General features: G+C 67.3%; 49 protein-coding genes and 5 pseudogenes (1 of these 54 running past the window's edge). 34 read left to right on the top strand and 20 right to left on the bottom strand.

The window, feature by feature from the left end:
* The 3 genes from IPM60_09980 to IPM60_09970 all read left to right on the top strand — a co-directional run.
* On the top strand, nucleotides 1-2,714 hold the 3' portion of the coding sequence (locus tag IPM60_09980) for a bifunctional [glutamine synthetase] adenylyltransferase/[glutamine synthetase]-adenylyl-L-tyrosine phosphorylase (protein MBK8908211.1). 238 nt of this gene lie to the left of the window's left edge; only the last 2,714 of its 2,952 coding nucleotides appear in the window; its start codon lies off the left edge, out of view; it ends in the stop codon at nucleotides 2,712-2,714.
* 115 nt (nucleotides 2,715-2,829) lie between these two features.
* Nucleotides 2,830-3,276, top strand: a complete 447-nt coding sequence (locus IPM60_09975) for a bacterioferritin (GenBank protein MBK8908210.1) — start codon at nucleotides 2,830-2,832, stop codon at nucleotides 3,274-3,276.
* A gap of 115 nt (nucleotides 3,277-3,391) precedes the next feature.
* A complete protein-coding gene (locus tag IPM60_09970; protein ID MBK8908209.1) occupies nucleotides 3,392-3,919 on the top strand; it encodes a flagellar basal body-associated FliL family protein in 528 nt (175 codons plus the stop codon).
* Nucleotides 3,920-4,052: 133 nt separating this feature from the next.
* On the opposite strand, the gene IPM60_09965 is transcribed toward IPM60_09970, so the two are convergent.
* A complete protein-coding gene (locus tag IPM60_09965; GenBank protein ID MBK8908208.1) occupies nucleotides 4,053-4,301 on the bottom strand; it encodes a hypothetical protein in 249 nt (82 codons plus the stop codon).
* Between the two features lie 595 nt (nucleotides 4,302-4,896).
* Between IPM60_09965 and IPM60_09960 the strand changes: the two genes are divergently transcribed.
* From IPM60_09960 to IPM60_09940, 5 genes are all read left to right on the top strand, one after another.
* Nucleotides 4,897-6,585 (top strand): tetratricopeptide repeat protein, encoded by a 1,689-nt coding sequence (locus IPM60_09960; GenBank protein ID MBK8908207.1) that lies wholly within the window; start codon nucleotides 4,897-4,899, stop codon nucleotides 6,583-6,585.
* Between the two features lie 143 nt (nucleotides 6,586-6,728).
* On the top strand, nucleotides 6,729-7,451 hold the full coding sequence (locus IPM60_09955; protein ID MBK8908206.1) for a ParA family protein: 723 nt from the start codon (nucleotides 6,729-6,731) through the stop codon (nucleotides 7,449-7,451).
* Nucleotides 7,452-7,456: 5 nt separating this feature from the next.
* Entirely contained in the window at nucleotides 7,457-7,942 is a 486-nt protein-coding gene (locus IPM60_09950) for a hypothetical protein (GenBank protein ID MBK8908205.1), read from the top strand.
* A 53-nt stretch (nucleotides 7,943-7,995) separates the two neighbouring features.
* Entirely contained in the window at nucleotides 7,996-9,846 is a 1,851-nt protein-coding gene (locus IPM60_09945; protein ID MBK8908204.1) for a PilZ domain-containing protein, read from the top strand.
* 52 nt (nucleotides 9,847-9,898) lie between these two features.
* Nucleotides 9,899-10,984: a sulfotransferase gene (locus tag IPM60_09940; GenBank protein ID MBK8908203.1), complete on the top strand. Its 1,086-nt coding sequence runs from the start codon at nucleotides 9,899-9,901 to the stop codon at nucleotides 10,982-10,984.
* Here the strand turns inward: IPM60_09940 and IPM60_09935 are convergent.
* From IPM60_09935 to IPM60_09920, 4 genes are all read right to left on the bottom strand, one after another.
* A complete protein-coding gene (locus IPM60_09935; protein ID MBK8908202.1) occupies nucleotides 10,939-11,943 on the bottom strand; it encodes an SDR family oxidoreductase in 1,005 nt (334 codons plus the stop codon). The genes IPM60_09940 and IPM60_09935 overlap by 46 nt on opposite strands.
* 66 nt (nucleotides 11,944-12,009) lie before the next feature.
* Entirely contained in the window at nucleotides 12,010-12,324 is a 315-nt protein-coding gene (locus IPM60_09930) for a hypothetical protein (protein ID MBK8908201.1), read from the bottom strand.
* 15 nt (nucleotides 12,325-12,339) lie between these two features.
* Entirely contained in the window at nucleotides 12,340-12,663 is a 324-nt protein-coding gene (locus IPM60_09925; GenBank protein ID MBK8908200.1) for a helix-turn-helix transcriptional regulator, read from the bottom strand.
* 144 nt (nucleotides 12,664-12,807) lie between these two features.
* Complete coding sequence (locus IPM60_09920) at nucleotides 12,808-13,257, bottom strand: hypothetical protein (protein ID MBK8908199.1); 450 nt, start codon at nucleotides 13,255-13,257, stop codon at nucleotides 12,808-12,810.
* Between the two features lie 299 nt (nucleotides 13,258-13,556).
* Here IPM60_09920 and IPM60_09915 point away from each other — a divergent pair, with 299 nt between their 5' ends.
* Nucleotides 13,557-14,714 (top strand): transposase, encoded by a 1,158-nt coding sequence (locus IPM60_09915; GenBank protein MBK8908198.1) that lies wholly within the window; start codon nucleotides 13,557-13,559, stop codon nucleotides 14,712-14,714.
* 148 nt (nucleotides 14,715-14,862) lie between these two features.
* On the opposite strand, the gene IPM60_09910 is transcribed toward IPM60_09915, so the two are convergent.
* The 11 genes from IPM60_09910 to IPM60_09860 form a co-directional block, all read right to left on the bottom strand.
* Nucleotides 14,863-16,710: an ABC transporter ATP-binding protein gene (locus IPM60_09910; protein MBK8908197.1), complete on the bottom strand. Its 1,848-nt coding sequence runs from the start codon at nucleotides 16,708-16,710 to the stop codon at nucleotides 14,863-14,865.
* A 15-nt stretch (nucleotides 16,711-16,725) separates the two neighbouring features.
* Nucleotides 16,726-17,811 (bottom strand): NTP transferase domain-containing protein, encoded by a 1,086-nt coding sequence (locus IPM60_09905; GenBank protein MBK8908196.1) that lies wholly within the window; start codon nucleotides 17,809-17,811, stop codon nucleotides 16,726-16,728.
* A complete protein-coding gene (locus IPM60_09900) occupies nucleotides 17,808-18,446 on the bottom strand; it encodes an acylneuraminate cytidylyltransferase family protein (protein ID MBK8908195.1) in 639 nt (212 codons plus the stop codon). The genes IPM60_09905 and IPM60_09900 overlap by 4 nt, the downstream gene beginning before the upstream one ends.
* 64 nt (nucleotides 18,447-18,510) lie before the next feature.
* Nucleotides 18,511-19,773 (bottom strand): N-acetyl sugar amidotransferase, encoded by a 1,263-nt coding sequence (locus IPM60_09895; protein MBK8908194.1) that lies wholly within the window; start codon nucleotides 19,771-19,773, stop codon nucleotides 18,511-18,513.
* Nucleotides 19,774-19,808: 35 nt separating this feature from the next.
* On the bottom strand, nucleotides 19,809-20,435 hold the full coding sequence (gene hisH / locus IPM60_09890) for an imidazole glycerol phosphate synthase subunit HisH (protein MBK8908193.1): 627 nt from the start codon (nucleotides 20,433-20,435) through the stop codon (nucleotides 19,809-19,811).
* Nucleotides 20,432-21,190 carry an imidazole glycerol phosphate synthase subunit HisF gene (gene hisF, locus IPM60_09885; protein ID MBK8908192.1) on the bottom strand — a complete coding sequence of 253 codons (759 nt, stop codon included), beginning with the start codon at nucleotides 21,188-21,190 and terminating at the stop codon, nucleotides 20,432-20,434. Before hisF ends, hisH begins: the two co-directional genes overlap by 4 nt.
* Before the next feature lie 23 nt (nucleotides 21,191-21,213).
* Nucleotides 21,214-22,134 (bottom strand): sulfotransferase, encoded by a 921-nt coding sequence (locus tag IPM60_09880; GenBank protein MBK8908191.1) that lies wholly within the window; start codon nucleotides 22,132-22,134, stop codon nucleotides 21,214-21,216.
* Nucleotides 22,131-23,621: a hypothetical protein gene (locus tag IPM60_09875; GenBank protein MBK8908190.1), complete on the bottom strand. Its 1,491-nt coding sequence runs from the start codon at nucleotides 23,619-23,621 to the stop codon at nucleotides 22,131-22,133. The genes IPM60_09880 and IPM60_09875 overlap by 4 nt, the downstream gene beginning before the upstream one ends.
* Nucleotides 23,622-23,626: 5 nt before the next feature.
* The gene (neuC, locus tag IPM60_09870; protein MBK8908189.1) at nucleotides 23,627-24,805 is read right to left on the bottom strand and encodes a UDP-N-acetylglucosamine 2-epimerase (hydrolyzing); all 1,179 of its coding nucleotides are present in this window, start codon (nucleotides 24,803-24,805) and stop codon (nucleotides 23,627-23,629) included.
* Entirely contained in the window at nucleotides 24,802-25,746 is a 945-nt protein-coding gene (locus tag IPM60_09865) for an N-acetylneuraminate synthase family protein (protein ID MBK8908188.1), read from the bottom strand. Before IPM60_09865 ends, neuC begins: the two co-directional genes overlap by 4 nt.
* Nucleotides 25,747-25,814: 68 nt before the next feature.
* Nucleotides 25,815-26,066: a hypothetical protein gene (locus tag IPM60_09860; protein MBK8908187.1), complete on the bottom strand. Its 252-nt coding sequence runs from the start codon at nucleotides 26,064-26,066 to the stop codon at nucleotides 25,815-25,817.
* A 1-nt stretch (nucleotide 26,067) separates the two neighbouring features.
* Between IPM60_09860 and IPM60_09855 the strand changes: the two genes are divergently transcribed.
* A complete protein-coding gene (locus IPM60_09855; GenBank protein ID MBK8908186.1) occupies nucleotides 26,068-26,421 on the top strand; it encodes a hypothetical protein in 354 nt (117 codons plus the stop codon).
* On the opposite strand, the gene IPM60_09850 is transcribed toward IPM60_09855, so the two are convergent.
* The gene (locus IPM60_09850; GenBank protein ID MBK8908185.1) at nucleotides 26,382-27,521 is read right to left on the bottom strand and encodes an aminotransferase class I/II-fold pyridoxal phosphate-dependent enzyme; all 1,140 of its coding nucleotides are present in this window, start codon (nucleotides 27,519-27,521) and stop codon (nucleotides 26,382-26,384) included. The two genes, IPM60_09855 and IPM60_09850, sit on opposite strands and share 40 nt — an antisense overlap.
* 229 nt (nucleotides 27,522-27,750) lie before the next feature.
* On the opposite strand from IPM60_09850, the gene IPM60_09845 reads away from it, so the two are divergent.
* The 8 genes and pseudogenes from IPM60_09845 (at nucleotide 27,751) to IPM60_09810 (ending at nucleotide 37,496) form a co-directional block, all read left to right on the top strand.
* Complete coding sequence (locus IPM60_09845; GenBank protein ID MBK8908184.1) at nucleotides 27,751-28,758, top strand: SDR family NAD(P)-dependent oxidoreductase; 1,008 nt, start codon at nucleotides 27,751-27,753, stop codon at nucleotides 28,756-28,758.
* 220 nt (nucleotides 28,759-28,978) lie between these two features.
* Complete coding sequence (locus IPM60_09840) at nucleotides 28,979-30,679, top strand: ABC transporter substrate-binding protein (protein ID MBK8908183.1); 1,701 nt, start codon at nucleotides 28,979-28,981, stop codon at nucleotides 30,677-30,679.
* A 34-nt stretch (nucleotides 30,680-30,713) separates the two neighbouring features.
* Nucleotides 30,714-31,646, top strand: a complete 933-nt coding sequence (locus IPM60_09835; protein MBK8908182.1) for an ABC transporter permease — start codon at nucleotides 30,714-30,716, stop codon at nucleotides 31,644-31,646.
* Nucleotides 31,603-32,565, top strand: coding sequence for an ABC transporter permease (locus IPM60_09830; GenBank protein MBK8908181.1), 963 nt, complete (start codon nucleotides 31,603-31,605; stop codon nucleotides 32,563-32,565). Before IPM60_09835 ends, IPM60_09830 begins: the two co-directional genes overlap by 44 nt.
* 21 nt (nucleotides 32,566-32,586) lie before the next feature.
* Nucleotides 32,587-34,674 carry an ABC transporter ATP-binding protein gene (locus IPM60_09825; protein MBK8908180.1) on the top strand — a complete coding sequence of 696 codons (2,088 nt, stop codon included), beginning with the start codon at nucleotides 32,587-32,589 and terminating at the stop codon, nucleotides 34,672-34,674.
* Between the two features lie 33 nt (nucleotides 34,675-34,707).
* Complete coding sequence (locus IPM60_09820) at nucleotides 34,708-35,340, top strand: DNA methyltransferase (GenBank protein MBK8908179.1); 633 nt, start codon at nucleotides 34,708-34,710, stop codon at nucleotides 35,338-35,340.
* A gap of 339 nt (nucleotides 35,341-35,679) precedes the next feature.
* Nucleotides 35,680-36,885, top strand: a pseudogene (locus tag IPM60_09815) (hypothetical protein).
* A 68-nt stretch (nucleotides 36,886-36,953) separates the two neighbouring features.
* Nucleotides 36,954-37,496, top strand: a complete 543-nt coding sequence (locus IPM60_09810) for a DUF4142 domain-containing protein (GenBank protein MBK8908178.1) — start codon at nucleotides 36,954-36,956, stop codon at nucleotides 37,494-37,496.
* 183 nt (nucleotides 37,497-37,679) lie between these two features.
* On the opposite strand, the gene IPM60_09805 is transcribed toward IPM60_09810, so the two are convergent.
* Nucleotides 37,680-38,375, bottom strand: a complete 696-nt coding sequence (locus IPM60_09805) for a TenA family protein (protein ID MBK8908177.1) — start codon at nucleotides 38,373-38,375, stop codon at nucleotides 37,680-37,682.
* A 346-nt stretch (nucleotides 38,376-38,721) separates the two neighbouring features.
* Between IPM60_09805 and IPM60_09800 the strand changes: the two are divergent.
* From IPM60_09800 to IPM60_09750, 11 genes and pseudogenes are all read left to right on the top strand, one after another.
* Nucleotides 38,722-38,934, top strand: a pseudogene (locus IPM60_09800) (transposase).
* Between the two features lie 156 nt (nucleotides 38,935-39,090).
* Nucleotides 39,091-40,920, top strand: coding sequence for a TIR domain-containing protein (locus IPM60_09795; protein ID MBK8908176.1), 1,830 nt, complete (start codon nucleotides 39,091-39,093; stop codon nucleotides 40,918-40,920).
* The gene (locus IPM60_09790) at nucleotides 40,917-41,885 is read left to right on the top strand and encodes a MoxR family ATPase (protein ID MBK8908175.1); all 969 of its coding nucleotides are present in this window, start codon (nucleotides 40,917-40,919) and stop codon (nucleotides 41,883-41,885) included. The genes IPM60_09795 and IPM60_09790 overlap by 4 nt, the downstream gene beginning before the upstream one ends.
* A 2,168-nt stretch (nucleotides 41,886-44,053) precedes the next feature.
* A complete protein-coding gene (locus tag IPM60_09785) occupies nucleotides 44,054-44,809 on the top strand; it encodes a formylglycine-generating enzyme family protein (protein ID MBK8908174.1) in 756 nt (251 codons plus the stop codon).
* 64 nt (nucleotides 44,810-44,873) lie between these two features.
* The gene (locus IPM60_09780) at nucleotides 44,874-45,302 is read left to right on the top strand and encodes an HRDC domain-containing protein (protein ID MBK8908173.1); all 429 of its coding nucleotides are present in this window, start codon (nucleotides 44,874-44,876) and stop codon (nucleotides 45,300-45,302) included.
* Nucleotides 45,299-46,318: a hypothetical protein gene (locus tag IPM60_09775; GenBank protein MBK8908172.1), complete on the top strand. Its 1,020-nt coding sequence runs from the start codon at nucleotides 45,299-45,301 to the stop codon at nucleotides 46,316-46,318. Before IPM60_09780 ends, IPM60_09775 begins: the two co-directional genes overlap by 4 nt.
* 3 nt (nucleotides 46,319-46,321) lie before the next feature.
* Entirely contained in the window at nucleotides 46,322-46,534 is a 213-nt protein-coding gene (locus tag IPM60_09770; GenBank protein MBK8908171.1) for an SUMF1/EgtB/PvdO family nonheme iron enzyme, read from the top strand.
* A gap of 91 nt (nucleotides 46,535-46,625) precedes the next feature.
* Complete coding sequence (locus IPM60_09765; protein MBK8908170.1) at nucleotides 46,626-47,489, top strand: formylglycine-generating enzyme family protein; 864 nt, start codon at nucleotides 46,626-46,628, stop codon at nucleotides 47,487-47,489.
* A gap of 120 nt (nucleotides 47,490-47,609) precedes the next feature.
* Complete coding sequence (locus IPM60_09760; protein ID MBK8908169.1) at nucleotides 47,610-47,816, top strand: hypothetical protein; 207 nt, start codon at nucleotides 47,610-47,612, stop codon at nucleotides 47,814-47,816.
* Nucleotides 47,817-48,112: 296 nt separating this feature from the next.
* A pseudogene (locus IPM60_09755) lies at nucleotides 48,113-49,611 on the top strand (IS21 family transposase).
* On the top strand, nucleotides 49,608-50,525 hold the full coding sequence (locus IPM60_09750) for an ATP-binding protein (protein ID MBK8908168.1): 918 nt from the start codon (nucleotides 49,608-49,610) through the stop codon (nucleotides 50,523-50,525). Before IPM60_09755 ends, IPM60_09750 begins: the two are co-directional and overlap by 4 nt.
* A gap of 140 nt (nucleotides 50,526-50,665) precedes the next feature.
* Here IPM60_09750 and IPM60_09745 read toward each other — a convergent pair.
* Nucleotides 50,666-52,144: pseudogene (locus tag IPM60_09745) on the bottom strand (IS66 family transposase).
* Nucleotides 52,145-52,238: 94 nt separating this feature from the next.
* On the opposite strand from IPM60_09745, the gene IPM60_09740 reads away from it, so the two are divergent.
* From IPM60_09740 to IPM60_09725, 4 genes and pseudogenes are all read left to right on the top strand, one after another.
* Nucleotides 52,239-52,622: a transposase gene (locus IPM60_09740; GenBank protein MBK8908167.1), complete on the top strand. Its 384-nt coding sequence runs from the start codon at nucleotides 52,239-52,241 to the stop codon at nucleotides 52,620-52,622.
* A gap of 3 nt (nucleotides 52,623-52,625) precedes the next feature.
* Nucleotides 52,626-52,889 (top strand): IS66 family insertion sequence element accessory protein TnpB, encoded by a 264-nt coding sequence (gene tnpB, locus IPM60_09735; protein ID MBK8908166.1) that lies wholly within the window; start codon nucleotides 52,626-52,628, stop codon nucleotides 52,887-52,889.
* A 202-nt stretch (nucleotides 52,890-53,091) separates the two neighbouring features.
* Nucleotides 53,092-53,286: a hypothetical protein gene (locus IPM60_09730; GenBank protein MBK8908165.1), complete on the top strand. Its 195-nt coding sequence runs from the start codon at nucleotides 53,092-53,094 to the stop codon at nucleotides 53,284-53,286.
* Nucleotides 53,264-55,176 (top strand): annotated as a pseudogene (locus IPM60_09725) (recombinase family protein). The gene IPM60_09730 and the pseudogene IPM60_09725 overlap by 23 nt, the downstream one beginning before the upstream one ends.
* Nucleotides 55,177-55,793: 617 nt before the next feature.
* Here IPM60_09725 and IPM60_09720 read toward each other — a convergent pair.
* Nucleotides 55,794-56,132 carry a hypothetical protein gene (locus IPM60_09720; protein MBK8908164.1) on the bottom strand — a complete coding sequence of 113 codons (339 nt, stop codon included), beginning with the start codon at nucleotides 56,130-56,132 and terminating at the stop codon, nucleotides 55,794-55,796.
* An 863-nt stretch (nucleotides 56,133-56,995) separates the two neighbouring features.
* Between IPM60_09720 and IPM60_09715 the strand changes: the two genes are divergently transcribed.
* Entirely contained in the window at nucleotides 56,996-57,568 is a 573-nt protein-coding gene (locus tag IPM60_09715) for a hypothetical protein (GenBank protein ID MBK8908163.1), read from the top strand.
* The last annotated feature ends 103 nt before the right edge of the window (nucleotides 57,569-57,671 follow it).

Below are 57,671 nucleotides of genomic sequence, written 5' to 3'. Positions count from 1 at the left end.
CCATCGACGGCGCCGATCCGTCGCGGGCGCTGCGCATCGCCAAGCGACGGATGGCGTTGACCGCCGCCCTCGCCGACATCGCCGACGCTTGGCCGGTGGAGACGGTGACGAGCGCGCTCAGCGACCTCGCCGAAGCGGCGCTGGGTTGCGCCGCGGCATACTTGCTGGCCCAGGCCGCCGACCGCGGCGTCCTCTCGTTGCCCGATCGCGACGATCCGGAACGGGGCACCGGCCTTATCGTCATCGGCATGGGCAAGCTCGGCGCGCGCGAGCTCAACTACTCGAGCGATATCGACATCATCGTGTTCTACGACCCGGAACGAATCGACACTCCTCAGCCCGACGAGTTGCAGCACCAGTTCGTGCGCCTGACGCGCGGCCTGGTCAAGCTCATCGACCACCATACGGCGGACGGCTATGTGTTTCGCACCGACTTGCGCCTGCGGCCGGACCCCGGCTCGACCCCCATGGCAATTTCGGTGCTTGCCGCCGAAGCCTACTACGAGACGCTGGGCCAGAACTGGGAGCGCGCGGCGATGATCAAGGCGCGCCCGGTCGCCGGCGACCGGGAAGCTGGAGAGGCGCTGCTGCAGCGGCTCGTTCCGTTCGTCTGGCGCCGCAACCTGGACTTCGCCGCCATCCAGGACATCCACTCCATCAAGCGCCAGATTATCGCCCACCGTGGCGGCGGGCGCGTCGCGCTGCCGGGTCACAACATCAAGCTCGGCCGAGGCGGCATCCGCGAAATCGAGTTCTTCGCCCAGACGCAGCAGCTGATCTGGGGCGGGCGCCTGCCGGAGATGCGCGGGCGCGGCACCATCGAGGCGCTCACCGCCCTTGCCGCTGCGGGGAAGATCGCCGCCGGCACCACGGATCAGATGATCGCCGCGTACCGGTTTCTGCGTCGCCTCGAGCACCGGTTGCAGATGATCAATGACGAACAGACCCATGCCTTGCCCGTGACGCCCGAAGGCCGCGCCGCCCTTGCGGCCTTCTCGGGGTACCCGGACCGCGAGACGTTCGAGGCGGATGTGCTCCGGCAACTGCGCACCGTCGAAAGCCATTACGCCGAGTTGTTCGAGGAGGCCCCGGCCTTGTCGTTCTCTGGCGGAGGCGGTGGCAACCTGGTCTTCACCGGCGCCGACCCCGATCCGGAGACACTCTCCACCATAGAAGCGCTCGGATTCGAGAACCCACGCGGCGTGGACGCGGCGATCCGCGGCTGGCACCACGGCCGATGCCGCGCCATGCGCAGCACGCGGGCGCGGGAGCTGTTGACGGAGCTGATGCCGGTGCTCCTCAAGAGCCTCGCCGAAACCGCTAATCCCAATGCCGCGTTTCTTGCTTTCGACAAGTTCCTGAGAGCGCTACCGGCCGGCATCCAGCTTTTCTCCATGTTCCATACCCGCCCGCAACTGCTGCAACTGGTTGCGGAGTTGCTCGGCGGAGCGCCGCGGCTGGCGGAAGCCCTCGGCCGCCGGCCGTCGCTGTTGGAGGGGGTCCTGGTCCGGGACTTCTTTGCGCCGCCGCCGCCGCGCCACGAGCTGGCCGCGGATCTGGAAGCTGTGCTGGCGCGGACGAGCGGCTTGGAGGAGGCGCTTAACGAAAGCCGGCGCTGGGCCAACGATCGGCGCTTTCAGATCGGCGTCCTCAGTTTACGCGGCAACCTCGAAGCCGAGGGCACCGCGACCGCGCTTAGCGACGTGGCCGAGGTCGCGCTGCAAGGCCTTCACCCGCGGGTGCGCGCGGACTTCGCGGCGCGGCACGGGCGGTTGGCGGATTGCGGCATGGCGGTCATCGCCATGGGCAAACTTGGCGGACGCGAGATGACCGCGACGTCGGATCTTGATCTGATCTTCGTCTACGATCAACCGCCCGACGGCGCCCAGACCGACGGCGCCAGACCGCTGTCGGCCAGCCAGTACTTCGCGCGCCTGAGCCAGCGTCTGATCAATGCCATCACCGCGCCGACGGCCGAAGGGGTGCTCTACGAGGTCGACATGCGCCTGCGGCCGTCGGGCAAGGCCGGGCCGATCGCGGTCAGCTTCGAGTCTTTCCAGAGCTACCAGCGCGCCGACGCCTGGACCTGGGAGCGCATGGCGTTGACCCGCGCGCGTGTCGTGGACGGGCCGCCGGAGCTGGCTGGCAAGGTCGAGAATGTCATCCGCGACGTTCTTACCCTGCCCTGCGATCCCTGCTCTCTCGTCGTCGACGTCGCCGACATGCGGGCGCGAATGGAGGCCGAGCACCGCGCCCAGTCGATCTGGGAAGTAAAGCACGTGCGCGGCGGCCTGGTGGATATAGAATTCCTCGCCCAATACCTGCAGTTGCGCCACGCTGCGGCACACCCCGACATTCTGTCGCCGAACACGGCACAGGCCTTGCGGTCCTGCGGCAAGGCGGACGTGTTGACGAAGAGCGCGGCCGATGACCTGCTCGGCGCCCTCGCCGTATGGCAAGCAGTGCAGAACCGGATCCGGCTGAGTTGGGATGGTGCGGTCACTGCACGCGGCGCCGACGACGTGCCGCGCGCCCTCCGCCAGACCCTCGACGGCCTGCTCGGGCTCTCGTTCGACGGCCTGGTCGAGCGGATGACAACCGCCGCCGCCATGGTCCGCGAGCGCTTCGCCGAACTCATCGAGCGCCCCGCCGCCGAGATGCGCTCGCGCATGGCGCGGTCCGAACGGCCGCAGGACCTGGAAGACGCACCCTGAATGGCGTTCTCTTGGACGCTGAGGGCCGTCAAGGCGCGTTGCTTCACCTATCCGTTTCTGTTAGGCAGTCGCCCAAGCTCGCAGGGAGCCAGTTCGACACGAGTCGGGAATCACCATGGCAGAGACCAACATCGACACTACGGCGGTGATCGCCGTCCTCAATCAGGTCCTGGAGGCGGAACTCGCCGGCGTCGTGCGCTACACGCACTATTCGTTGATGGTATTCGGCTACGGCCGCATCCCGATCGTCAAGTGGCTGCGCTCGCAGGCCGAGGAATCGCTCCTGCATGCCCAGGAAGCCGGGGAACTGATCACCTTTCTCAACGGGCATCCGTCGCTCGGCATCGGCAGGTTGCTGGAAAGCGAGAAGCACGACATCGGCAACATCCTTGAGGAGTCCCTGGCACACGAACAGGAAGCGCTTGCGCTTTACAAGCAGCTTCTCACCCTGGTCGAGGGCCGCGACGTGATGCTGGAAGAATACGCCCGCCAGATGATCGCCGAGGAGACGCGCCACGCCGGCGAAGTGCAGAAGATGCTGCGTTATCCGGGAGACGCCTGACCGGTTGGGGGAAAGGTCGTGGCCATGGAGCGGGGGAAGGCCTGTGCTGTAGAGGGGCCTCTGCCGGAGAGGGGCCTAGTCACGAAGGCTTCTCCACAACGACCATCCTGAGGTAATGTCTGCCCCAATAGACGCCGATCCTGCCCCGTGGCTGGCGCATGATGCAGAGAGTGCGGCAAAGCCGGGAGCGTCGGGCGAAAGTCGGTGGCGCCGCCTTCTGGGGAGCCGGGCGCGGTCCGTCCTCATCGGTGCTGTTGTCGCCCTGGCCGGCGTCGTCGGCGGCGTTTTCTACTGGACCCATGGCGCCGACATCGCCAGCAAGGCGGTGGTTGTCGATCTCGACGTACTCGTCCTGCACCCGCTGCCCGAGATTTTAACCGATCTTTCCGATAAAGGTCGCCCTGCTTACGTAAAGCTCGCCATCCTCGTCCAGATCGCCGAGCGGCACCTGCCGGAACTGGTGGCAAACGAAGATCAGATTGTGGATGCCGTGCAGACGCGGCTCCGCCAGTACCAGCGCAGCGAGCTAATGGGGCAGGCCGGATCCGAGCGCCTGCGCGCCGACGTACTCTCAGCCGTCAATCGAGCCATCCAGCCAGCCGTCGCTAACGACGTGCTGTTCCGTGAATTGCTCGTGAATTAGCCGGGGGACGCGACGAACTCCAGTCGCGCAACAGCACTCGGGTGTCGTGCCTGCAAGACCGTGGTGTAGCCGAGGCGGGCGGTCGAGGTTGCCGACCGCCCGGAAACGGCATCCGCAGGAGGCGGTGCAGGCGCTACTTGCGGAGCGAGCGGTTGAACATGCGGTTGGACGATTCCGCTGCGGCGGCCGCGCGCTCGGCGGCCTCGGCGGCGCGCATCGACGAATCGCGGGACGCTTGGACTTCCTGTTGCATGGAGTTCACGTCCGCGCGGAGCGCGTTGACCTCGGTGCGCAACTGGTCGACATCGCTCTGCGACGCGCAGGCGGTGAGGCCGAGGGTGGAAACGGCGATGACGGACAGAACCTTCAGGCGCGATGCCATGAGTTGGTACTCCTTATGTGCCACGTGATCAGAACAAGATGGACGGAAGAGCGGGTTCCCTGAGCAGGATCGCGGCGCCGATGACCCCTCGGAGCGAAGCCCCCGTGTCGAGGGATTAGCGCAGACCGAGGACCCTAATGCCTAACCCCCCAACGCGCAAGGACCGCGTGATTGGGTGTAGTTGCGTCCCGTGAGCAGCGCCACGCGGCTGGGAGAACGGAGCAAGGCGTTGCTGAAGGCGTGACAAGCCGAGCGAGTGCTTCGCTAGCGCGGCCCCCATTTCGAGCAGAGCCAATCCCTTGCGGCCCAGGTGGACCGGTGTTGGTCCATAATGAACGACGCGCGCGGCTGCGCGGATTTCGCGACTCCGGATGCAAACTCCTGCTCTTTTCGAAAATTGTACTAAAACAAATAAAAAAACAACGCTGCAAGCGCTTAGAAATATTACATTTCTGATATGCAAGTACATGTGGTATCACCACCAATGGTGAATGGCCGGTACCCGGCTGCGGTCTCTGTCGCAGAGCCTCAGAGACATTACGGGAGCTGGTACGGACGAAACGAACACTGCGTAAGGCTGGTCGAGGATTTTGTCATGCGCTGTGACAGCATCACGGACACGACATCGCAAGGAAGCCGGGTCGGCGTCCTGGTGTCCGTACTGGCGGTCCTCGTGCTCGCCGTGCTTGCCAGCGGTTGCGCCGGAAGCCCGTTCGCTCATGCACCGACCGCCGCCGATGCGGGCGACCGCTACCAGCGGTTGATGCGCATCGCGGCGGCGGCCGAGGCGGACGGGGATCTTCTCGCCGCCGCCGACCTCTACGAACGCGCCCAAGCCACGGCGCCGAACCGCTCGGAGCCGGTAACGGCGTTGGCGGCCATAACGACAACGCTCGGCGATGCCGACGGCGCCGCCCGCCACTGGCGCACGGCGGTGGCGCTCGAGCCGGATGCGCCGGCCGCCCGCCGCGGCCTGGGCGCGGCGCTGCTGGCGCTGGGCGAACCGGCGGATGCCGCCCAACAGTTTCGTGCGGCTATCGCCGCCGATCCCGGTGACGCGTCGGCCTACAACGGCCTCGGCGTCAGCCTGGACTTGCTCGGACGCCACGAAGAGGCGCGCCACGCCTACGACGACGGGCTGGATCGGGCGCCCGGCGCCCTCGGCCTCACCAACAATCGCGCCTTGTCTCTTGCCCTCACCCGCGACTTCGACACGGCGATCGCCACGATGCGCACCATCGCCGATCGACCCGATGCAGGCCCGCGCATCCGCCAGAACCTGGCGCTGGTTTATGCCCTGGCGGGCCGCCAGAATGAAGCCGCCGCCACTGCGGCCCGCGACCTGCCGCCCCGCGAGGCGCAGGCCAACCTTGCGTTCTACCAGGCGCTGCAAGGGCTGAGCGGGCGAGGACTCGCCGCCGCTGTTTTCCACGCCAATCTTGAAGCCGCGCCCGCGTCGGCGGCGATGGACCCGCAGACCGCGGGTGCGGAGGAACTGGAAGCTTGGCCGACCGCGGATCCGGCACACGGTGCCGCCGCCGCGCCCGCGGTGATCGTGGACTGCATGGCAGCAGACCCGATCGACCCGGAGCCGCCCGTTGCCGCAGACGAGGCGCCGGCGGCCGTTGCACCAAAAGTGGTTCCGCATCGCGGGCCGGTCGCATTCGCGGAGCCATCGCGCGCAGCACGCTCGGCGGTCCGCGCCCTTCGTTTCGCATGGACGACGGCGGAGCGCGGCTTGCAGGTCGCCCCCGAGTGGTTTCCGCCTCGGCTCGACCTCCTGATGCCGATGGCAGCAGCGCCTGCCGCTGCAGACCCCGCCGCCGCCTCGGAGGCGGCCACCGCAAGCATGGAACCATTTTTGTTTCCAGACGCATGGCGGTGGCAACCGGTCTTGGTGGACGTGGTCGCACCCGCGACGGAGCCCCCTGTCGCCGCGGTCGTTGCAGAGGATTCAGCCGGCCCCGACGTTTCAGTCACGGTCCTGATCGACGCCCAGCCGACCGCCGAGCCTGTAGAGTCGCTCTGGAGCCTGGTTCAGGTAGGCCATCGATCCGACGGCGCGTCAACCGCCGCAGCCCGCGCCGGGATCGGAACCGCCCCCGCCGGCCAGGTTCCAGCTGTCCTTCCGGCGACAGCGCGGCCGCATCCGTCGATTTTCGCGGACTCCGGTTCCGGTCCGGCCGCGCCGCCCGCCGGTCCGGCTCCCCCGGCGGACGCCACTGTCGGCCTCGTCGCCGTCCGGGCGCGGGAGGGCCCGCCGTTTCTGCCGGCACAGCCATAGCGCACCGGTCGAAGACGCCGGAACGGTCTCACGTCACTCACAGCTCTGGAGTTCAAGACATGTTGCACCACAGCGAAACGCCCCGCCCCAACGTCCCGGACCCGGCCGATTACGAACCGATGACGCCGGCCAGCCAGCGCCAGATCCGGGTGCTGGTATTCACCTCCCAGAAAGGCGGCTCGGGCAAGACCACGCTCTGCGGCCACCTCGCCGTGCAGGCGGAATTGGCGGGCCAAGGGCCGGTGGCGGTGATCGACACCGACCCGCAAGGCAGCCTCGCCCAGTGGTGGAACGCCCGCGCCGCCGAGACGCCGTTGTTCCTCCGGGTTTCCGGACAGTACCTGCACGAGGACATCCGCCAGCTCGACCGCGCCGGCGTCCGCTACGTATTCATCGACACGCCGCCGACGGTGACCGAGATGATCAGCCGAATCGTCGCCTATGCGGACTTGGTGGTGGTGCCGACGCGGCCGTCGCCCCACGACCTGCGCGCCGTCGGCCCGACCCTCGACATCGTCGAGTCCCTGCGGAAGCCTCTGGTATTCGCCATCAACGCCGCCAACCGGCGCGCGCGTATCACCGGCGAGACCGCCGTCGCGCTCTCCCAGCACGGCACCGTAGCGCCCGTCACCCTCCATGACCGGGTCGACTTCGCCACCAGCATGATCCACGGCGGCACGGTCATGGAAACAGACCCGGAGAGCCGGTCCGCAGGCGAAATACGGGAGATGTGGTCATACCTGGGCTCGCGCCTGGACGAGGCCCTGCCGCGGGTGACGCGCACGTCCGGGATCTTTCATCCAGTGGCCAAGAGCCGCGGCTTCGGCCACCGCAAGCCGCAGCAGACGCCAGCGGCCGCGGAGTGACGATGATGAGCACCCACGCCCAGGCTAACGTCATGTACGCCCTCGACACCCTGTTCGCCCGCAAAGGCGAAGCCGCGCCGACCACCGCCCGCGTCCTGTTCGGCACCGCGCCCCCTGCGTCGTACGCGAAAGAGCGGTTCCAGCGCTCGAAGGACACGCCCCCCGGCCGCGAGAGCGGCGCGCTGGCGTTCCTCATCCAGCGCGCCAACAAGCCAGCGCCGCCGCCACCGCCGATGGATCTCGACTGGAGCGACACGGGACCGATGCCTGAAGACGCACCACAGCCGACGACGCCGTCGCGCGAGACGGCGCGTGTCGATGCGCCCCACGGCAAAAGCAAGCGGCACAAGATGACGGTGCGGCTCAGCGAGGTCGACTATCTGCGGTGCAGGGACCTTTCCGAGAGCCTCGGCATGACGCTGCAGAAAATCCTGGAAACAGGGATCACCGCGCACTTGGATAAGCTGTCGTCCGCCGCCGAAACGCGCTGACGGCCCTTGCCAGGCAGGGCGTAAGGCAATGTTACGTTAACGGGATTAGCAGCATGCACGTCGTTTCGTTCGTTTTCCAAGGCCGCAGCAGAGCGCGTTCCGAACTGGCGGAGCAGGTCGCTGCGGCCGCGGTGCGGGCCGGCGACACTTCCGCCTTGGTGGTTGTGGACAACGCCGCATCCCAGCCGCTCGCCGCGGCGGACACCGCGGCGGTCGACGTGGTGCACACCGTCTCGTCCGGCCTCGCGGCATCGCTCGAAGCGCTGGCGGCGGACGGCTGCGCGTGCGCCATCGTCGCCGCCCAATATGCGCATGACGACACCGGCTTTGCGGCAGTCCTGGCGTCCGCCGACGTGGTCGTCGTCTGCGTCGGGCCGCGGAAGGCGGAGCTGGATCGCCTCGACGCCGTCGTTGGCGCCGTGAAGCAGTGCCGGAAGCCATTTTTTTTCGTTGTCGACGGCGTCGGCGCCAAAGGGCCAAAGGACGCGGTGGTGTTCTACCTCGCCCAGCAAGGCACCGTGTGCCCGGTGTTCGTGCCGCAGCAGGCTGGCGCCACGGATGGTGAAGACACGATCCCGATGCTGTGGGGATACATCGCCGGACGCTTCGCCAAGCTGACCCCGGCCGCCCCTTCGTCGCCGGCCGAACCGGCGCCGGCCCAGCGGCGCGGCCATCCGCGCTGGCAGGCACGCTGGGACATCTCGGTGATGCGCGACGGCGGTGGCCGCGACAAGGAGCGCCTGGCCGGGCGCCTGGTCGACATTTCGGGAAGCGGCGCCGGCATCACCGTCGACGCCGCCCTGGGCGCGGGCGAAACCGTCTGCGTCGATATCCCGTTCGTCGGCCACTACGCGGCAACCGTGATCCACGGCGAGGCGGGCCGCTATGGCCTCCACCTCGCGCTCGACGACCATGAGCAGGCGTTCCTCGCAGCGCGCCTGGAAACCGTGATGACCAACGCCCGGCAAACGGCGGAGCCGGAGCTGGACCCGGAGCCGGAGCCGGAGCCGGAGCCGAGCATTCCAACAGCACCACCGGCGTCCCGGGCACCGAGTTCGGTCCCACAGGCAGCGGCGCGCCGGGCACGGGTAGTGGTCGTCGGCAACCTCAAGGGCGGCTCCGGCAAGTCGACAATCGCCATGCACGTCATCGTGGGACTGCTGCATGAGGGGTTATCGGTGGCGAGCGTCGATCTGGATGCCGGGCAGGCGAGCCTCAGCCGCTACATTGACAATCGCCGCGCCCACGACATGGCGCACGGTTCGCGACTCCTGATGCCGGAGTGCCACCTGGCGCCGCAGGCCGACGACGACAGCCTCGATGCCGCCCTCGACCGCCTCGCCGGGTTCGTCGACGTGATCGTCATCGACACCCCCGGCCGCGCCTCTCCGCTCACCACGCGCGCTCTCGCCCTCGCCGACGTGCTGATCACGCCCATCAACGACAGCTTCCTCGACCTCGACGTGCTGGCCGAGATCGATCCCCGCACCCTGACGTTCATCGACCACGCCCGCTTCGGCGAAACCGTCGCCCGCACGCGCGGCAAAAGACGCGCTGCCGGGGACGCGGGGTTCGACTGGCTGGTCATGCGCAACCGCCTTACCAATCTCGACGCCCGTAACAAACGGGACATGGCCGATACCCTCGCCCATCTCGCCACCGCGCTCGACTTCCGCATCGCCCCGGGCTTGAGCGAACGGGTGATCTATCGCGAACTGTTCCTCCTCGGCCTGACCCTGCTCGACCTCCGCGACCAGGACAGCGGCATCGCCTTGACCTTGTCCCACGTCGCGGCCCGTCAGGAGCTTCGGGCCCTGATGTCGTCGATCGTGTCGGCGCCGGCGATGACCCGCGCGGAATGCGCGGACGATGCCGATCGGTTGACAATTTCCGCCTGCGCATAGATTGTCTGCCCGGCGCGCCAATGCGCGCACTTGGCGGGGCGAAAGACGAACAGTGGAGCTTGAGGATCTCGGCCTCGACGGCCTGCGCCAGGACACGCTCGAGCACCTCGTCTATATGGTCGGCCCGACCCGAAGCGGCACGAGCATCATCAATAACGCCATTGGCCTGCACCCCCGCCACCTTGTCGCAGCACCGGTCAGCTATTTCATGGACCGGGTGTGGTCCTACGCGACGCGGGATGACGCGCAGACGCTCCGCCGACGCTTCGAGGGGCTACCCGGCTACACCGCCGACGCCGCTCTCGACCGCGAGCAGCGCGACCGCCTGAACCGCTACATGGCGGAATGCTTCGCCCGCCCCGATCTGAAGCGCCTGTTTCAACTACTGCCGCTGCGGGCGCTCGCCGCCGGCGGCTGCGGCAAGGTACCAGAACAGGTCCGCTGCTGGCAGACCAAATCAGGGAACTGGCGCGGCCTGGAGAAGCTGCGCCGCGCCTTTCCCCACGCCCGTTTCGTGTTCCTGGTGCGCGATCCCCGCGGCTCGATCCTGTCCGGTGCCCGCCATGCATCCAAGCGGGCGCCGGAAGGCGACGGCCACAGCCTGTTGACGGCGGAGATCATCGACTTCGCCCTCTACTGGCGGACCACCGTGGCCGTCGGCCTGCGCTTCGCCCGCCGCCATCCGGACATCTCCATGATCGTCCGCTTCGAGGATTTTCTCGTCGATCCGGTCACCACCCTCAACAGGGTTTTCGCCTGGACGGTCGGTGAGCCCATGGCGCCGGCAGCGCTGGAAGCGGCGCTGGCGGGTCTCGGCGGCGGCGCCTCCAACACCCCCGGCGAATCCTACACGGGCATCAGCACTGCCCCGCTCCATCGCTGGCGCCGCGACCTGACCCCCGAACAGGTGGCGCTGATCTCCGCTCTCACATGGCGCACCGCCCGCACCGCCGGTTACGATCTCGAGCAGCCGACGACAGGACCACGCACGGTCCACATGATCCGCGCCATGCCGACGGTCCGCCGCAAACTCCGCGCCCTGGCGAAGATGCTGCTGATCTCCGCCATGGACCGCACCACGATCCGCCGGGCTCAGGCCGGAACTTCACTGGGCGAGTCGAGCAGGTCGGCGAAGTAGGCGATGGTCTTGACGAGGCCGTCGGCAAGCGGCACCCGAGGCTCCCAGCCGAGGGCCGATCCGGCAAGCGAGATGTCCGGCTTCCGCTGCCTGGGATCGTCGGCCGGCAGCGGCTCGTGCACGATCATCGAGCGGGAGCCGGTCAGCGCGATGATCTGCTCGGCCAACTCTCGGATGGTGAATTCCGCCGGGTTTCCCAGGTTGACCGGGCCGGTCATGTCGTCCGCGCTCGCCATCAGCCGCGCGAAGCCGTCGATCAGGTCGTCTACATAGCAGAACGCGCGGGTCTGGCTGCCGTCGCCATAAATCGTGATCGGCCAGTCACGTAGCGCCTGGACGATGAAGTTGGAGACGACGCGGCCGTCGTTCGGGTGCATGCGCGGCCCGTAAGTATTGAAGATGCGGGCTACCTTGATCGGCAGCCGGTGCTGTCGGTAATAGTCGAAGAACAGGGTCTCGGCGCAGCGCTTGCCCTCGTCGTAGCAGGAGCGCAACCCGATCGGGTTGACGTGCCCCCAGTAGCTCTCGGTCTGCGGATGCACCTCGGGATCGCCATAGATCTCGCTGGTCGAGGCTTGCAGGATGCGGCAGCGGAGCCGCTTGGCAAGGCCCAGCATGTTGATGGCGCCGTGCACCGACGTCTTGGTCGTCTGCACCGGATCGTGCTGGTAGTGGATCGGCGACGCCGGGCAGGCGAGGTTGTAGATCTCGTCTACCTCCACATAGAGCGCAAACGTCACGTCGTGCCGCTTCAACTCGAACTGGGGATGGCCGACCAGATGCCGGATGTTGCGTTTGGAGCCGGTGAAGAAATTGTCGACGCACAACACGTCGTGCCCTTCGGCGATCAGCCGGTCGCACAGGTGCGAGCCGAGGAACCCGGCGCCGCCGGTAATCAGAACGGTCTTCGGCGTCACCTGGGACGGAAGCTCCGTCGGTGTCGCAGCCTTGTAATGCATGGCGGGGTCCCCTCGCGCGCCGCAGTCGTGCTCAACCTACCAAAGTCGCCGCGCCGGTTGAAAGCATCATGTCGGCGCAGCAAGGCCGAACACTCGCAGCCCTCCGGCCACCGCGATCAGCGCGAAGCCGAGCGCCAGCAACGCCGCACCGCCGAACGTGCACCACTGATGGACGCGGAAGCCGCCGAGGACGCTGTCGAGGATCAGCCATTTCAACTCGCGGAGGTCGGGCTCGCTCGCGCCGGGCACCCTCCTGATCTGCGTAAGCAGGTCCCACAGGTCCTTGTTCTTCAGGTCCCGCCACGCCGGGATAGCGAGAACGATCGATCCGGCCACGCCCAGCAAGCCGCCGAGCACCTCCATCCCGCCGAGCCAGTCCATCGCGGCGGCGTGGATTCAACGTTGCCGCCGAGCCAGCCTGGGTCGCTCTTCCGGAGCCTCGGCGGCTGCGGCGGCGGGAACAAACGCGATGCGCAAGCCGAGGGCACGCGCCAGATCCCGCAGCGTCCGGTACGTGGGGCCGTCCTTGCCCTCACCCCGCTCGACCGCGCTGAGGGCCGGCTGGCTCAAACCCGCAGCCTCCGCCAAGCGCTTTTGCGGCATGTTGGCGGCAAGCCGGACGGCGCGGACGAGTTCGCCCGCCTCCACCGCCGCACTCGACATCGGCGCCAGGGCGGCAAGTTCCGGGTCATTCGCTTCCAGCGAGCTGATCAGGTCCATGAGGCTCGCTCCATGGGGCGTCGCCGTCTCGCCCTCGGAACCCGTCATTGCCGGCAAGACATATCGCGGTGCGCGGGCAGGCCGTTTCCGGCTTTCACTCGCCATGATCGTCAATCCTTCTCGATGCGACAGGCAGTTTCACTCTCAAAGCTCCAATGACCGCCAGCGCGCTACGATCTTGGCTTTGCACGGTGCGTCCTCAAGGTCCGATGCGGCGCCGACGACGGCGAGACCGATGATACGAACGTAGCCGGGCGCCACAACACAGCAGAAGACCACACATGGCGCCCCGTCCGTCCGGTAGATGGTGAACGCGGAGGGCCAGGACGGGATTTCCATCCATGCCGTGTGTCGTTCCCTCAAGTGTTTCCGCATTCCGTCCACACCCCGGCCGTCGTCAGCTAACGCCAGTTCCTGCAAAACCTCGCGGAGGTCGACGAGAAAGCGGAGGCCTGTTTCGATGACATCCGTTGCTCGCTTCTCTCCCTCCGCATCCCTCAGCGCGTACGCGATTGACCGCACGTCGTCCAGATAGCGCCCCAAGTCCTCAGCCGCACCGGAAGGCGGTCGGTAGAACTCAATCTCAACTCGCACCCGCTCTCCTCCGATTATATAAAATTTCGTATCTCACAATCAAGCTTGACCATTGAGCCCGCGGCCCATAGTTGCTATTTTGTTCTTTTCGTGAAGGGCAGGTCAAGGCGCTTCGGTACCGGCCAAACCCGACGCACGGAGTCGGATACTGAGTACTTTTGAGCCTCTTGCAGAAACAAAAAGGGCATGAAGTAGTATTTGAGTTCTGATCCGCACGTTTCTGTATTTGTAGTGGATCATTCCGCTGTAGTTTTGATTTTTGCTGTGGCGTTTTATGTATCTTTGGTTATTATCTCTGTATGTCTGAGAGCAGGGATCGGCTTGTGCGATGCTGGAGCCACATCCAAGGCACCCTGTTCCCTTGGCTGCGGGAGGAGGTGGACGAACTCACGGCCAAGCATGAGCAAGTCGTCCTCGTCCTCGACATGCTCGACCTGGAAACCCACATCCCGCCGCCGCCGGGGGGCCGCGGGCGGCCGCCGGAGGACCGCCGGGCCATCGCCCGGGCCTTCGTCGCCAAGGCCATTCTCCATCTGCCCACCACCGCCGCCCTCATCGAACGTCTCGACGTCGATGGCCGTCTGCGACGCATCTGTGGCTGGGAACGGCGCCGCCAAGTCCCGAGTGAAGCGACGTTCTCGCGGGCTTTCGCCGAGTTCGCGACCAGCGGGCTGTTCGAACGGGTTCACGAGGCCCTGGTCAAATTCGGCCACGACGGCCGCCTGGTGGAACATGTCGCCCGCGACGCCACCGGGATCGATGCCCGCGAAAAACCCCCGCCACCGCCCAAAGACTCAGCGCCGAAGCGAAAGCGCGGGCGGCCCAAGGCCGGGGAAGCCGTCACCAAACGCCGCTCCGACCGCCTTAAACGCCAACCAAACCTCGATCTCAGGACCATGCTCGCCGACCTGCCGACCCGCTGCGACGTCGGATCCAAACGCAACAGCAAGGGCTTCCGCCACCAGTGGATCGGCTACAAACTCCATCTCGACATCGCCGATGGAGACGTCCCCGTCGCCGCCGTGCTGACCTCCGCCTCGGTCCACGACAGCCAAGTCGCCATCCCCCTCATCACCATCACCTCCGGGCGCATCCAATACCTCTACGACATCATGGACAGCGCTTACGAAGCCACCGCCATCGCCGACTACAGCCGACGCCTCGGCCACCAGCCCATGATCGAAGCCAGCAACCGCCACCACCCCGGCCGCCGGGCCAAAAACGCCGCAGAGCAGAAGCGTCTCCGCCGGATCCGGTTCGCACTCCCTGAACATCGCCGCTTCCATGCACGAGTCGCCGCCGAACGCGGCGCCGGAGCCCTCAAAGACAACCTCGGCGCCTGCACCGTCCGCGTCCGCGGCCACGCCAAAGTCCTCTGTCACCTAGGCTTCGGAATCCTGGCACTAACGGCAAACAACCTCCTAAGACTCGTTCGACCACAACCCCAAGCCACCTAAACCATTCATACAAAAACCAAAACCACATAAAATCAGCTTTCTGCAAGAGGCTCAATTGGATGCAAATCAAAGACTTAATCCGGCACCGCGCGACTCGTTCCGCATGTTTCCGCTGCTAACCGGGGACGGATGGGAGGAAAGAGAGGGATCAGGAGCCGGTCGGCGTCGGCAGCGGGTCTGCGTCCAAGACCACATCGTCGTCGGCGGCCTGCTTGCGGAAGGCGCGAGCGTACCAGCCGCCGGCGGCGATCAGCGCCCGGTGCGAACCCGCCTCCGCTACCTGTCCGCCGCTGAGCACGACAATGCGGTCCGCTGCCGTCACCGATGCCAGATGGTGCCCGATAACGATGATGGTCCGCCCGCCGCGCTCGCGCAGCGCCAACAGGGTCTCGCGAAACAAGCGCTCGGCGTCGGCGTCGAGATGGCTGGTCGGCTCGTCGAGGATCAGGATGGACGCCTGGCGCAACAGCGCCCGCGCCAGGTCGAGGCGCTGGCGCTGGCCCCCGGACAGGGCGGCGCCGCCCTCGCCGAGCGGCGTGTCGTAGCCCTGTGGCAGCGCCGAGATGAACTGATCGGCGCCTGCATCCTCGGCCGCGCTGCGCACAGCGGCCATGTCGGCATGGCCGGCGCCATATCGGATGTGCTCCGCCGGCGTTGCGTTGAGGATCAACGGCGCCTGCGGAACGAACGCAATGCCGGCTCGGAGGCTCTCCAAGGTGTAGTCGCCAAGCGGGACGCCGTCGAGCAGGACCCGGCCCCTGCTCGGTTCCCGCAGCCGCGGCAGGAGGTCCACCAGGGTCGACTTGCCGCCGCCGGAGGGGCCGACGAGCGCCGTCAGTGTCCCAGCCGGGATTTCCAGCGACACCCCGGCGAGCGCCGGCTCAAGCCGGCCGGGATAGGTGAAGGAAACGTCCTCGAAGCGAAGGCTGCCGTTCAGGCCGGCGAATGTGACTCCGCCTCCCGGCCGCTCGGCGCCGGCGTGCAGGTCGTCGAGACGCCCGGTAATGGTCCGCACCGCCCCCTCCGTGTTGAGGAACACCTGGCGGGTGTTGAGGAGCTGGCGGACGATCGGCAGCAGCCGCACCAGGATGACGATGAACAATCCGAGCGTGCCGAGGTCGAGCCCGGCAACCCGCACTCCGAAGTAGAGCAGCAGGATCGCCGCGGCGGCGGCAATGGGTTCGACCGACGTGCTGAGCAGCGCCACCAGCCGCGCCGCGTCGAAGTGTCGGCGGCGCTGCACGTCGGCGAGGTTCGCCACCGTCTTGATCTCGGCCGCCTCGGCTCCGGACAGCCGGATCAGCCGCAACAGTCCGAGCTTTTCGGTGAAGAAGGCCGCCAGCTTCTGGCGCGCAGCGACTGTCTGGTAGCCGAGCGCCCGGCTCCGCTTCAACAGCCCGCCCAGCACCCACGCCGTCAGCCCGAGCAGCAGCGCGGCGGCCGCCGCCATTTCCGCCGACACCACGACCAGCAAGACCACATAGACGACAAGCAGAAACGTGAAACCGATAAAGTCGATCGCGAGGAAGAAATACTCGACGGAGCGCTCCGCCTGGGTGGTAAAGTCGTTCACCGTCAGCCCGAGCTGCTGGCGCTCATGGTAGCCCAGATCCACATGCAGATAGTTCCGGAACAGCATGGTCTGCAGTCGCGCCACCGCCCGGAACCGCACCTTCGCCAGAAAGATCAGGCGCGCTTGAACGAAGACTTGGCGCACCAGAATGGCGAGGAAACTCGTGGCGAGCAGCACCGCCAAGGTCACCGGCAGCCCGATGGCGCCATAGGCGTCGACTAGGCGCCGCCACAACTCCGACTTGTCCGCTAGCGCGGCGACGTTCTCATTGGCTTGCAGGTACTCGAACACCGGCAACACCATGGCAAGGCCGATGCCCTCGAACACGGTGCTTCCGACATGGAACCCCAGCACGCCCGCAGCGACCGCCGGCGTGAAGCCGAGCAGGCGGGCGTGGCGGCGCAGGTCGCTCGGAATGATCATCGCGGTCCGGTGCGCTCAAGCCTCGGCAGCGCCGAAGCGGCCGTTGCGATGGGCGGTATCGGCGGCCTCCAGGTCGTGCGGGCGGCCGATGTCGGTCCAGTATTCGTGGATCGGGAACAGGCCGGCACGGAGGCCTACCCTCCGGCCGAGGGCGAGCAGGTCCGGCATGTCGAGCGGCTCCGACGGCGGCACAAGCGCCCGGAACGCCGGGGACAGCACGTAGATGCCGGCAGCGACGAAGTGGGTGACGCGGGGTTTCTCGTCGATGTCGAGCAGCACCCCGTCCGCGCTCTGGCGCACCACGCCGAATGGTATCTCCACGTCGTAGCGGGCGACGGCAACCGTCGCCTCGAACTCGTGGCGGTCGTGAAACGCCGCCAGCGCCCGGTAATCCACGCGGGTCAGCACATCGCCGTTGACCACCAGCAGCGGCCCCGGGCCCGGCCTCGACCCGGGTTTCGGGGGCGGCAGCAGGCCGACCGCGCCGGCGGTGCCGAGCGGCTCCGGTTCGTGGATCACCCGCACGTCGGCGCGGCTCTGGCGCTTGGCGAGGAAGCTCTCGATCTGGTCGGCGAGGTAGTGCACGGCGACATGGATGTCGGTGATCCCGGCGTCTTCCAGCGCCGTCATCACGTGGTCGAGGATCGGCCTGTCGCCGATCGGCAGCAGCGGCTTCGGTGTCGCGCGCGTGCGCTCGCCGAGGCGCCGGCCGGCGCCGCCCGCCATGACCAGCGCTGCGCCGAGCGTCGAGCCGCCGGGGCGCTTGAACAGGATGCGGACGAGACGGCGGTGCCCATCGATGATCGGCAGGAACTGCAGGGGGCGCGCCGCAAGCACCGCCAGATTGCCAGCCGCGTCGCCGTCGCGGCCGGGGACCGCGCCGGCGTTCATGCAGGTCGCGATCGCATCGTCGAGGGCGACGCCCCGAAGGATCCCGCGGCGGATGTCGCCGTCGGTGACGGTGCCCAGCAATCGGCCGTCGCCATCGACCACGACCAGGCCGGCGTGCGGCGGCGTGTCGTTGATGCGCGCCATCGCTTCGCGCACCGTCGTCTCGGGCAGGCAGGCGAAGGGTTCGGGCGCGTGTACCACGAAGGTCATTGCGGGAGAGCGCCCGCCGCGGCGAGCAGCACCTCCGCCACCCGCAAATCGCTCTCCGTATCGATGTCGATGGCGCGTTCCGCGTCCAGCATGATCGGTGCGATCGGCGGCGCATAGAGGCTCCGCCGGCTGCGCAACGCCGCGGTCCGGGTGAGGTAAAGGGCGCCGTTCGGCACGACGACGCGACGATCGTCAGCGCCTACCGGCCGCAGCATGTCGCACTCATCGATGCAGAAGGTGTGGGAGGCAGAGACATGGAGCGGCGACACCGCGATCACAGAATTGGCCTCCGGTCGGGCAGCTAGGACATCGAGCCCGCAACGGAGCACTGCGCCGCCGCGGAGCGGCGACGTCGGCTGCAGCACCATGACGGCCTTCGGGTCGGCGCCGTCTTCTGCGGCAAACCAGTCGAGCGCGTGGATCACGGCATCGGCCGTCGTGGCGTCGTCGCCGGCGAGATGCGCCGGCCGGCGGAACGGCGCCAGCCAGCCAAGGCCGCGGCCGACCTCCGCGATCCCGTCATCGTCCGTGGTGAGCAGGCACGGCGACGCCGCCAGCCCGGCCTCGCGAATGGCGTCGGCGGTGTACGCAAGCAGCGGCCGTCCGGCCAGCACCCGCAGGTTCTTCCCCGGCACCCGCTTGGACCCCCCCCGCGCCGGAATGACGATCAAAAGGTCTGTCAGGGCCGCTCGGGGCCCACTATCCGACTTGGTGGCGCAGTCGCCAGCCATCCGCGGTCCGCTTCCAGAGGTGCGGAGACCGGAAGCTATCGGCAATCTCGAAAAACGCATCTTCGGTCAAGTTCAGGTACCGCAGGAATTCCGGGAAGTACTTGCGAGGAAACTCCTGATCATAGCGCCGCACCAGCGCTATGCCTTCTTCGCGATCGATGTGCCGATTGCGGATTTCCTGGCTGGCGTCATAGGTGGCGCGGCCAATGCCGAACTTCACGAGCGTCGTCCAGTAGTGATACGGGTCGGTCTTGTCATCAATCGAATTGTACTTGGAGTAGGTACCCTCGGTGCGATCCTCGTTGGCCTCGAAGGCGGCGTGCTCGGCCGCGTAGTAGTAGTTCTCCTGGGGCGTCCAGCGAAGGTAGTAGCCGAGGTAATGCACCTCCACGCCGAGCCGCGTCATTTCGTCGACGTCCGCTGGCATGTAGGGATCGAGCTGGCCCGGAGCGATGCCATGCGCTGGCAGGTCTTCGAGCGGCACGCCGCCGAAGTACAAGTGCGGGTTGGCCCCGCCTGGCCGCGCGAAGTACGAGGCGTCGCGTATTGCTTGGGCGTTTTCAGCAACCGGGTTGCCGTACTCGGCTTCGTTTTCGCCGTAGAACACCAGCGGCAGGCCCATGCGCACCGCCATCTTCGGTGCGAAGTTCTTCTGGCCGAGAATGAACGGTTGGAACGGGTGCAGCAGATTGCGGAACGCGAGCTCCGTAAGCTTGCGGTGAACACGGCCGTCCGGCGTGAACAGGTAGTTGTCGAAGCCGCCGACGTGGATCCAGTTTTGGAAGTTGCGCCAGCCAACGTCAGTGTAGAGATGCGGCGCCCATGTTACGGTCAGCGGATGCATGCCGTAGCGGGCCTTCAGGATATGAGACGCGAACACCGAATCCTTACCGCCCGAGCCCGGCACCAGGCAGTCGTAGGAACCGTTGCGCGATCGAAACGTATCGCACAGCGCCCGCAAATTCGCTTCGCGCTCGACCCAGTCAACGTCGCGCTCTTTCGCCTCGGCATAGCGGCAGGCGTCGCAGACGCCGGCGTCGTCGAAGCGGATGGTGGCCTTCTTCGAGTCCCGTGTGTGCTCGAACTCGATCGCCGACGATGGCCGCTGGTTGGAGATGACGCAGGACGCGCAGAACCGCACCTCGCCGGGCAAGCCGTACCGGATCTCCAGGAGCCCGTCCTTGGGATCGTTGACATAGCGCCTGCCATCCAGCTCGCTGATTTCCGTCATTGCTCAATATGCCTTGGTTATCGCACTTGGCCCGTTTATCGCGAGTCTAGAAAGCCTTGAAGAAGACCAAGACCCACGTGACCACTTTTTTCGGGGTGGAACTGGACGCCAAGAACGTTGCCTCGACGCACTGCAACCGGGACTCGCAAGCCGTTGACGCGCAGGTAGGCCGCGGCATCTTCCTCGCGGTCAACCATGGGCGCATAGGAATGGACGAAATAAACGTAGTCTTCGGGCTTCAGCCTCGCCAACACCGGATCGTCCTTCCGCGCTTCAACGGTCCGCCAGCCGACATTGGGAATGCGCATGGCGTCGGGATCCCCGGCGCGCGCCTCGGGCAGCCGCCGAACCGTCCCCGAAATCACGTCGAGCCCTTCGTGGACGCCGAACTCCTCCCCTCTGCTTAACAGAAGCTGACAGCCAACACAGATGCCGAGCAGCGGCGTCCCGGCGGCGATGGCTGTGTTCAGCGGCTCGATCAGACCGCGGTCGCGGAGCCCGCTCATAGCATCTTCGAAGGCGCCGACGCCGGGAAAGACGATGTGCGAAGCTCGCGCAAGCGCCCCAGGATCGGCGGAGATCTCCACCTCCGCGCCCACTTGCCGAAGCGCTTGGCCGAGGCTGAACAGATTGCCGCGTCCGTAATCGAGCACCAGGATCATCGCCGCACCGCGAGACCCGCAGCGGCTACCGCGCTCTTGAGATCCGGCAGCGGACAGAGGCCGTAGTGGAAAAGGCTGGCACAGGCCACCGCGTCGAGGCCGTCGTCCTTGGCCGCGGCAATAACGTCCGGGGCGCCGCCGGCGCCGCCGCAGCCAACGACCGGTATTCGCACGCGTCCGCGGACGGCACGAAACAGGTCGTGGTCGAAACCTTTTCGCGTCCCTTCCTGGTCCACGGATGTAACCAGGATTTCGCCGGCGCCAAGCGCCTCCGCCTCGCTCACCCACTCGAGAACGTCGACGCCGGTGCGCTCGCGGCCGTTGTTGGTCAAGGCTTCCCAGCGTCGAGGTTCCCGGCGCTTGGCCTCGACCGAAACGACGATGCACTGGCTGCCGAGTGCGTCGGCGGCTTCGCGGATCAGGGGCGGCCGGCACACTGCCGCGGTGTTAATGGCCACCTTGTCGGCGCCGCTGCGGAGCGCCGCCACGATGTCGTCGACGCTGCGAATGCCGCCGCCGACAGTGAGCGGAATGAACACGTCACGCGCGGCCTCCATTACGACTCCCAGGACGTTGTTGCGGCCGTATAGCGACGCCACCGTGTCCATGTAGATGATTTCGTCTACGCCCTGCTCATAATAGCGCCGCGCCATGTCGTTGGGAGCGCCGACCACACGCAGGCCTTCCAGGTGAACCCCCTTGATAACGTTTGGCCCCTTGACGTCGAGGCGAGCGACGATGCGGATCGGCGGCAAGAAGTGGTTACTCCCGACGCCCCTTAGTTTCCGTAGCCGAAGGTGTCGTTGAACGCGGCGAGGTGCTTGCGGATCACATCGACCTCCCGCGGGCTGAGGGTCATGATCTCCCGCCGAGCCGGTGTGGATTCGATGCCTTTCGTAGCAGCGAAACTGGACAGTCCCGGCCACCAATTGCCCAGCATGGTGGGCTCTGTTAGGCACGGCTCGAACGGGATGTCGAGCCAGTCGGCAATGCGGCGCATGACAACGTCGGGTTCGGCGACCAGGCTCTCATAGCGGACCCACAGGAACCGGTCCCCGGCGAGCGTGCCCACGCGGTCGTGAAGCTTTTGGAACTGCCGGATTATCAGCGCCAGGTTCGGCCACGAAAGCTGCTTTTCGCCGCGCAGTCTGCGGGTCTGGCGGAGGCTATCGATGGCGAACACGGGATTGCGCACGATGACCAGGCTCCTAGCATCTGGGAGCGCTCTTTGCGCCGCCACCGCGGATTTCGCAAAATCGGGTGACTTTAGGCAGGCATACCGTTTCTCGTCCTGACCCAATCCGGCGAGACAGGCGAGGATGAGCCGGCGCCAAAGGCCCGCCACCCCAGGCTCCGGCAGGTTGCTGAGGGCCGTTCGAAACCGCTGTTCGCTCCATGGAATGTCGAGGTTCTGCTTCGACACCGAACCCCGCGCGACGGACTGACGATAGGGTCGGTGAAGAGGGGGGATGACCTGCTTATGGCGTAATCCGTCGACGAATTCCCCGATGTCGTCCGGGACTGCGTCAAGCATGATCTCGGTGTCGCCTTCGGCGGCGCCGCAGTCGTAAACGTACTCGAAGAGGTAACCTTCATCGACCAGCCACGATACCTGCGAGTGGCCGTCGAAAAGGTTGTAGAGCAAGCTGGTTCCCGATCGCGGTGCGCCGGAGATGATCAGCGGGACCGGCTGGGTCATACCGCTTCTACCGCCGCGCCGGCTGTCGCGTCCGATGTGGGCAGGCTTCGTATAAGGGCGTCGGCCACGGTGTCGGCGAGTCCAGTCGGCAGCACGTCCGGTTCCGTGACGCGGTAGCCGCCGAGGTCGAACGACGTCTCGACGACAGCCTGCAGGAAACGCGCTCCGTCGCGTTTCGCTTGGACGCGATCGACGCCATCGAGGGCATGGCGAAGTTGGCCGGCCAAATCGAGTTCGTCCTCGACCACCGCCACGTGCGGCAACAGGTTGTAGAGATTGTGGCGCCCGAAGCTGATCACCGGCCGGCCCATTACCGCCGCCTCGAAACCGCCGGTGCCGGTGATCGTGGCAACGGCATCAGCGGCACGGGCGACCTCGAGACCGTATTCGCGGGGGTCCAGCATCACCACGTTTTTGAACTCTCGGATCTGCGCGTAGAAGTCGGTGGGGCGGCGACCGATGGCGGCTAGCGTCTCCTTGACCGCAAGCAGTACGCCGGCGGGCAGATCACGGGACAAGGCGGCGATCGCCGAGAGTTGATAGAAGTACTCGGGCGACAGCGTCTGCAAAGCCGTCTCCGGCTCAGTGTGCAGCGGATAGTACACAAATCGTCGGCCGGAGAGCGCGGCCAGCGGCGTCGACGCGGCATCGGCAAGCCGCCGGGCGTCCCGGAAGCGGCGCCAGACATAGGATAAATCCTCCGTCACGTAATAGCCGCGTGCCTTGTCATAGCCGCGAAGCCGCCAGTAGGCCTGCTGCGCGGCGCGCTTCGCCATCGTCTGCAAGGTGCCCGACAAAGTGTACTGGCGGGTAAACACCTGGCGCATTTGCAAATGCGACTCGTAGGGCGCGAGCAGACTGAGGTCATCCGGCGCACCGATGCGGTCGTACGCCGCCGCCAGCGCCGGATGTTCGCGGAACTCGCTGGTCGCCCAATAGTGATAGTTCCGAAACCGGGAGCCGGCGAGGATGCGGCGGGGGACACCGAGAGCGCCGGCCACTGTGTCGGCAATCTTGCCGCAATTGATCAGCAGATCGGCGTCCGTCTCCTCAATATGCCGTCGCCAGAAGGCGATGGCCGCGTTGTGGGCGTTGACCATCTGCGCATAGTTTGTGCGCTGAGACATCACCGAGCGCGGATGCTTGAAGCCGCCCAACGCGTAGCCTCGGCCCAGGTGCCGGTCGCTGATGGCGAGCAGGTTTATGGTGACGCCGAGCCAGGCTTCGTTATCGCGGGCTTCCGCGAAGACACCTTGCCCGTCGTCCACCGGTTCGGCGCAAGTCCTGTAGAGGAGGTCGGCCACGGTAATGCTGGCGAAGATCGACCCGAACCGCGTCCGGTAGAAGTGCGCCTCCTGGCGGCTGGCGCAGAACAGATGGACCCGTGCACCGAACCGCTCCTGCAGCGTCCCGGCGAGGGCGGTGAGCAGCCCGCGGTACTGGGAGTGCGCGCCGAGCAGGACATTGCCGAGAGGCGGGGTGCGCATCTCGCTCATCCCGCCGTCGCGCTCTGGACGCCCTGAGCACCGATGTCGGTCAGCCCGGTCTTCGCGACCAGTCTCTTCCACGGCGGCAGGTTGGTCAGCACGTCTGCGATGCGCGGCGCGGCCTTGCCGTCGCCGTAGGGGCTGAAGCGGCGGAAGCGCGGCGGCCGCGGACCGAGGCGGTCGAGGGCTTGCAGCACTGCGTCGGCATGGTTGGCGACGTCGATGACGTTGGGGCCGCGCTCGCGCCCCTTCTGGCGATCGCCGACGTTGATCACCGGCAGGCCGAACAGGCCGGCCTCGATGAGGCCGCTCGACGAGTTGCCGACCATCATCGCTGCATGGCGGAGGGCGCTTGCATAGAGCCTGGGGCCGAGGGTGTTGACGAGCATCGCCCATGCCTTCGCGGTGGCGAACCTGTTGATCTCGATGCGCATCGCTTCGCCGCCGGGGTCGCTGTTCGGCCACGTGAGCAAGGTCGGCGCTGGCCGCGCCTCGAGCGCGGCGAGCACCGCCGTCAGCGGCGCCTGCGGGTCGTCGGCGTTGGTTTCGGGATGAACCGTGACCAGCCGCAGCGCCAGCGGATCGCCGGGCAGGTCCAGCACCCTTGTTTCACGGAGGAAGGTATCGGCGTCGAGTTCCGGCACCGCCAACAACGTGTCGAGCGCCGGCGCGCCGGTGACGTGAATGCGCCATGCCTCCTCGCCCATCGCAGCCACCCGCGCTGCGGCGCCACTGCTGGAAACGCAATGGAGGTGAGAGAGCTTGGTCATCGCATGGCGGATGCGGTCGTCGATGGCGCCCTCGGTTATCTCGCCGCCGTGGACGTGGACCAGCGGCACGTTTGCCGGCAGCGCCGCCAGCGCCGCCGGGATCATGTCCAGCCGGTCGCCGACCAGCAACACCGCATCCGGCCGCACCTCGGCAATTGTCCGGCCCGCGTCGCGAGTGATCGCGGCCATCGCCGCCGCCGCTTTTGCTCCGGCGTCGCCCGATAGATCCATGCCCCCGCGATGGAGACCGGCGCTGTGCGGCAGGCCTTCCACCGGCTGCCCGCCCGCCGCCATGTGCATGCCGGTAGCGAACACATGCAGATCACAGTCCACCCGCTCGGCTAGCGCCCGCCAGACCGCGTTGAGGATGGTGACGTCGGCGCGCGACGACGAGACGCTGAGGATGCGGATCATGCCGGCGCCAGATCCTCGGCACGGAGAGCGTCGCCCGCCGCGACGGCGCGTTCGAGCCGTCGGCCGAAAGGGCAAACGTCCGGCGGCAGCCCGTCGGCCGGGCGCTGCAGCGCCACGTCGGAGTCGGCGAGCATCGTCCCGGCCGGCATGTCGCGACGGGCATGCCAGCTCCGCCGCACCAGCGCCGCGGTCTCCGCCTCCCCCGCCGCAGGCCGCTTGACGCCGTCACCCAGGGCAACCGCCGTCTCGCGGCATTTTCGCAACAGAGCCGCCAGTTCGTCCGGTTCCAGCGACGCCTGGTGATCGGGACCCGGCAGCGACCGGTCCAAGGTGAAGTGCTTCTCGATGGCCACGGCGCCCAACGCCACCGCCGCCACTGCGACGTGGTCTCCGAGGCTGTGATCCGAATAGCCGACCGGGAGCCCGAGATGCCCGCCCATCGTGATCATCGCCCTGAGGTTGATGCTGTCGTACGGCGCGGGATAGAGCGACGTGCAGTGCAGCAGGGTGATGTCCTCGGCGCCGGCGTCCCGCAAAGTCGCCGCGGCGCGCGACACCTCGTCGAGCGTCGCCATTCCTGTCGACAGCAAAACGGGCAGGCCAAGGCCGCCGAAATACTTCAGCGCCGGAGTATTGGTCAGCTCCCCGGACGGGATCTTGATGCGGTCCATTCCCATGTCGATCAGGGCCGGGGTCATCGCCCTGTCGAAGGGGGTGCAGAGAAAGCGGATGCCAGCCGACCGACAGGCCTTCGCCAAGACGCCCAAATCATCGAGCGACAGCTCCAGGCCGCGCAGGAGGGAGAGCTGATCGTCCATGCCGCTGTTGCGTTGCTGATAGGGCGCCGTGGAGGCTCCGGGAGCGCTGATCTCATGGGCGCGGAAGGCCTGGAACTTGACATAGTCGGCGCCAGCTTGTCGCGCCGCGGCCACCATGTCCATGGCGCGGCTGACATCGCCGTTGTGGTTGACGCCGGCCTCGGCGATGATCAGCGGCGTCGATACGGGCACTACTGTCGCGCCGGGTATCTGGTCAGCGACGCCACGAGCGTTTCGTTCGGCACCTCTGCGCCGTGCAGCACGACGGCGCCGGCGCCGATCATGCAGTGGGTGCCGACGCTGCACCCGCCCGAAAGGATGGCGCCGGACGCCACGTGCGTGCCGCTGCCGACCGTACAGTCATGTTCGATGATGGCGCCGGTGTTGACGATCACCGCGTCGCCGATGATGGCGCCCGGCTGGATGACTGCGGCGGCGAGCACGATGGTGCCTTCGCCGACGATAGAAAACGCTGACGCGCGCCTCGGGGTGGACGACCTCCGGCGCGGTCCAGTCGCGGTCACGATAGGCGTCGAACAGACGGAAGCGACGCCGCAGTTGCGCCACCGAGACGCCACCGAGTCCGAGGACGAACGCGCCGGGCCGCATCAACCAGGCGTCCTCGTCGCTGACGAGGTGCTGGCTGGGCAGCCAGGTATTCTCGCGCGCGTCGACGTAAGCGTCGGTCCATGTGTCGCAGGCGGCAAGCGCCTCGACGACCACCTTGGCGTGTCCGCCCGCGCCGACCAGGAGCAGCGTCATTCCGGCGTCGCCATCTTGTCGCCGCGCCAAGCCTGAAGGGCGGACAGCACCCGCGCCTGGTCCCCGTCGCTGAGCGTGCTGGACGACGGCAGCGACACGACGCGGCCGGAAATACCGGCGGCCACTCCGGTCAGCGATCGGGGGAAGCCGGCGTACGGGGGCTGGTCGGACAGCGACTCCCAGAACACCCGCGCCTCGATGGCGGCGCGCCTCAGATGCTCGACCAGCCGTCCGGCCTGGTCCCGCGACGCGCACAGCACCGAATAGAGCCAGTTGTTGCTCCGCCCCCAGGCGCAGCGCGGCATCGGCCGCAGATCCGTGCGTCCGTGCAGGGCGCGGTCATAGGCCTCGGCGATGCGCCGCTTGACCTCGAGCATGGCGTCGAGGCGGTCGAGTTGCGCCAAGCCGAGGGCAGCGTTGATGTTTGGCATGCGGCAGTTGAAACCCACCTCCCGGTAGCGATAGCGGGCGCCGTCGCGGGCCTGGGTCGACAGGGACCGCGCCCGTTCGGCCCACTCCGCGTTGTCGGTGACGATCATGCCGCCGCCACCGGTGGTCAAGAGCTTGTTGCCGTTGAAGCTGAAAACCGCCGCATCGCCGAGGCCGCCGACGGGACGATCGCGATATCGAGCGCCGATGGCGCCGGCGGCGTCCTCGACCAGCGGAACGGCGAAGCGGCGGCAAACGTCGACCAGGCGATCCATATCGGCGGAATGGCCGAGGGCGTGGACGGCGACAACCGCTGCGATCCGCTCTTCCCGGTCCAGCGTCCGCTCGACCAGGTCGGCGTCGAGGGTCCAGCTCTCAGCGGAGATATCGACGAATATGGGGCGGGCGCCGGCGTGCACCACCGCATTGGCCGTTGCGGCGAACGTCCAGTCGGGGACGATGACATAATCGCCCGGCGTAACGCCGGCCGCCACCAGAGCCAGATGCAGTGCTGCTGTGCCGCTGGATGTGGCGACGCCCTGCGCTTGTCCGCTGAGGGCAGCGATCCGGGCCTCGAACATCGCGACCGACGGGCCTGCGGACGACACCCAGCCGTCCGCGACAGCGGCGGCGACGGCCTCCGCCTCTCGACCGTTCAGGTCGGGAACCGACAGGGGGATAGTGTGTTCTATGATAGCCTGTTTCAGGGGTAACGCCGCCGCACCGGTCTCCGTTGGCTCGCGGCTCGCGCACGCTACCGCCGAGCCGGGTGACTCGGCAGAACCGCGCGGGTGCGATAAAAGGCGCGGCCGCGAAGCCGCGGCCGCCGGATCGGCGAACCCTGCTAACTCGTCGGCTGGATGTCAAGGCTCGCCCGTTTGCGTTTTCCACGTCCGGCGGTTAGACCGCCCCTGACGGCTCGGTGGGGAGAGTGGATTGGACGTCGGGGGCAGCAACGTTCTGGTGACCGGCGCCGACGGCTTCATCGGCTCGCACCTGGTGGAGCGCCTGGTCGCGGCCGGAGCGCGGGTGACGGCCCTCAGCCTCTACAACGCATTCGACAGCTGCGGCTGGCTCGATTCGCTTGCGGGCGATGTGCGCGCCGCGGTCCGCATTGCTCGGGGAGACGTACGCGATCCACAGTGCATGGACGACGTGATGGCGGGCCAGGAGATCGTCTTTCATCTCGCGGCGTTGATCGGTATTCCCTACTCCTACGCGGCGGCGCGCTCCTACGTCGACGTCAACGTAACCGGCACCCTCAACGTCCTCGAAGCGGCGCGCCGCCACGGCGTCGGGCGCGTGGTCCACACGTCCACCAGCGAAGTCTACGGCACCGCCCTCCGCACCCCCATCGACGAGACCCATCCGCTGCAGGGCCAGTCGCCCTACGCCGCCTCCAAGATCGGCGCCGACGCCATGGTCGAAGCGTATGCCCGCTCGCACGCGCTGCAGGCGGTGACGCTCCGGCCCTTCAACACCTTCGGCCCCCGCCAGAGCGAACGCGCCGTCATCCCGACGGTCATCCGCCAGGCGTTGGATCCGCGTTGCGCGGCGATCCGCATCGGCGACGCGACGCCGCGGCGCGACTTCAGCTACGTGGCCGACACCGTGGAGGCGTTCCTGGCTGTCGCGACCTCCGATCGCATCCACCCCGGCAGCGTCTACAACAGCGGCGCCGGCGTCGCCGCGAGCGTCGCCGACGTGGTGGACCTTGTCCGGCGCATCACTGGAACCGACAAACCGCTGGAGACCCAGGAGGCGCGCTTCCGTCCTGCGGATTCCGAGGTACGGCTGTTGCTGGCCGACGCCGAGCGCCTGTCGACCGCGACCGGCTGGAGGCCGCGCCGGAGCCTGGAGTCGGGACTGGAGACGACGGTGGCGTGGTGGCGCGAGCGTATCGCTCAAGGCGCGCTGCGCCCAGATTCCGGCTACGTCACCTGATGCCGAAAAAAGTGGCGCCCGGCAACTTCCGTTGCCAGGCGCTCAAGTCATGGAGGGGAGGATATGAACGGGTTTACGCCCGCACCGCTGAAGTGGATCACGCTTCTCCATCTGTCGCGGGGTTTTTTCGTATGCAGGGCCGGTGAAACACCAGATACTGAATGGCGGCGCGGATGAGAGCCGGGGACAAGGTAGCGAACAGGGAGAAGGACGACGCGCGATGGCGAAAGCAGGTCCCCGCGGGGCGCACCCCTACGTTCCCGAGCTTGTCGAGCAGTTTCGCAAGGGCGAGATCGGGCGGCGCGAGTTCCTGGCGACCGCCACCCGCCTGGGCCTGGCCGCGTCGGCTGCCTACGCGTTGGCGGGCACGGTCGGCGCCGGCCGTCTGGTGAGGCCTGCGCGCGCCGCCGAGACGCCGAAGTCGGGCGGCACGCTTCGCGTGTCCATGAACGTGCAGGAGATCACCGACCCGGCCACCTACGACTGGTCGGAGAAGGGCAACATCGCCCGCCATATCACCGAGCCGATGGTCCGCATCAACAAGGACAACGTCGCCGAGCCCTGGCTCGCCGAAAGCTGGGACGCCTCCGACGACCTCAAGACCTGGACCTTCAAGTTGCGCAAGGGCGTCAAGTGGTCGAACGGCGACGACTTCATCGCCGATGACGTGGTGTTCAACTTCAAGCGCTGGCTCGATCCCGCCACCGGTTCCTCCAACCAGGGCCGGTTCAGCGCGATGACCAGCGACATCGACACCGGCAAGACCGACGAGGCCGGCAATCCGGTGCTGTCGACCATGATGTCGGAAGGCGCCGTCGAGAAAATCGACGACCACACCGTTCGCTTCCACCTCAACCGTGCGGACCTGTCGCTGCCGGAGTCGATGGCCGACTATCCGGCCCTGATCGTCCATCGGGACTTCATGGAGACGGGCGGCGACCTCTCGAAGAACCCGGTCGGCACCGGACCTTTCACCCTCAAGGCGTTCGCGGTCGGCGAGAAGGCGGTGCTGGTCCGGCGCAGCGGCGCGCCGTACTGGGGCGGCGACGTCTACCTCGACGGCATAACGTACATCGACCACGGCGACGACCCGGCCGCCAAGATCGCGGCGCTGGCGTCCGACCAGGTCGACACCACCCATCGGATCAGCATCGAGCAGATCGACGTGGTTAAGGCCATCCCGCACCTCGAGTTGCATCAGACGGTGACCGCACAGGCAGGCGTGGCACGCATGAAGGTGACCGAGGCGCCGTTCGACAACAAGGCGGTGCGGAAGGCGATCCAGGCCTGCGTCGACCAGCAGCGCATGCTCGATCTCGTGCACCGCGGCCTCGGCGCCATCGGCGAAGACCACCATGTCGCGCCGATCCATCCGGAATATGCGGAACTCCCGCCGCTGAAGCAGGACTACGACCTCGCCCGAAAGTATCTCGCCGAGGCGGGGCATGCGGACGGGCTCAGGGTGACGCTCGACTGCGTCGCCAATCCCACCTGGGAGCAGAGCACCTGCACGGCGCTGGCGGAGATGTGCCGGCCGGCAGGCATCGACATCGCCGTCAACATCATGCCGGGCGGCACCTACTGGGACCGCTGGCTGACGACGCCGTTCGGCTTCACCGCTTGGGCGCATCGGGCGCTCGGCGTGCAGACCCTCAACCTCGCCTATCGCAGCGGCACGGCGTGGAACGAGACCTCGTACTCGAACCCGGAATACGACCGCCTGCTCGACGAGGCCAACGCCATCCTCGACCCCGCTGCCCGGCGCAAGGTCATGAAGGACCTGGAGCGGATCCTGCAGGACGACGCCGTCATCGCCCAGCCGTTCTGGGTCTCGGTGTTCGTGCCCGCAAACAAGCGCGTTCGCGACCTCTACGCCCACGTCGCCCTCGAGCATCACTACAACAAGGTGTGGCTGGCTTAAGCGCTCGCTAGCTTCCGCCGGGTCGGCGGCTCCAATGACCCGCTTCATTCTCCGCCGTGTCGCCATCATGGTGTTGACCATGCTGGTGGTGTCGCTGCTGCTGTTCCTGCTTCTGGAACTGACGCCCGGCAGCGTCGCCACCAAGGTGCTCGGCCCTTATTCCTCGGAGGAACAGCGTACCCTCTGGCTCGAGGCGCACGGCTACTTCGAGCCTTTCTGGATCCGCTACCTCACCTGGCTCGGCGACTTCGCCACCGGCGACTTCGGGCAGTCGGTGCGGTTCAAGGTTCCGGTCGCCGACGTCCTGTGGCCGCGGCTCTGGAACACGGCGATTCTGGGCTTCTGGGTATTCGTAGTGATGATCCCGCTTTCGCTTGTCCTTGGTGTGCTTGCCGGCATGCGTGAAGGCTCGGCGCTGGACCGCTCGATCTCGATCACCAGCATCGTCACCACCTCGATCCCCGAGTTCGCCAGCGCCGTGTTCCTCTCCGCCATCTTCGTGTTCTGGCTTGGCATCCTGCCCGGGACCAGCAGCATGACCAACGGGTTCGACTGGACGCAGCTCGTGCTGCCGGTGATGGTGCTGGTCCTCTACGACTTCGGCTATATCGCCCGCATGACACGCGCGTCGATGGCCGAGGTCATGACCACGCCCTATATCCGCACTGCCGTCCTCAAGGGTCTGCCGCACCGGCGGGTGATCCTCCGCCACGCGCTCCGCAACGCCCTGATCGCGCCGTTCACCGTCATTACCCTGCAGATCAATTGGCTCTTGTCGGGAGTGATCGTCGTCGAGTTCTATTTCGCCTACAAGGGCTTCGGGGCGCTGTTGCTGGAAGCGTCGCTCAACCAGGACATCTTCCTGATCGAGGCGTGCGCCATGGTCGCGGTGTTCGTCGCCGCTTCGACGCAGACCATCGCGGATGTCGGCTACACCTATCTCAATCCGCGCATCCGGTTCAGTTGAGGCCTGCGGGGATGCTGACGCCGTGACAGAACTCGCAGCAGCAACGGCGCCGCCGTCCTCGCCCGCCGGCGCGCTCCGCCGGGCGCTCCGCTCGTTCGCGCTGTTGCGGGAAAGCCCGGTCGCGATGATCGGCGCGGGGCTGATCCTGTTCTGGGCGGTGGTCGCGGTGCTCGCGCCGCTGATCGCGCCGTTCCATCCCAATGCTACCCTGCAGCCATTCGCCAAGCCCTTTACCGACTACGCCGCCGGCGACGGCGTGTTCTGGCTCGGCACCGACCATATCGGCCGCGATATCCTGTCGCGCCTGATCTGGGGCTCGCGCACCGTGCTGTTCTATGCGCCGGTGGCGACCGCGGCGGCGTACACCGTCGGCATCCTCATGGGCCTCGCGGCCGGCTACTACCGGGGCTTCGTGGACGAGGCGCTGTCGTTCCTCGCCAATATCATCCTGTCGTTCCCGGTGCTGGTCCTCTATATCCTGGTGATAACCACCATCGGCGCTTCCGGGCTCAACATCATTATCGCCATAACCTTCGCCAGCGCGCCCGGCATCATGCGCATCGTCCGCGGCCTGGTGCTGGATCTGCGCAATCGTGACTACGTCGCCGCCGCCCAGACCCGCGGCGAGTCCGGCTGGTTCATCATGCTGGTGGAGATCCTCCCCAACGCCCGCGGGCCGCTGATCGTCGATGCTTGTCTCAGGCTCGGCTACGTCATCATCACCATCGGCGTGCTCGGATTCCTGGGGCTTGGCCTGCCGCCGCCGGATCCGGACTGGGGCGGCATGATCAACGAGGCCCGGTCGCTGGCGCTGGCGTTCCCGCACATGACGGTGTTTCCGTGCATCGCCATCTCGTCGCTGATCCTGGGCTTCAACCTGCTCGCCGACGGGCTGCGTGACATTTCTCTCCGGGACTGAAGAAAGATAAAACAACCCGCCATGAAAGACCCTCCCGAACCGCCGCTGCTCGAGATCGAGAACCTCTCGATCTCGTACTTCACGCGCGCCGGGGTGATCCCGGCGGTCGCCGACTTTTCCCTGACCTTGCACAAGGGCGAGAGCGTCGGGCTGGTCGGCGAGTCCGGCTGCGGCAAGTCGACGGTGGCGATGGCGATCATGCGCTACCTCGGCGGCAACGGCGCCGTGGTCGGCGGCGTCATCCGCTACAAGGGCCGGGACCTGGCGACCATGAGCCGGCGTGAACTGCGGGCGCTCCGCGGCGCCGAGATCGCCATGATCTACCAGGAGCCGATGGCCGCCCTCAACCCGAGCCTCACCGTCGGCGCGCAGCTGATCGAGGTGCCGATGATCCACGACGGCGTCGGCAAGACGGAGGCGACGGCGCGCGCCGTGCAGATGGTAACGGACGTGCGCCTGCCGGATCCGGAGCGGGTGCTCGAGGCGTACCCGCACCAACTCTCCGGCGGCCAGCAGCAGCGGGTGGTCATTGCCATGGCGCTGCTCGGCAAACCGTCCTTGCTATTGCTTGACGAACCGACAACGGCGCTCGACGTCACCGTCGAGGCCGGCATCGTCAAGCTGATCCGCGACCTCGGCAGGAAATACGGCACCGCTCAGCTCTACATCTCCCACAACATCGGGCTGATCGTCGAGACGTGCGAGCGTATCTGCATCATGTACTCCGGCGAGGCGATCGAGCAGGCGCCGGTGCGCGAGCTGTTCGCGCGACCCCGCCATCCCTACACCCAAGGCCTGCTCGACTGCATCCCGCTGCCGTCGTTCGACAAGATCGCCCGGCCATTGATGCCGATCCGCGGCCAGTTGCCGCTGCCCCACCGGCGGCCGCCGGGCTGCAACTTCGGCCCGCGCTGCGATCACTTTCAGGCCGGCCGGTGCGACGCCGGCCCCGTCCCGATGCTGCCGGCGGATCATGATGGGCACGGGGTGCGGTGCCTGCGCTGGGACGAGATCGCCGCCGAGCCTGAACAACAGCCGCGGCCGGCGCGGCAGCGGGTCGAGTTGGGCCACGAAGTCCTGCGCGCGACCGGCCTCACCAAGTACTATCCGGTGCGGGACACCTCGCTCGCCGCCCTCGTCTCGGGACGGGCGGTGCGCCACGTCAAGGCCAACGAGACCCTCGACTTCAGCGCCCGCGCCAGCGAGACGGTCGGCATCGTGGGCGAGTCCGGGTGCGGCAAGTCGACGTTCGCCAAGGTGCTGATGGGACTGGAAACGGCGACCGGCGGGGCGCTGATGTTCGCCGGAACCGATATCAGCGCGCGTCCGGTGCGCGAGCGGAGCCGGCGCCAGCTCGGCGCGCTGCAGATGGTGTTCCAGAACCCCAACGAAACCCTCAACCCCAGTCACACCGTCGGCGCCCAGATCGGTCGGGTGATCCGCAAGTTCGGCGTCGAGCGCGACCGTGGCCGGATCCGCGAGCGGGTTCTGGGGCTGTTGGACACGGTCAAGCTGCCGCGCGACTTCTACCGGCGGCGGCCCGGCCAGCTCTCCGGCGGCCAGAAGCAGCGGGTCGGCATTGCCCGCGCCTTCGCCGGCAATCCGAACCTCGTCGTCGCGGACGAGCCGATCTCGGCACTCGACGTATCGGTGGCGGCGGCGGTGACGGAGTTGCTGATGGACATCCAGCGCGACCACGGCACGACGCTGCTGTTCATCAGCCACGACCTCAGCGTGGTGCGCTACCTCGCCGACCGCATCGTGGTCATGTACGTGGGCCAGATCATGGAGCGCGGCGCCACCGACCAGGTGTTCCAGCCGCCGTACCACCCCTACACGGAGGCACTGCTGTCGGCGGTGCCGATCGCCGACCCGGCGATCCGCAAGCGGGAGATCGTGTTGGAAGGGCCGGTCCCGAGCGCCCTCGACCCGCCCGCCGGCTGCCCGTTCTCGACCCGCTGCCCGCGGAAGGTGGGGGAGATCTGCGACCGCGAGCCGCCGCCGCATCAGCGCGCCGGCGAAGGCCACGTCATCGCCTGCCACATCCCGCTGGAGGAGCTGCGCCGCGTCGAGCCGGTCTTCTACACCGTCCCCGCCGCGGCGGAATAGCGGGACGTGGTAATGCCGGCTGAAGGACACCGAATGACCTCCTTCCCGCCGTCCAAACGATACCGGGTGATCTACGCCGACCCGCCGTGGACGTTCGCCACATACTCCCGCAAGGGCAAAGGACGCAGTCCGGAGGCGCATTACGACTGCATGACCTTGGAGCACATCAAGGCGCTGCCGGTTGCCGAGTGGGCGGCCGATGACTGCGTGCTGCTGCTGTGGGCGACCGATCCGTTGTTGGAGAGGGCCTTCGACGTCATTCGGGCGTGGGGATTCACCTACAAGACCGTCGGCTTCTACTGGGCCAAGCTGAACAAGGGCGACGGCGCGCCCGGAGCGGAACAGCGAAGCTTCTTTACCGGCATGGGCTTCTGGACCCGGGCCAATCCCGAGCAATGCCTGTTGGCGACGCGCGGGCATCCGAAACGCCGCTCGACCAGCGTCCGCAAGCTCGTTGTCGCTCCCCGTCGGGAACACAGCCGCAAGCCGGCCGAGGTGCACGATCGCATAGAAGCACTCTGCGAGGGACCGTACCTGGAGATGTTCGCCCGGTCCGCCCGGGCCGGCTGGGATGCATGGGGACAGGAGGTCGGCGTGCTCGACACCGGCATCGCGCCGCAACGCCGGTGGCGGTCCACCAGCCACCCCGACGCCGCCCAGGAATAACGCCGTCATCAAGGAGCCGCGCGGGAACAACGACGACCCCCGTATGCTGTTGCCATTGCAGCAGTGCCGGCGCCGCCTGTTACGTCGACTGGACGCTCACGCTCGAACGGCTCGAATCGTACGCCGGATCGAGCCGACCGTCGCCGCGTCCCGGAACCTAGCGGGAGCCTGGGCGTTAATCACGAGCCTGACCGCCGACATCGGCCCGAGCGTCTGCCGCAGCCGTCGTGAGCCGAGCCACCGGAACGTCCGACGAGCCGCTGCCGGTGGCGCACAGGTCGCAAGCACCGTTCCGGAAACAATAACATTCAAGCAGGAAGAGACAAAGGAGAGACGCTTATGGCCTTCAATCCCCTTCAGGAAAAGGGCATCCCCCTCGACAAGCAATTGCGGTCGTGGTCGGAGCTCAACAGTGCTCCATACGATCCCGACAGCGTGCACCCGTACTCGCGCTGCCGCGTCATCGTCATGAACGGCATCGAGGTCGAGGCGATGATCAACTCGCATTCGGCCGCACGCCGCATCGCTGATGTCGGCGTCAAACAGATGCTGGCGAGCGTGCGCCGGATCGAGCAGCAGCAGCAGAAGGCGGTCAACTGGTTGATCCCGGCTGGCGAGAGCGTGCTCGCCAACACCATCGGGTACGAGCAAGTGGCGGTCGACCTTACCAGTTGGATCGCGCGCCATGAGCCGGACCCGTACCTCAAGAAGGTCTACGACTTCGGCGTTCTGGAGGACTACGATCACCTCTACCGCTACGCCAACCTCATGGAACTGGTCGGCGAGCGGAAGAAGGCGGAGGAGATCACCGGCGATCTTACGGAGGCCCTGCCCGGCCGGCCGACCATCTTCCAGCACCGGCACCCGCACGACGACCTGCGGCGGCCGATGACGGTGGAGGCCTGTCAGTTCCAGTCGATCCTCAACGGCCTTACCGTGCTCTCCGCCGAGCAGCAGACGATGAACTTCTACATGACCGCCGGAAACCGGCCGGAGAACCCGCTGGCGCGCGCGCTTTACCTCGAGATCGCCCAGATCGAAGAGCAGCACGTCACGCACTACGAGTCGATCCTCGATCCGACCGTCTCGTGGATGACAAACCTCGCGCTGCACGAATACAACGAGTGCTGGATGTACTGGTCGTGCCTGCAGACCGAGACCGACCCGCGCATCAAGCAGATCTGGGAACTCCACCTGGCCATGGAACTGGAGCACCTTCGCCTCGCCACGCAGGCCATGAAGGAAGTGGAAGGAATCGATCCGGCCCTGATCTTCCCCGAAAGCGGGGTAACGGCGCCGATGACCTTCGAGCCCAACAAGCAGTACGTCCGGGAGATCCTCGCGACAACCGTCGAGTGGACCAGCTTCGACTCGGAGTTCGTGCCCGTGTCCGACCTGCCGCAGGATCACCGGTACTTCGACTATCAACGGCAGGTCAACGCCGGCGATGTTCCGAGCGAGCAGGTGATCGACAGGCACCGCAGCCAGTTCGGCGGCGAGTATCGCTTCGCCCCCGATGGCGATCATCCCGTTGCCGCACTCAAGGAGAACGGGAACGGGCGTGGTCTCGATTACGCTCAGGTTGTCGACCGTAGCAGGAAGGGGATTGCAGCATGACCGAGAAGGAAACCCATACCGGCATGGCCCGGACCGCCGACAAGATGCAGGACGTCGTCGGCGGCATGATGGGGCGCGCGACGGCGCGATCCGCCGGCTCGACGGACGATGAGGCGTTCGTGCAGAACGCGGCGCGCGGCGACATGTTCGAGATCGCCGCGGCGAAGTACATGCTGAAGCACAGCGGGAACGAGACCGTGCGCGGGGCGGCGGCGCAGATGCTCGCCGACCACACGACCATGTCCAATCAGCTGCGGTCGGCGCTCGGCTCGAGCGAGACCCCGGACATCGCCATTCCCGGCAGCCTCGACGAGCGGCGGAAGAGCGTCCTCGACCATCTCCAACGCGCGCCCGCCGACAAGCTCGACAAGACGTATGTCGACCAGCAAGTCCTTGCGCACAAGGAGACTGTCGACCTGCTGTCGGGGTACGCCAGCGTCGGGCCCAATCCACAGCTTCGCTCCGTTGCGCTTGGCGCTCTGCCGGTGGTGAAGCGACACCTGGCGAGGATGGAGGCACTCGAAAGTTCGGGCCTCTGACGTCTGCCTCGGCGTCGGACGGGAGTTACACCGGCAGCGGCCGTGCTCGGACGGTCGGGTTCGGGGAGGAGCAATAGACGCCTCCCCGAACCCGCGTTTCGCTCCTCGACCCGCAGCCAACCTGCACAAGACGCCGCGCGGCGCCATTCTCCTGGGCCGCTGAAAGACCCGCTCGAACTCCCATCAACTGCCTTCGTGTGCGTCGTCGAAGAACAGCTTTTCGAGCCGCACCGTACGACGGAATACCTCGGCGATGTGCTCCTGGCGATCGCGCGAGAGCGTGGGGCCGCTCCGGTCCAGTTGACCGCGGAGCCAGGCGACGAAGGCATCAAACTGCGGGTTGGCGTGGATGGTGATCCACTCTTGATGCAGGAACGTCCCGGGCTGCCGATCGGCAACCGCCGTCGCCCAGGCATTGTACAACCACTCGAACACGACCAGCGGCGCCAGTGTCTCCTCGTATCCCTCAGCGTTGATGGCCTTCGCCATCCCGTCGTGGAAAGCGCGCGTCGTCGGGCGCAACGCGGGCCGGGTGCGGTCCGCCTCCGGAACGCCGAGCGCATCGAACGCACGATGGAAATACGTGTTCTCTTCGCCGCTCACGGCGCCGAGAAACCGGCCGAGAGCGACGCGGTCGGCAAGCGACGGCGCTTTGACGATGGCGCTCGCCACCAACCGGACGAAGGAGTCGAGAAACGAGTAGTCCTGGACGAGGTATCGCCGCATGACCGCATCTGCGAGGACACCGTCGGCCAGTTCCCGCGTGAACCGGTGGCTCGTCGCTTCGCTCCACGCCGGTTCCGACTGCTGGCGCAACCACTCGGTAAAGCGGGCGTTCACCTGGCCGGCGGCCCAGGCATCATATGAGGATTGCGACATAGTTTCTCCAATCTTGCGGGAAAGCCCCGAGTCCGAAACGCCGAAGCGAGAGCGAGCTGACGCGCATCGTCGCATACGACATGATCATGCCTCCGTCGCGTTTGTTCCGGGAGTCGACAAAGGGGTCGACTGGCGTATTGGCTCACGGCGGCTGGCGGCGTGATCTTTCAAGCGATCCGGGTCGCCGGTGCGAGCGTCGCACAACCAAGCCAACGGTTCTACCACGGATTCCCGCGAGCAGCGCGTCGCCATGCTTGGGCGCGCCACGATGACGGCTGGTCGACACGTTGCTGCTGACCGTCGTCTGGACCGCTTCGCCCTTTGCCTCCACCTCATCAGCCGCGTCCTGCGCTCCGATCCGGCGTTCAAGCTCGCCTGCGGCCGGCTGCCGGACAGCGGCCGGGACCTGTGCTCGCAGCCGACGATGTCCCGCTGGGAGAACGCGCCCGACCTGCGCAGCGTCATCCGGCTCGGTCGGGTCTCGCTCGATCTGTGGCTCGCCAGCTACCCGGCGCCCCGCGCCGCGGTGTCGCTCGACATCGACGACACCTGCGACGTCGAGGAGGTTAATGCCAGGCCGTCCATGGGATCGGTCGGCGACGCCTATGGCAACGCGATGTGCGCTATCCGTCGCTCTTCAACTACGAAAAGTACGCCCTTGTGACGCTGAATTCTGATAGGCCTTAGCTGTTTACAATACCCGGGGGGACTCCACATGACGGCCGGGGACAAGATCGACTTTTTTGTCAGTTACCGATCCTCCGAAGAAGGCTGGGCGACTTGGCTGGCTTGGCAGCTGGAAGAGGCGGGCTATACGACTTTCGTGCAAGCCTGGGACTTCCGTCCGGGTGGAAACTTCGTTGCCGAGATGCAGAAGGGCACCACGAAGTGTGCGCGCACGCTCGCGGTCTTGAGCCCCACTTATTTTGACTCTGGCTTCACCAAGGCCGAATGGTACGCGGCGTTCGCCAACGATCCCTCGGGCGTCAATGGCCTCCTGCTGCCGGTGCGGGTCGCCGAGTGCGATGTCGAAGGGCTGCTCGGACAGGTGATCTACGTCAATCTGGTGGGCCTGGACGAAGTCGGGGCGCGTGAACGGTTGCTCGCCGGCGTTAGACGCTCTCGGGCCAAGCCATCTGTTGCACCAAGCTTCCCCGGCGCCACCGGCAGCGTGCACCCTAAGCCTGGCTTCCCTGCTCCTCCGGCAAATGCATCCGATGAAGCGCCTCCGCCGCCTGGGGATAACCATCACCTGCGCCTGGCGGTTAAGCTACTCAAAAAAGTAGAAGGAACGCCATTTTTTTACGCGCTCGTGGATGAACTTGAGGGAGTGGCCGCGGGGGGAACCGTTCCAGGCAGCTCAGAACAAGTCGTTGACTGCTTTTCCCGATGTGCTCCAGCGGAAGCAGAGGTCCTCAAACTGTTTTATGCCGTGCGTCGCGCCTTGCGGGATGCGCCCTCGCCTCAAGCCGACCTGCGGTTGCGCCGCCGCTGCGAGGAGGCCGCCGCCGCGCTCTACTGCCTGGCTGCCGCCTGCCTCGTCGTTCGCGCCGCGCAAGCCGCCGGCGTTCAGTATGTCGTCCGGGTTCCGACTAGCGAGTTGATCATCTGCGCTGTGATCGCAACCGCGTTGTTCGGTGGCGAGATACGCCTGAAGCCGCCAAAACGGGAAGACAAACACAAAGGTCTGCCGGCCACCGATTATGTGTTCGAGGTGGCAAGGTCCAGCACCGGCGAGCAGCCGATCCACGATTTCGAACGAGCAGCCTACCTCGCATTATTCGAGAACGACCAGGGCGCAACCGACATCAGCACGTACGACGGGCCGCTCTCGGAGACCGATCGCGAAATGCTGGCCGCACGCCTTGGCACCTACAAGAACGTCGACCGGGCAAGCCTTTGCCTGGTCGTTCGTGCCGATTTCTCTGAGGACGCATACAAGCTCTTCGGAGCCCTCCACCAAGTGCCCGTCATGGTACCGGAGAGCGCGGCAACCCGCGAACTGCTCGGCATGAAAGTCGAGAGGCTTCTCGCGGAGATTCGGGAGTTCTGGGCCGAGTTGAATGTCATGCGGGGAGAGACCGGTCCGTCGCATCCGCAGCCCCCATCGTCGCAAGAGTCAGGAGGTGCCACCATGTCCCAGTCCGGCCCCATCATCCACATCGGAACCGTGTCCGGCGGCATGGCCGTCAGTGCCGGCTCCCACTCCCCCGCGCAGGCCGGCACCGGCCACACGGCCAGCGTCGATCATTGCGAGGGCGCCGATCTCGCGGCGCTCACTTCCCTGCTACAGGAGCTGGCCAAGGAAATCGCCGCGCATCCGTCGGCCGAAAAACGCGACGAGCTGACGGCGCATGTCGAACTGGCGCAGCACGAGGCGGGCAAGAAGGAGGCCGCGGATCCGAACCGTATCAAGCGCGCGCTGGATGTCATCAAATCCGGCGCCGATGGACTCGAACAGGGCGGCAAGATCCTCGCGCTCTGCCACAAGGCCTATAACGTCCTTGCCCCGCTCCTGAATCTGCCGTCGTCGCCCCTGCCATGACCCAGCGCTCCGACAACCCCTTCGTCACGCTCGAAGCCGGCGCCGACCGGTACCTCACGGCCAGCGACCGCTACACCGCCGCCGGCCATTTGTGGAGTCAGCCCGAGATCGACGCGCTGATCCTCGCCTGGGCCGCCCGCAGGCCGCTCCTGGTGCGCGGCGAGGCCGGCAGCGGCAAGAGCCAGATCGCCCGCGCCGCGGCCGACCATCTCGGCTCGCCACAGCCGCTGGTCGAGGTCATCCATCCGCGCTTCGAGGCGCTCGAACTGCTCTACCGGGTCGATTCCGTCGAGCGGCTGGCCGACGCGCAACTACGCCAGCTCGACGTCAGCAACGAAAAGTATGTGAAGCGCGGCCGCCTTTGGGAGGCGTTCGCGCAAGGCGGGGCTCCCGGCCACACCCCCGTGCTGCTCATCGACGAGATCGACAAGGCCGACGCGGAAGTGCCGAACGCCCTGCTCGAAGTGCTCGGCAACCGCAGCTTTACCGTCCCGCCGTTGCAACACCGCGTCGTTCGCGCCGAGGCCGGCCGGCTGCCCCTCGTCATCATCACCACAAACGAGGAACGGGAGCTGCCGCCGGCCTTCGTCCGCCGCTGTGTCGTGCTGAACCTCAACCCGCCGAAGGAGAAGTCCGCGTTCGTCGACTGGCTGATCGCCCGCGGCCGCGTCCACCGCAATCTCGACGTCGCCGACGACGCCCGCCGCCACGCCGCGAACCAGGTGGCCGACGACCGCGAGGTCGCGGTCAGCCGCGGCTATCCACCCGTCGGGCTCGCCGAGTACATCGACCTGCTCACCGCCCTCGACGGATTGACGCGAGGCCTGCCGGAGAAGGAACGATCGGCGGCGCAACTCGACTGGCTGCAGCGCCTGAGCGTCTATGCGCTGGTGAAGAATGCCGATCAGCCGCAGGACCGTCCGGCCAAGCCGCTGCCTGCGGAGGACGGAAGCGCGAGTCCGTGAGCGGCGCCGAGGCTGCCGGGGCGCGGGGCGCCACCTGTCGCGCCGATCTCCTGCGCCTGTTGGCGGCAGCCCCGCGCGTCGAGGATCAGCAAGTCGCCCTGGTGCTCGACGTCGACGCGACCGGCTTGCTCTGCTACGAACGACGCCCCGCACCGCCGCCGCAACGGCCGACCGGCGTCGGCGCCGTTGTCAAGCCGGCGCCTAAGGCCGAGGCCGCGCCGAAGCGGAAGGAACCGCTGCGCCTGGCCTTCCTGCCCGCCGTTGTCCACCGCGAAACGCGCCCGCCGCCGGAGCGCGACTCCGTAACCGAGCAGGCCTTCGCCAGCGCCGCGCCGATCGACGAGGCGGCAGCGTGCGCGCCGTCGGACCATCGGCTCATTGCGTTCGAGGACCTGGTGCCATCGCCGCGCCTCCTGCCCGCGCTCCGCCGTCTGCTCGGCGCAACCCGTCTCGGCCCGCTCGATGTCGACCGCATGACGGAGTTGCTCGCCGCTGGCCAACTGCCGCGCCGCCTGCCGCGCCGCATCTTCCGCCGCTGGCACCCCGACCTCATCGTCCTGCTCGATTTCTGCCCGCGGCTCTGGCCCTACCGCTGGGACATGCATCAGCTCGCCCAGCGGCTCCTTCGCCAGGTCGGCCGCTCCGGGGTGTCGCTCCGCATCATCAACCATGGCCCCTTCGGACCGTGGAGTGACTGGCTCGCGCACCAGGGCAGGCAGGCCGCCGAGGCGTTGCCGGCTGAACACGCCTGGCTGATGCCGCCGGCCGCAACACCGGTGCTGATCGTCAGCGATCTCGGCATGCTGCTCGGCCCGCAGTCCGCAGCGGCGCAGGCCTGGGCCGCCTTCGTCACGGACCTGGTCCGCGCCCAGGTCCGGCCGCTGGCACTGGCGCCGCTGGGTGCCGGCCAGTTGGGCGAACCGGTCCCGCCATCCCTGCAGATCCTCCGCTGGAGCCCCGATGCCCGGCCGCGGCCGACCCGCGCCCACGGCACGGCGGCCCCGCAGCCCGACGGCCTCGACGATCTCCTCGCCATGGTTGCAGCCACCCGGCGGGTCGACCCGCCGCTGCTGCGCGCCCTGCGCCGGCTCACTCCGAAGGCGCCGCTCAACGCCGGGCTCGAGGGGGCCGTGTGGTGCCATGCGGACGTGGACGCCGTGCACACCGCCAGTATCCGCACGCAATCGCGCGAGACCCATCTCCGCCACTTCGCGGACCGGCTCAAGGACTTGCACGCCGAACTCGACCGCCGGCGCGCGAAGCACCACGCCCACCTCCGCGCCGCGCTAAATCATGAGGAAACGTTGTTGTGGGCGGCACAGGTCGGAGACGAAGCGGTCGCCCACTCTTCCGGCGCGGCGCAGCGGATCGAACAGGCGCGGGAATTCATGTGCCGCCTCGTCGCGACGCTGAGCGAGCCGGGTGAGTCCGCCAACTGGTGGAGCGTCGCCCACGGCATCGTCCAGCGCGCCGATGGCCGGATGTGGCAGCGCTTCGGTGATGACCTGCACCGTCTGCTCGCCCCGCAGGTGCGCGCGCAGGGCGCCGACGCCGTCATCCCCGAGCACGCCGACCCTGCCGTGCTGGCGCGCCTGTTCGACACCGGCGAGCCCGCGGTCTCGTGCTGGCTGGTCCACGACGCGGCGACAGCCGCTCTCGTGCTCCAGAGCGAGCCCGCCGGCCCGCGCCAGAGCCCGCTCGGCGAGCCGCTGACCCTGGATGCCGGCGGCGTCCGCTACTCGGCGGGCGGCGGTCATTCGCGCTGGTTGTCGGCCGAAGCCTTGCCGGCGCGCCTTGCTCCCCTCCGGGAGGCGATCGGGCTTCACCTCGAAACCGCGCGCGAGTCGGTCGTCGTCGCACCGGTCCGCCGGCCGCAGGGCGCCCGCGCCTGGGGCTGCGATCGCAACGGGTTGTTTGTCCGCGGCGCGCCCTTCGGCTCATGGGAGAAGCACTGGAGCGGCGATGAATTGCGCGCAGCACCGATCGCTGAGGTCGACGCGCCGGCCCGCTGGGCACTGGCGGCAGACGCGGCGCCCCACCCCGATTCGCAAGGCGCGCTCGCCTTCGGCCTCGACGCCCGCTTCGGCGTGTTCGCGGACCTGACCATCGAGACGAGGCACGGCAGCGCCACCCAGCGGCTGCGCTGGATCGAGCCGGGGACGTTTGTCATGGGCTCTCCGGAGACTGAGAAGGAGCGTTATGCTGACGAAGGCCCGCAGCACGCGGTGACGATCTCCAGCGGGTTCTGGGTGTTCGACACCGCCTGCACGCAGGCGCTGTGGCAGGCGGTGATGGGCGACAATCCGGGTCACTTCAAAGGGCCGGACCGGCCGGTCGACTCTGTGAGCTGGAACGACGTGCAGCAGTTCCTGAAGCGGATCAACGCCCTGCTCCCCGGGCTCGAACTCGTGCTGCCGACGGAGGCGCAGTGGGAATATGCCTGCCGCGCCGGGACCACCACGCCGTTCAGCTTCGGCGAGACGATCACCCCGGAGCAGGTCAACTATGACGGCAACCATCCGTACGCCGGCGGCGAGAAGGGCCTTTACCGGGAGGAGACGGTTCCGGTGGCGAGTCTCTCCCCCAATCCGTGGGGTCTCTACGAGATGCACGGCAACGTGTGGGAGTGGTGTCGCGATGGCAAGCGGACCTACGCCGCCGACGCGTTGACTGATCCGGTCGGCCCGATGGAGGCTGGCGGCCCCCGTGTGCTGCGTGGCGGCTCCTGGGACTCCAGCGCGCAGGGCGTGCGCTCCGCGTACCGCATCGCGGACGATCCGGGCTTCCGCATCAGCATCTACGGCTTCCGCTGTGCCCGAGTTCAGGAGCGCCGTGAGCCCGGCCGGCGGGCCGGAGGCCCGGAAAAAAAGGACAAGCCGCGGTCGGAGCAAGGCGGGGGACCCGCCGGCGTGACCGTGGCTTGAAGCGAGCGGAGCGAGCCTCATTTTTCTGCGATTTTTCAATGTTCCTGCTTTGGACGCAGACGAGGTGGCCGAGGAGGTCAATCGCTTCCTCGGCGCCCATCGCATCGTCGCCATCGACCGGCAGTTCGTCCAAGACGGAGCGAACAGCGCCTGGGCGCTGTGTATCACCTATGTTCAGTCCGCAAACCGCCCGCCACCGGGCCGGCGCGGCCGGATCGACTACCGCGAGGTGCTTACCGAGGCGGATTTCTCTGTCTTCGTCAAGCTGCGTGAGTTGCGCAAGACGCTCGCCGATCAGGAAGGCGTGCCGGCCTACGCATTGTTCACCAACGAGCAGTTGGCGGAGATGGTCCGCCGCCATGTCCGCACCGCGGGCGCGCTGCGCGAGATCGACGGCGTCGGCGCGGCGCGCGTCGAGAAGTACGGCACGGATTTCCTTGCGATCCTGAAAGCCGAGCCCGCCGCCGACGCCGGTGATGGCGAAACCGGATGAGACGCAGCGCCGTCAGCCTTGCCGACGTCGCAGACGCGCATAACCTTGCTGCGGCGTTCTGGCAGGCGAGCCGCGGCAAGGCGGCGCGCGCCGATGTTGCCGCCTTCCGCGCCAATCTGGACCGGGAGTTGGCTTGCCTGCGAGGCGAGATCCTCGACGGCACTGTCCAGTTGGGCGAGATGCGGGCGTTCCGCATCCATGATCCGAAACCGAGGCTGATCCACGCGCCGGCCTTCCGCGAGCGGGTGCTTCATCACGCGCTGATGGCTCATGCGGGCCCGGTGCTCGACCGCGCCCTGGTATTCGATACCTACGCCTGCCGGCGGGCCAAGGGCGCGCTGGCCGCCGTCCGCCGCTGCCAGCAGCACGCCCGCCGCTTTCCCTGGTACGCCAAGATCGACATCCGCGCCTACTTCGCCAGCATCGATCATCCCGTGTTGAACGCGATGCTCCGCCGCAAGTTCAAGGATCGGCCGCTGCTCGACCTGATCGCCCGCATCATCGACGCCCATCACGACCGGCCGGGGAAGGGATTGCCGATCGGCGCACTGACCTCCCAGCATTTCGCCAACTTCTATCTTGCCGGGCTCGACCGGCTGCTGCTGGAGGGCTGCGGCGTCGGCGGCATGGTCCGCTACATGGACGATGTGGCCTGGTGGACCGACAGCCGCGAGGCCGTGCGCGCGACGCTCAAGACCGCCGGAGCGTTCGTCCGCGACGACCTTCTCCTCGACGTCAAGCAGCCGGTGCAGATCGGCCGCAGCGCCGGTGGGCTCTCCTTCTGCGGCTTCCGCATTCTACCGGGCGCGTTGCTGCTGTCGCGTCGGCGCAAGCGGCGCTATGCCCAATGCCGCCGCAAGTGGGAGCGCGCCTTCGCCGAGGGCGAGATCGGCGCGCCGGCGCTGCAGGCAGGCTATTGTTCTGCACTCGCCATCACCCTGCACGCCGATGCCGCCGCCTGGCGGCGCGAGGAGCTGCGTCGGGCGCCGCTTGAGCCGGCTTTCGCGAGCGTGTAGCGTGTGCCTGGGGCGTCGGTCGATAAAGCTGGCGGCAACCGTGTGCTGCGTGGCGGCTCCTGGAACAACAACGCGCAGAACGTGCGCTCCGCGTACCGCAACGCGAACGGGCCGGGCAACCGCAACAACAACAACGGCTTCCGCTGTGCCCGAGCTCACGGCCGGGCTGGAGGGCCCGCTCCTGAACAGACCGTCATCCCGGCCATCGGCTTTTGATGGCGAAACGAAGGGGTCGCCGGCGTGTCAGTAGGCTTGAAGGCGGATGCCGGCCGAACGCTCGCCGGCCGGCCGAGCGGGAGACCGAGCGATGGCGCCGTTGGATAGTGACAGCCTCGCCCCTGCGGATGACATCTCCCAACTGATTCCGGACCCGTTCCCGCCAACCTTCGCCAGCGCCTGGGGCGATGACGAATATGGCCTGTGGGCCGATCTCGAGGTTATCTCGGCCAGCGGCGATGAGGCCGTTGTGCAGCGGCTGCGCTGGATCGAGCCGGCGACGTTTCTCATGGGCTCTCCGGAGACGGAGAAGGAGCGTTCCGCCGACGAAGGCCCGCGGCACGCGGTGACGATCTCGAAGGGCTTCTGGCTGTTCGACACCCCCTGCACGCAGGCGCTGTGGCAGGCGGTGATGGGCGACAATCCGAGTCACTTCAAAGGGCCGGACCGGCCGGTCGACTCTGTGAGCTGGGACGACGTGCAGCAGTTCCTGGAGCGGATCAACGCCCTGCTCCCCGGGCTCGAACTCGTGCTGCCGACGGAGGCGCAGTGGGAATATGCCTGCCGCGCCGGGACCACCACGCCGTTCAGCTTCGGCGAGACGATCACCCCGGAGCAGGTCAACTATGACGGCAACTATCCGTACGCCGGTGGCGAGAAGGGACTCTACCGGCGGGAGACGGTTCCGGTGGCGAGTCTCTCCCCCAATCCGTGGGGTCTCTACGAGATGCACGGCAACGTCTGGGAATGGTGTCGCGATGGCAAGCGGACCTACGCCGCCGACGCGATGACTGACCCGGTCGGCCCCATGGAGGCTGGCGGCCCCCGTGTGCTGCGTGGCGGCTCCTGGGGCAGCGACGCGCGGCTCGTGCGCTCCGCGTACCGCAACGCGTCCGTTCCGGGCAGCCGCAGCAACGACTACGGCTTCCGCTGTGCCCGAGTTCAGGCGCCGTGAGCCCGGCCGGCGGGCCGGAGGCCCGGGCCAAAGGGGCCGCGGCCGGAGCAAGGCGGGGGACCCGCCGGCGCGCCCGCGGCCAAGGCGAGCGGAGCGCCAGCAGCACGCCCGCTGCTCGACGTGATCGCCCGCATCATCGACGCCCATCACGACCGGCCGGGCAAGGGATTGGCGATCGGCGCCCTGACCTCCCAGAATTTCGCCAACTTCTATCTTGCCGGGCTCGATCGTTCTGCCCTCGCCATCACCCTGCACGCCGATGCCGCCGCCTGGCGGCGCGAGGAGCTGCGTCGGGCGCCGCTTGAGCCGGCTTCCGCGAGCGTGTAGCGTGTGCCTGGGGTGTCGGTCGACAAAGCTGGCGGCAACCGTGTGCTGCGTGGCGGCTCCTGTGTTGAGCGACAACCATCTTGTCCGGCGCCGTCAGCCAAGTTGGCCGCTGGCTTCAGTCGGAGGCCGGGCGTAGCCCGGCTGGAGGCTGGAGCCAGCGGCGCGCTTGTCTTCCCGGGGGGAGGAAGGCGTAGGTGCTGGCCGCTGCGGGCCGGTACGAGCGGGATCTCTGTGACCGAAACGGAGGTCCCCTCGTGCCGGGCAAACCCGTCACCGACCAGCAAGTGAGAATCTACATGCAAGACCGTCATCGTCATAGCCAACGCGCCGCCGCTGCCCGGGCTGGCTTCAGCGAGCGCACCGCGCGCCGGATCGAGCCGATCCCCGCCTGCCGTCCCAGCGCCAGCCCGAGCGCGGCCGCACCGTCCCCGATCCGCTCGAGGCGGTCTGGGAGCCGGTGTTGCTGCCGATCCTGCGCGAGAACGACCCGCCGTGCAGGCGGTCACGCTCCTGCGCCACCTGCAGATGACCGATCCGGACGCTTTTCCGGACGACCGTGTCCGCCGCACGTTGGAGCGCCGCGTGCGCGACTGGCGCGTTGGGCGCCGCGCTGCGCACTGGCGCGCGCTTTACGGGGGAGGCCAGGGACGTGATCTTCCGTCAGACGCCGGAGCCGGGCCGCATGGCGCTCTCGGACTTTACCGACGCCAACGAGCTTGGCGTCACCATCGCCGGCGCGCCCTTCGCTCACCGGCTCTACCACTTCGTGCTGGCCTACAGCGGCTGGGAACACGTCGGTGTCGTCCTCGGCGGCGAGAGCTTCACCGCGCTGGCCGAGAACCTCCAGAACGCGCTCTGGACCCTCGGCGGCGTGCCGCGTGAGCATCGCACCGACAGCCTGTCGGCCGCCTATCGCAACCTCGACCGCGAGGCCGCCGAGGATGTCACCAGGCGCTACGAGGGCTTCTGCGCTCACTACGGAATGCTCAGCCAGCCGCAGCAATTCCGGCGAGGCGCATGAGAACGGCTCGGTGGAGTCCCACAACCGTCACCTCAAGACCGCGCTCGACCAGGCGCTGATCCTGCGCGGCTCCCGCGACTTCGCCGATGTCGCCGACTTGCGCCGCTTCGTCGACCAGCTCGTCGCCCGCCGCAATCGGCGCCGGGAAGTTGCGGTGCGCGTCGAGGCCGCGGCGCTGCGGCCGCTGCCGGCCCGCCGCACCACCGACTTCACCGAGATCGTCATCCGCGTCACCCGCACCGGCGGTTTCCTCGTGCACAGCGTCTTCTACAGCGCGCCCTCGCGGCTGATCGGCCAGCGCCTGCGCGTTCATATCTACGACGACCGTATCGAGGCCTGCCTCGGCGGCACCCCGTGTCGTCAGCCACCCCCGCCGCCGCCGTCGACCCAATGGCGTGCGTGTCCATCAGGTCGACTACCACCATGTCATCCACGCCCTGCGCCGCAAGCCCCACGCGCTGGCCGGCTCGGTCTATCGCGACGGCCTGTTCCCGCGCACCGAATACGCCGCCGCCTGGAGCGCCCTGTCGGTGGCGCTGCCTCAGCGCGACGCCTGCCGTCGCATGGTCGGACTGCTCTGGCTCGCCCATGAGGAGGCCTGCGAGGCCGAACTCGCCGCGCTCATCGCCGACAACCTCGCCACAGGCCATCTGCCGGATGCCAACGACCTGAAGCCGCGCCTCGAGCCGCGGCGACGATCGCTGCCCGACCGACGTGCCGGTCGCACTCACCGACCTCGCCAGCTTCGACGCTCTGTTGGAGATGCGCACATGACCGCCACCACCCGCATCGTCGACGTGCACGCGCTGCCCACCATGCTGACCGCGCTGCGCCTACCCAGCTTCCACCGCCACTGGCCCATGCTGGCCGAGCGCGCCGACAAGGAGGGCTGGCCCGCCGCCCGCTTCCTTGCCACGGTCGCCGAACTCGAGCTCGCCGAGCGCGAGACACGCCGCATCCGCCGCCACCTCATCGAGTCCCAGCTGCCCGCCGGCAAAACGCTGGCCACCTTCGACTTCAAGGCGCTGCCCAGCGTCCCGCGCGCCCGCGTCGAGGCGCTCGCCGCCGGAGACTGGATCGAGACCGGCGCCAACCTGATCGCCATCGGCAACAGCGGCACCGGCAAGACGCACCTGCTCTGCGCCATCGGCCATGCCCTCGTCGAGACGGGCCGGCGCGTCCTTTACACCCGCACCACCGATCTCGTGCAGAAGCTCCAGGCCGCCCGCCGCGATCTCGCTCTCGAGACCGCGCTCGCCAAGCTCGACCGGTTCGAGCTGATCATCCTCGACGACATCAGTTACGCCCGAAAGGACCAGGCCGAGACCTCCGTCCTCTTCGAACTCATCGCCCGGCGCTATGAGACCCGCAGCCTCGCCATCGCCGCCAACCAGCCCTTCAGCGCCTGGGACACTGTCTTCCCCGACCAGGCCGTCACCGTCGCCGCCATCGACAGGCTCGTCCATCATGCGACCATCATCGAGATGAACGCCGACAGCTACCGCCGTCGCGCCGCCGCCGATCGAACCACCGCCGAGATCAATAGCAGAGCGACAACCACCGACAACCTCGCCGACAAACAAAAATCATCCCGTCGGCAACAACCCCGCCGAGGAGGACGTCATCATCTGAACCAACCTTCCCAGCAGCCAGGACCGGCCAACTTGGCTGTCGCCACCGCACATTAAGGTTGACGCTCTACACTTCGCCCGCATCTGCCTCGGCGGCGGTCTCTTCCAGTTCAGAGAGTGCCAGTTCCAGTTGCTCGTACGCATCCGGCGAGAGCCGCGGACGAGGGGGCTTGACCGACGGCGTTAGCGTTGAGTGGTTATGCGGCGGCGTTGATGGGTTGTGGGCTCTGCCAATTCCAGGGCAGGAGTTCGCCGACGCGCTTGGCGGGGTGGCCAGGAGGCGCTCAGGACGTCGGCGAGGAAAGCGCGGGGGGTCGATGCCGTTGAGTTTTGTCGTTTCGATCAGGGTGTACATGGCGGCGGCGCGGTGTCCGCCGGTGTCGGAGCCGGCGAAGGTCCAATTGCGTCTTCCGACGGCGATGCCTCTCTTACGGCTCGTTCGGCGGCGTTGTTAACTGAGGCAGATCCGGCCGTCGTCGAGAAACCGGGTGAAGGCAACCCAGCGCTTGAGCAAGTAGTCGATGGCGTTTGCCGTCTTCGATTTTGCTGAGAGCCGGGTGCGCTGCCCGCGGAGCCATGTCTCGAGATCGTCGACGAACGGCCGCGCGCGTCTCGGCCCGCACGGTGAGGCGCTGGTCCGGCCGGAGTCCGGTGATCTCGCGCTCGATGTCGAACAGGACGTCGATCCGCTTGACCGCTTCAATGGCGATCGGCGCCTTCTGCAGATCGGCAAGCTCGAAGAAGTTCCTCCGCGCATAGGCCCAGCATGCCGCCTCACTGATCGTCCCCGCTGGGCGACCGGGCTTGTACAGGCGGCCAAACCCGGAGAAGGCATCGCCTGCTATGATCCCGGCAAAGCCGTCGAGGACCCGTTCAGCGTGCACGCCGCGGCGGTCAGGAGAATAGAAGTAGACCGCGGCCGGCGGATCGGGGCCGCCGAAGGGGCGGTCATCACGCACAATGGTCCACAGTCGGCCGGTCCTGGTCTTGCCCTTTGCCAGGACCGGCACCGGCGTGTCGTCGGCGTGGATGCGCGCACCCGCACGGACATGGGCCTCGATGGCCTCGGTCGGCGGCCGCAACGACGCGGCCACCGCGCCAACCCAGTCGGCCAGCGTCGAGACGTCGATCGGCACGCCTTCGCGGGCAAAACGGACGCTCTGCCGGTTCAGCGGCAAATGCAGCCCGTACTTGCCGTAGATCACCTCGGCCAACAGGTTGGCGCCGGCGCGACCGCGGGCGATCGGGTGAAACGGCGCGGCGCCTCGCTGATCGCCCTCGCAGCGGCAGGAAACCTTCTCGCGCACGTGCTGAATGACGAACCAGCGCGCCGGCAACCGCTCCAGGGTCTCGGTGATCTCCTCGCCCAGTTTGCGCACGACGCCGCCGCAGCCGGGACAGGCGGCCGGTGCCGGGTAAACGACACGAGTCCGCGGCAGATGCTCCGGAAGCGGTCGGCGCGCCGGCCTGCGCGGCGTCGCGCCGTTGGCCTCGCCCGGTCGCCGTTCAGCCGTCCGCAACGCTTCGCCCGCATCTGCCTCGGCGGCGGTCTCTTCCAGTTCAGAGAGTGCCAGTTCCAGTTGCTCGAGCCGGGCGCTACGTTCGGACGACGGGCCGAACCGATGCCGCTTGAGCTTGGCGATCTCCAGCTTGAGCCGCTCGATCTCCGTACGCATCCGGCGAGCGCCGCCTTTTCGGCGGGGATGTGACGTGACCTGATTTTGCACTGGTGCAAGCAGTGGTGTTTGCAGTGGTGCAAGAGAGGGTGTTTTGGCGCGGGTTGAGGTTCTCAGCGGTCCTGAACGGCGGCGTCGGTGGAGTGAGGAGCAGAAACGGGCAATTGTTGCCGCGGCGTTTGCGCCGGGGGCCGTCGTTTCGGAGGTCGCGCGTCAGGCGGATATTTGTTCCAGTCTGCTTTATCGGTGGCGGCGGGAGTTTGCCGCGGCCCGGCACGTGTTTTCTGAGGTGATCGTCGCGTCCACGGGCGATGGCGGGAGCGGGCCGGGGGGCGACCCGGTATCGGCGCAAGGCGCGGTTACCGATCCGGTCTCGGCGATTGAGGTTGTGGTCGACGGTCGGACCCGGGTGCGCATTCCAGCGTCGGTCTCACCGGAGTTGGCGGCGGCGGTGATGTGCGCTCTGATGCGGCGCTGATTGATGATTCCGGTGCCGAGCGGGGTTCGGGTGTGGCTGGCGACGGGGCATACGGACATGCGCCGCGGATTTGACGGGCTGGCGCTGCAGGTGCAGGAGACGCTGCGGCGAGATCCGCACTCGGGTCATCTGTTCGTCTTCCGCGGGCGGCGCGAAGCTACCAACATTCTGCCTACGGTTTTCGATTCGCGACGGTTGCCTACCGCTGGCATCCGTTGTTCGGCCGCACGCTGCAGATCTCGCCCTTCCGGCGCGGCAAGACGCTGACCTGCATCTACACTGACGAGCGGCCGGATCTGTGCCGCGAGCTACCGAACTGGATGTTCGACGCAGGCTATTGCGCCGGCATGACGCTGGGTCCGCCGGGGATCAGCATCGAGGGGCTCAACGAACTGGCCGCCGTGCTTGAGTCGCTCGGCGGGCATCGGAAGCGGGGCGCACACTCCTCCTTCCGGGAAGGAGAAGAGCGGTGCGGAGAAGTCGGGACCGAAGTCGCGGGCAGCTCGTCCTCGAACTGGAGCGTCAGGACTGCCCGGTGCCGGTGGAGCAGGGCACGCAGGGACTGCTCGAGGCCCTGGCCGATCTCCTTCTGGCAGCGCTCGGGATGGAACCAACGCTGTCGACGAGCAGGGAGGGCGCCGATGAGCAGCAAGATCACCGCTGATCATCTCGCCCGCACCGCCGTCGTCTACGTTCGGCAATCGACCATGGCGCAGGTCACCGGCAATCTGGAAAGCCAGCGCCGGCAGTACGACCAGCGGGAAACGGCGACGGCCAAGGGCCTCCGCCGCAGTGACGGGGATCGACGACGACCTCGGCCGCTCCGGATCGGGCCGACACAGCGGCCGGGGTTCGAGCGCCTCGGTGGCGCTGGTCTGCTCCGGCGACGTCGGCGCTGTCTACTGCATCGAGGCGTCGCGTCTGGCCCGCAACGGCCGGGACTGGCATCATCTGATCGAGTTGTGCGCGCTTGCCGGCAGCCTCGGTCGTTGATCCCGACGGCGCCTACGATCCGCGGCTGGTCAACGATCGCCTGCTGCTCGGGCTGAAGGGGACAATGTCGGAATACGAGCTGAGCCTGATGCGGCAACGCGGGCTTGCGGCGCGCGACCGGAAGGCGGGACGCGGCGAGTTCCGGTTCATGCTGCCGCCCGGCTTCTGCTGGAGCGAGGCGGGGAAGATCGAGATCGATCCCGACGAGCATGTCGTCGAGACGATCCGTCTGGTCTTCGCCAAGTTCCGCGAGCTGGGCAGCGCGCGGCAGGTCTTCCTCTGGCTGCGCCAAGCCGGCCTTAAGATGCCGGTCGTGATGCGCAACGTCGACATCCAGAAGCTGGCCTGGAAGCCGCCTGCCTATCACAGCGTCATGCAGATCCTGAACAATCCGCTGTACGCCGGCGCCTATGCCTTCGGCCGGAAAGGGCAGCGCACGAAGATCGTCGACGGCCGCGCCCGCAAGGCCGACGGCCTGCGCAAGCCCAGAGAGGAATGGAACGTGCTGCTGCGCGACGCCCACAGGGGCTACATCAGCTGGCCGGAGTGCGAGGACAATCAGGCACCGCTGCTCGAGAACGCGCACATGAAGAAGACCTGCGAACGCAAATCGGCGCGCGGCGGACGCGCCCTGCTCACCGGGCTGATGCGCTGCGGGCGCTGCGGACGGATGATGCGCGTGTTCTACGGTATGGGGAAAGGCAACGCGCACCGTTACCAGTGTCGGGGCGACGACGCGCATGTCGGCGCCAGGCTGTGCATCGGCATCGGCGGCGTTCGCATCGATCGGGCGGTCGCCCTGCAGATCCTGGACGCGGTCTCGGGCCGCGCCGTGGAGGCTGCCATCCTCGCTTCCGAGCAGGCCGAGCGGTCGCAGCAGGAGGTCGTCGCCGCGGTCGGGCGCGAGCTCGAGGCGGCGCGCTACGAGGCGTCCTCGCCGCACGCCGGTACGAACTGGTCGATCCCGCCAAGCGCCACGTTGCCCGCGAGCTGGAAGCGCGCTGGAACGCTGCGCTGGAGCGTGTGGCCCAACTCGAACGCCGGCTCGATGAGTTGAAGGCGCAATCGGCGACGCGTCCGAAGATCGACCGCGGGCGCCTGCTTCAGCTTGCGCACGACCTGCCGGCGGCCTGGAACGCCGCTTCCGCCGACACCCGACCGGGCAGCGCCTCATTCATGTCCTGGTCCGCGAGATCGTCTGCACGACCTCGACGACGCCAGGAACGAGGCGGTGCTGCTGATCCACTGGACGGGTGGATGCCACACGGAGGTACGCGTTCCCCGCGTCAGGACCGGCCGCTACCCTGCGGATCGGGTGCCGACGGCCGTCGACGCCCTGCGCAAGCTCGCCGGGCACTGGCCGGATCGGGAGATCGCGGTGTCGCTCAACCGGATGCGCTGCAGGACCGGCGACGGCGAGACCTGGACGACCGTCCGGGTCAAGGAACTGCGCGCGCGGCTCGGCCTGCCCGATCATGATCCGACGCGGCAGGATGGCGCGACGATCAGCTTGATGAAGGCGGCGGAGCGGCTCGGCATCTGCGTCGGATCGGCGATGAGCCGCCCAGCGGGGACGATCAGTGAGGCGGCATGCTGGGCCCATGCGCGGAGGAACTTCTTCGAGCTTGCCGATCTGCAGAAGGCGCCGATCGCCATTGAAGCGGTCAAGCGGATCCACGCCCTGTTCGACATCGAGCGCGAGATCACCGGACTGCCGGCTCACCACCGCCTCACCGTGCGGGGGCTGAGACGCGCGCGGCTGTTCGTCGACGATCTCGAGACATGGCTCCGCGGGCCGCGCACCCGGCTCTCAGCACACCCGCAGCCGGCAAACGCCATCGACTACTTGCCCCAGCGCTGGGTTGCCTTCACCCGGTTTCTCGGCGACGGCCGGATCTGCCTCAGCAACAACGCCGCCGAACGAGCCGTGAGAGGCATCGCCGTCGGAAGACGCATTGACCTTCGCCGGCTCCGACACCGGCGGACACCGCGCCGCCGCCATGTACACCCTGATCGAAACGACAAACTCAACGGCATCGACCCCGCGCTTTCCTCGCCGACGTCCTGAGCGCCTCCTGGCCACCCCGCCAAGCGCGTCGGCGAACTCCTGCCCTGGAATTGGCAGAGCCCACAACCCATCAACGCCGCCGCATAACCACTCAACGCTAACGCCGTCGGTCAAGCCCCCTCGTCCGCGGCTCTCGCCGGATGCGTACGCAGCAGCGGCGGCGGCTCGGCGGCATCCGCCAGCCGGGCGGCCACCTCGGCCCTCCGCGCCTCCAGCCGCTTCATCTCGGCGACGATCGTTCCCCCCGGCCCGCCGTCCTTGATGGCCTGCAGCAACTTGGCGAGGTCGCGGTCGATGCGCGGCAGCTCCGCCTCGAGCGCCGCCGCCGCCGTTCCCTCCTCGATCCGCAGCCGGTTGATCTCGCGCGTGAACTCGTCGCAGAAGGCCTCGAACAGCGCCGGATGCGTACCTCCACCGACGCCGCCGTTCAGGACCGCTGAGAACCTCAACCCGCGCCAAAACACCCTCTCTTGCACCACTGCAAACACCACTGCTTGCACCAGTGCAAAATCAGGTCACGTCACATCCCCGCCGACAAGGCGGCGCTCGCCGGATGCGTACGTCCTCGGCGACGATCGGCGGCGGCGGGAACACCAACCGCTCCAGATCCTCGTCCGAAAGACCCTCGGGCAGCGGCCACGTCAGGCCGGCGCGGCGGGCGCGGCGCAGATACGCCCCGCCGCAGTGGCACCGATGGTCAGGCTGGCGGCAATCCGCCGCTTCGACAGGCCAGCGGCATGCAGCCGCAGAACGTCGCGGATCTTGCGCATGGGCAATCTCTCTCCGGCATCCCCGCCCTTTCGAAAAAGGCGCGAGTTTAGCCCTCGGTCGATCACCCGGCGGTGGCCCTAACCTGCCAACGCCCTGGTCGCGATCCCTCGGAATCCCCGGTCGCTATCAATCGGAAACAGTGGTCGCAATCATTCGGAAACAGTGGTCGCGATCGCTTGGAACGCGCAGTCAACCACCAGCGACACCAAGTTACGAGCAGCGAATCTGAGTTTCCTGATCCGTGATTGTCGCCAAAATCAAAAATCCCATAACCATTTGAGGTACGGGCTTGATTGGTTGCGGGGGCAGGATTTGAACCTGCGACCTTCAGGTTATGAGCCCCATGCAGAGCTATTAGTACCAACAACCGCCAATTTTTTTCACCATGTTTTTCAATGCTTTGTAAGCTTGGCATCATTGATGGCTATTGGCAATTATGGGCAAAACCTGATATCAACTGCCCCCAGCGTTTCCCAGGTAGCCCTTCAGGGCAGAATAACCCGAAGGGCATCCCCTGTCCTCTCTGACCCCATTGGGCACCATGGCCAACATTCAAAAACGGGAGCGCAAGACGGGAACTGTCTATCTTGCCGACGTGCGCATTCATGGCTTCCCACGCCAGAAGAAAACCTTCAAGCGCCTGACCGACGCCAAGCTCTGGGCGCAGCAAACCGAAGCCGCGATCCGCAAGGGCGAGTTTCAGAACGTGGTGTCCACGGCCCGCAGCAAGACGCTGAACGATGTGATCGAGCGGTACAGGGACGATGTGCTGCCGCACAAGGCACCCTCAACCCAGCGGGCAGAGACAACCTATCTGGCTTTCTGGGAGCGGGAGCTGGGCAAATATGCCCTCTCCTATATCGAACCGCAGCTGATCAGCGCGAAGCTGCGTGAGCTTGGCGAGGCCGGCGACGGTCGGCGGAAGGCGGATGACGGGGAAACCGCAAAGCCTGTCAAGACAGCACTGAAAACGCCGCAAGACCCTTTTTACATTATCGCGACACGCTGGCTCTGCTGCTCAAGCATGCCAAACAGTGGGGCTGGACGGCGGTCAATCCCATCGACGGGGTCAACAAGATCACAAAGATCAGGAACGAGCGCATGCGCTTCCTGAGCGACGATGAACGTATCGCCCTGCTCGCAGCCTGCAAGGCCAGCGAGAACGAGCACCTGTATCCGGTTGTCATCTTTGCCCCGTCCACGGGTGCGCGGAAGAA

It is taken from the genome of Rhodospirillales bacterium, from assembly GCA_016710335.1.
In the GTDB taxonomy this organism is placed as follows: Bacteria; Pseudomonadota; Alphaproteobacteria; order Rhodospirillales; family Defluviicoccaceae; genus JADJXQ01.
Note: the sequence above shows the minus strand (reverse complement) of the source record. Positions and strands in the feature narration are given on the sequence as shown.

Excerpts from the sequence above, each read along its gene's own strand:
- IPM60_09975 (MBK8908210.1), top strand. The coding sequence starts at position 2,830 with ATGGCAGAGACCAACATCGACACTACGGCGGTGATCGCCGTCCTCAAT.
- IPM60_09970 (MBK8908209.1), top strand. The coding sequence starts at position 3,392 with ATGTCTGCCCCAATAGACGCCGATCCTGCCCCGTGGCTGGCGCATGAT.
- IPM60_09965 (MBK8908208.1), bottom strand. The coding sequence starts at position 4,301 with ATGGCATCGCGCCTGAAGGTTCTGTCCGTCATCGCCGTTTCCACCCTC.
- IPM60_09960 (MBK8908207.1), top strand. The coding sequence starts at position 4,897 with ATGCGCTGTGACAGCATCACGGACACGACATCGCAAGGAAGCCGGGTC.
- IPM60_09950 (MBK8908205.1), top strand. The coding sequence starts at position 7,457 with ATGAGCACCCACGCCCAGGCTAACGTCATGTACGCCCTCGACACCCTG.
- IPM60_09945 (MBK8908204.1), top strand. The coding sequence starts at position 7,996 with ATGCACGTCGTTTCGTTCGTTTTCCAAGGCCGCAGCAGAGCGCGTTCC.
- IPM60_09935 (MBK8908202.1), bottom strand. The coding sequence starts at position 11,943 with ATGCATTACAAGGCTGCGACACCGACGGAGCTTCCGTCCCAGGTGACG.
- IPM60_09930 (MBK8908201.1), bottom strand. The coding sequence starts at position 12,324 with ATGGACTGGCTCGGCGGGATGGAGGTGCTCGGCGGCTTGCTGGGCGTG.
- IPM60_09925 (MBK8908200.1), bottom strand. The coding sequence starts at position 12,663 with ATGGACCTGATCAGCTCGCTGGAAGCGAATGACCCGGAACTTGCCGCC.
- IPM60_09915 (MBK8908198.1), top strand. The coding sequence starts at position 13,557 with ATGTCTGAGAGCAGGGATCGGCTTGTGCGATGCTGGAGCCACATCCAA.
- IPM60_09910 (MBK8908197.1), bottom strand. The coding sequence starts at position 16,710 with ATGATCATTCCGAGCGACCTGCGCCGCCACGCCCGCCTGCTCGGCTTC.
- IPM60_09905 (MBK8908196.1), bottom strand. The coding sequence starts at position 17,811 with ATGACCTTCGTGGTACACGCGCCCGAACCCTTCGCCTGCCTGCCCGAG.
- IPM60_09895 (MBK8908194.1), bottom strand. The coding sequence starts at position 19,773 with ATGACGGAAATCAGCGAGCTGGATGGCAGGCGCTATGTCAACGATCCC.
- hisH (MBK8908193.1), bottom strand. The coding sequence starts at position 20,435 with ATGATCCTGGTGCTCGATTACGGACGCGGCAATCTGTTCAGCCTCGGC.
- IPM60_09880 (MBK8908191.1), bottom strand. The coding sequence starts at position 22,134 with ATGACCCAGCCGGTCCCGCTGATCATCTCCGGCGCACCGCGATCGGGA.
- IPM60_09875 (MBK8908190.1), bottom strand. The coding sequence starts at position 23,621 with ATGCGCACCCCGCCTCTCGGCAATGTCCTGCTCGGCGCGCACTCCCAG.
- neuC (MBK8908189.1), bottom strand. The coding sequence starts at position 24,805 with ATGATCCGCATCCTCAGCGTCTCGTCGTCGCGCGCCGACGTCACCATC.
- IPM60_09865 (MBK8908188.1), bottom strand. The coding sequence starts at position 25,746 with ATGGACATGGTGGCCGCGGCGCGACAAGCTGGCGCCGACTATGTCAAG.
- IPM60_09855 (MBK8908186.1), top strand. The coding sequence starts at position 26,068 with ATGGTGCCTTCGCCGACGATAGAAAACGCTGACGCGCGCCTCGGGGTG.
- IPM60_09840 (MBK8908183.1), top strand. The coding sequence starts at position 28,979 with ATGGCGAAAGCAGGTCCCCGCGGGGCGCACCCCTACGTTCCCGAGCTT.
- IPM60_09835 (MBK8908182.1), top strand. The coding sequence starts at position 30,714 with ATGACCCGCTTCATTCTCCGCCGTGTCGCCATCATGGTGTTGACCATG.
- IPM60_09830 (MBK8908181.1), top strand. The coding sequence starts at position 31,603 with ATGTCGGCTACACCTATCTCAATCCGCGCATCCGGTTCAGTTGAGGCC.
- IPM60_09825 (MBK8908180.1), top strand. The coding sequence starts at position 32,587 with ATGAAAGACCCTCCCGAACCGCCGCTGCTCGAGATCGAGAACCTCTCG.
- IPM60_09820 (MBK8908179.1), top strand. The coding sequence starts at position 34,708 with ATGACCTCCTTCCCGCCGTCCAAACGATACCGGGTGATCTACGCCGAC.
- IPM60_09810 (MBK8908178.1), top strand. The coding sequence starts at position 36,954 with ATGACCGAGAAGGAAACCCATACCGGCATGGCCCGGACCGCCGACAAG.
- IPM60_09805 (MBK8908177.1), bottom strand. The coding sequence starts at position 38,375 with ATGTCGCAATCCTCATATGATGCCTGGGCCGCCGGCCAGGTGAACGCC.
- IPM60_09795 (MBK8908176.1), top strand. The coding sequence starts at position 39,091 with ATGACGGCCGGGGACAAGATCGACTTTTTTGTCAGTTACCGATCCTCC.
- IPM60_09790 (MBK8908175.1), top strand. The coding sequence starts at position 40,917 with ATGACCCAGCGCTCCGACAACCCCTTCGTCACGCTCGAAGCCGGCGCC.
- IPM60_09785 (MBK8908174.1), top strand. The coding sequence starts at position 44,054 with ATGGGCTCTCCGGAGACTGAGAAGGAGCGTTATGCTGACGAAGGCCCG.
- IPM60_09775 (MBK8908172.1), top strand. The coding sequence starts at position 45,299 with ATGAGACGCAGCGCCGTCAGCCTTGCCGACGTCGCAGACGCGCATAAC.
- IPM60_09765 (MBK8908170.1), top strand. The coding sequence starts at position 46,626 with ATGGCGCCGTTGGATAGTGACAGCCTCGCCCCTGCGGATGACATCTCC.
- IPM60_09750 (MBK8908168.1), top strand. The coding sequence starts at position 49,608 with ATGACCGCCACCACCCGCATCGTCGACGTGCACGCGCTGCCCACCATG.
- tnpB (MBK8908166.1), top strand. The coding sequence starts at position 52,626 with ATGATTCCGGTGCCGAGCGGGGTTCGGGTGTGGCTGGCGACGGGGCAT.
- IPM60_09715 (MBK8908163.1), top strand. The coding sequence starts at position 56,996 with ATGGCCAACATTCAAAAACGGGAGCGCAAGACGGGAACTGTCTATCTT.